Here is a 55191-nt window from a genome sequence, read left to right as displayed (position 1 = left end):
ACCTGTCCGTCGCGGCCCGCCTTTTCAGCTTATTGGAAGACGGCGCCAGGATTGTCCAGGCTGTCGGAACCTTCAAGTTCCACCGTGCCGAGATCGAGTGCGGCGATGACGCGCTCGACGGTCTTCGCCTGGGCGATCAGCCCGTCGATCGCCGCCTGAACCGTCGCATTGCCCTCCGCATTGCCCTCGCCGATCATCTGGTCATAGGCCTCGCCCGCTTCTGCGCGCTTGGCCATCGCCTGCATCTTCTCGACCGTGGTGGCGAGACCATCCTTCATTTCCTTGTCGAGGGCCGCATCCTTGGCCGCGACGAGCTCGGAAAGCGAGGGGCCGGTGAGCTTGCTGCCGTCGACGCGGGTATATTCGCCGCTATAGGCGGACTGGATGCCGATCGCGTCGTGCAGGTGCGAGTTGTGGGTGTTGTCGGAGAAGCAGTCGTGCTCCTCTTCCGGATCGTGGAGGAGCAGGCCGAGCTTCATGCGCTCGCCCGCAAGTTCGCCGTAGGAGAGCGAGCCCATGCCGGTAAGGATCGCCACGAGGCCGGCCTTCGGGTCCGCCTCGACCGCCTTGGTCGCAGCGCCGTCCGGCGTCCAGTTTGCGACCATCTCCTTGAGGTCGGAGACGAGCAGGCTCGTCGCTGCCTTCAGATAGGCGGCGCGGCGATCGCAATTGCCGTTGGTGCAGGCCTTGGCGTCGAAATCCGTGTAGGGCCGGTTGCCGGCACCCGGGCCCGTTCCGTTCAGATCCTGCCCCCACAACAGGAATTCGATCGCGTGATAGCCGGTCGCGACATTTGCCTCGATGCCGCCTGCCTCCTGCAGCGTGCCGGAAAGGAGCTCCGGCGTGATCTCGGTGGCATCGACGTCCTGCCCGTCGATCTTGACCGCCTTGTTGGCGATGACATTGGCGGTGAAAAGGGCGTTCTCGTCGCTCTCGCTGCCGTAACTTGCGTCGACATAGTCGATCAGGCCCTCGTCCAGCGGCCAGGCATTCACCTTGCCTTCCCATTCGTCGACGATCGTGTTGCCGAAGCGATAGACTTCCGTTTCCTGATAGGGGTTGCGCGCCTTCAGCCAGGCCTCCCGCGCGGCCTTCAAGGTCTCCTCGCTCGGGCTTGCAATCAGCGCATCCACGGCCTTTTCCAGCGCTTCTGCCGTGGCCAGGGCATCTTCGTATTTGGCGTGCGCAACGGCCGCGTAATGCTTGACGACCGCGGCTGCGTCCGTCGCCGCATTCGCCGGCTGCAACGCCAGCGCAGATGTCGCCGTCATGAGCGCCAGCGCCGCGGCGCGGATGAAATTCTTGGTCATGACCCTCTCCTTGTTGCTCGTCGATAGAGCGTACAGCTCCAACCCCGTGAAAAGCGCAAGAGTCATGGACCAAAAGCAAACTGGTGTCAAAGTGTATAGTTTAGAACGGCTTGAAGGTGCAGCCCCGCCTGGATGGCGGAAAATCCGCGCCGGCCTAACTCTTCCTGCCCATGAGACAGAAGAAGAATCCGTCGGTTCCGGTCGATGCCGGCGTCAGCGTCACGGTCTTCATATCGGCGGACCAGGGCTGCGCCTTGTCGGTGCCGAAGAGCGCCGCCCAGTTGTCGGCGGCCGAGAGGACCTCGAATTCCGGATTGTCCTCGCAGAAGCCGTATACCTGCGCCTCGTTCTCCTCCGGAAGGACGGAACAGGTGACGTATATCAGATGTCCGCCGGGGCGCACGAACTGGGCGGCACCGGCAAGCGCCTCCTCCTGCTGGGCCAATCGCTCCTCGAGGTTCTTCTGCGTCAGGCGCCATTTCGTGTCGGGGCGCCGCCGCCAGGTTCCGGTCCCGGTGCATGGCGCATCGACAAGCACGCGATCGACCCGACCTATGAGCGATGCGAGCGACTCGGTCGACTCGTGCACCTGCACGTTGCGGGTGCCGGCACGCTTCAGACGCTCGATAATGGGCGCCAGCCGTTTGCGGTCGGCGTCGTAAGCGTGGACCTGGCCCTTATTGTTCATCGCCGCCGACATGGCCAGCGTCTTGCCGCCGCCGCCGGCGCAATAATCGAGCACCTGCTCGCCCTCGCCGGGCAAGGCGAGGTCCGCGACAATCTGCGAGCCCTCGTCCTGCACCTCGAACCAACCCTTCTGGAACGAGATTTCCGCCGTTACGTTCGGCAGGCGCGAAGCGCCCTCGCCGGCGGGAATGCGCACGCCATGCCGGGCAATCGCCGCGGGCTCGGCGCCGCTGCGCTCCAGCGCCTTCAGCACCTTTTCGCGCGTCGCCTTCAGCGTGTTGACGCGCAGATCGAGAGTCGGCCGGCCGGCAAGAGCCTTCGCCTCGGCGAGCCAGTCGTCGGAGAAATTCTCTTCGAACGAGGCCTGCGTCCATTCCGGAATATCGCCCTGCACATGCAGGGGCGCATCTTCGAGCCGTCGCTGAGCGAAGGCCTTCATCATCGCTTCCGAAGGCGCTTCGGGCGCGAACCGGTCGTCGGCAAGTTCCGCTGCAAGCGTGTCGGCGCGATAGCCCCATTGCCGATACATGACCGCATGGCCGAGGGCTACCGGGGTGTCGCTATCCATGAGGTAGGCGTGGGAGAGTTTCATCCGCAGGGCATCATAGACGATGTTGCCGATGGCGGCGCGATCGCCGGAGCCGGCGAAGCGGTGGGACAGGCCCCAATCCTTGAGGGCATCGGCGACGGGTCGCCTGCGCTTTTCGATATCGTCAAGAACCTCGATGGCTCCGGAGAGCCTTCCGCCCAATCGCATCTTCGATGAACTCCTTTTTCGCCGTGGTAGCGGCGATGTCATCGAAGAGCAAGACGGCGGCCGCATTATGTAAGTGGCGCGACCGGCCCTTGCAGTCTGGCTCGCCCGAGATGAATCGAGCGAAACCTGCGCATCGTCAGGAGTTGACGACGGTGTAACAGATGCTGGCGGTACCGGAGCGGATCATGCCGATCTTGGAGGCAGCCGCCTTGGAAAGATCGATCACCCGGCCGCGAATGAACGGACCGCGATCATTGATCCGGACGACCACGGACTTGCCGTTGCGCTTGTTGGTCACCTGGACCTTCGTGCCGAATTTCAGTTTGCGATGCGCGGCGGTCAGGTGCGCGGCATTCATTCTTTCGCCGGAGGCGGTTTTGGACGAAAGCGCGTACCAGGATGCTCCCCCGCAGCCAGCGCCTGCTGCCTGACTTTCCGATGCCGAGACCAAGCCCATCCCGACGGTGAATAGTGCTGCCGCGGCAGCAGTCTTGATTTTCGCTGGCGTCAAGCGATGCCCCCTTCGGTTTGAAAAATTCGTCAGTTCCCTTTGTTGATCGAGCTAATTGAGGTGAAACATGGCAAAAACGTGCTTCAACCGTTAAGTTTTCATTAGGAATGTTTGACGGCTGATCAATTTTAAAAATAACCAACAGATTGAATTAGTTTAGAATGGCGAGGGAAGTTCTTTGGAATCAGCCACTAAGCGCTGCTGGCGGCGCTCCGGGCCGCGCAGCCACGCCTCTCGGAAATATAATCATTAAAAATTTCGCTTTGCATGAAAAGTCGGGAATCGCGACCGTTGAATTCATGCTACTAGCGCCAGGGTTGTGGAAAATGGGGAAGTATAGACCGAATAATGACAGCATAATCGTGTCAAGGCGATTCGCGTGAAATCAATACTTTCAAAACTGCATCCGACTTGCTTGTGTTCGCGCGCGATATTCTGATCGGCCTTGGCGAAATAGGTGCTTAATTCCGGTTCCAGGTTCCTGATGTCCACAGCTGTGCAAGCGAAACGCGATAGTTGGGGAACTCCGGATCGAAGCCCGCCTGGCGCAGTCGCGCATTGGAGACGCGCTTGTTCTCGCCGTAGAAAGAACGGGCCATGGGGGACATATCTGCGGTTTCGAACGGGATCTCGGGCGGCGGTTCGACGCCCATCAGCCGGGCGGCTTCCTGGACCACGTCCTGTGGCGGCGCCGGCTCGTCGTCGGTCACGTTGAAGATGCCGCTCACGCCGCGCTTTGCGAGAAAGGCGCTCGCCGCGCCGATATCTTCGACGCGGATACGGTTGAAGACCTGGTTCGGCTTGATGACGCGGCGCGCCGTCCCCTCAGCGAGGTTGCGGAAGGCATTGCGGCCCGGGCCGTAGATGCCGGCGAGCCGCAGCACTGCCACCGGAATGTCGTGCTGTGCACCGTGCTCGAGCCAGGCGTTTTCGGCTTCCACACGCTCGAGCGAGCGCTGCGAGACCGGGTTGAGCGGCGTATCCTCGGTGACCCAGGCGCCGCCGTGATCGCCATAGACGCCGACCGTGGAGAGATAGCCCACCCACTCCAGCCGCGGCAGAAGGTCGGAAAGCGGCGGCGTTCCGGCGCGAAACATGGGGTCGCCATCGCGGCCCGGCGCAATCGACTGAACGAGGTGGGTGGTCTCCCTCATCGCATCCTCGAGCTCGTCCGATATTTCCGTGCCGTCGAAGAGGATCGGGCGGATACCGGCAGCCTGCAGACGGGCGAGCTTTTCTGCGGACCGGGTGGTGCCGGTCACGGACGTCGCCAGGGGAGAGAGCGCGCTCGCGATCGCCGTGCCGGAATAGCCGGCACCAAGGATCAGGACATTCATCGGTTCACTCCCGCCATTTGCCATTCCGCAAGAACCTCGTCATCGGTTTCAGGCCCGCATTGCCGGGCGAAGACCGCCAGATCGGCGGATGAAATCAGTCGCGAAAGCGCCCAGACCGCCATCCCCCTGACCGTGGGCGACGCATCGGCGGCCAGCGCCTTGCAGACCTCTGTCAGGCTCTTCTCACCGGAATTTCCGGCGGCGATCAAGGCATTTCGGACGAAACGATCACGCCCGATGCGCTTTACCGGCGATCCGGAAAAGAAGGCCCGGAAACCTGTGTCGTCGAGCGTCAGCAGGAAGGAGAGCTCCGGTTCCTTGAGATCATCTCGCGCCTGGAGCTTCATTTCCGATGCCGAGCGCGCGAACTTGTTCCAGGGACAGGCGGCGAGACAGTCGTCGCAGCCATAGATGCGGTTACCGATCAGCGGCCGCAACTCAGGCGCAATCGATCCCTTGTGCTCGATCGTGAGATAGGAGATGCAGCGTCGCGCGTCGATGCGATAGGGCGCCGGAAAGGCATCGGTCGGACAGGCGTCGAGGCAGGCCCGGCAAGAGCCGCAATGGTCGCGCTCCGGCTCGTCCAGTTCCAGTTCGGCTGTCGTGAAGAGGCTGCCGAGAAAGAGCCAGGAGCCGAATTCGCGGCTGACCAGATTGGTGTGTTTGCCCTGCCAGCCGATGCCGGCCTTTTCCGCAAGCGGCTTCTCCATGACGGGGGCGGTGTCGACGAAGACCTTCACGTCCTCGCCCGCCCGCGCGGCAAAGCGCGTGGCGATCTCCTTCAGCCGGCCCTTGACCACGTCGTGATAGTCTCGATTGCGGGCATAGACGGAGATCGCGCCGCGATCGCGTCTGGCGAGGACGTCGCGCGGGTCGTCCTCGGGAGCGTAATTCATGCCGAAGAGGACGATCGAGCGCACTTCGCTCCAGAGGACGCGCGGATCGGATCGGCGCTCGGCTGTCTCGGCGAGCCAGTTCATCGTACCATGAGCGCCGGCAGCCAGGAACTGCCTCAGCCGCTCGGGCGCGTGGGGTATGGCGTCCGGATGGGTGATGCGACAGATGTCGAATCCCTTGGCCGCGGCTTCCTCTTTCAGGAAGGCGGTGAGGGTCCGTCGTTTCCTGCCCTGGTTCTCCGCTTTTGCAGCGTCGCCGGGCATGATCTGGTCCTTAAAAGTCGAGATCCGCATAATGTGAGACCGGGGTCACGCCGCGCACCCGCTCGGCGAGCAGAGGCCGGAAGGACGGGCGCGACTTCAGCCGCTGGTACCATTCCTTGGCGCTCGGCGCATCGGACCAGTCGATCTCTCCGAGATAGTCGAGCACGGAAATCGCCGCGGCCGCGGCGAGATCCCCATAGGAGATGCGATCGCCGGCAAGCCAGGGGCGCGATCCGGCGAGCCACGAGAGATACTTCATATGCTGGCGGATATTGCTGCGCGAGGTGCGGAGAATTTTCGAATCCGGCGCACCGCCGCCCTGGTCCGGGGTCATCTGCAGCTTGAAGATGCGCTCGCGCACGAGCGGGCGCGTCACGTCGGCTTCCATCTTCTGCAGGAACCATTCGGTGAGGCGGCGGATTTCGGCGCGCTGAAACGGGTCCTCGGCAAGAAGGCGGCGGTCGCGCTTCATGATGCCGCTGGTCTCGTCGAGATATTCGGAGATGATCGTGGCGCCGCAGAGCGCGCGCATGCTGTCATCGACATAGACCGGCAGAGTGCCGGCAGGATTCAGCGTCAGGAAGTCGCGCCGGTTCTCCCATGGCTGCTCTTCGCTCAGTTCCGTCTGATAGCCATATTCTGAGAGAATAAGGCGTACGAACCGCGAAGCTGGGGACATGGGGTGATGATACAGTGTCGGCATCGATGATCAGATTGCAGCTGTTTTCGGGGATATCGGCGTCGCGGCATATGCAACTGGCCACGGCTCGTTACAACGAGCTATAGGTAGTTGCGGTGGCAAACACAAGAGAATCGACTTTCTCCTCCCACATCCAATTATATCAGGAATAGCTTTTACATGGCGGATCAATCGATCATAAGCGCGCTCGTCCTCGGCCTCATCGAAGGGCTGACGGAGTTCATCCCGGTCTCGTCGACGGCGCATGTGCTGCTTGCCGGACACTTCCTCGGGTTCAAATCGCCGGGAAACACCTTTGCCGTTCTGATCCAGCTCGGCGCCATATTGGCGATCCTGCTCGTTTACTTCCAGAAGCTGCTGGCGATCGCGCTCGCCCTTCCGACGAGCGTCAAGGCTCGCCGTTTCGTCTTCTCGGTTCTCCTCGCCTTCCTGCCGGCGGCGCTTATCGGTGCTGCCGCGCATGGATTCATCAAGTCGGTGCTTTTCGAGACGCCGATGCTCATCTGCGTCGTGCTGATCGTCGGCGGCGTCATTCTTTATGCGATCGACCGGCTCCCTTTGACGCCTCGCTACACCGACGTGTTCGACTATCCGCCTTCGCTCGCGCTGAAGATCGGCCTCTTCCAGTGTCTCGCCATGATCCCGGGAACGTCGCGTTCCGGCGCGACCATTGCCGGGGCCCTGCTGATGGGGACCGACAAGCGCTCCGCGGCTGAATTTTCCTTTTTCCTGGCCATGCCGACCATGGTCGGAGCTTTTGCGCTCGATCTCTACAAGAACCGCGATGCGCTCTCCTTTAACGATGTCGGCATGATCGCGGCCGGTTTCATCGCTGCATTCATCGCCGGAATTTTCGTGGTGCGTTCGCTGCTCGACTTCGTCTCGCGTCGCGGCTTCACGCCCTTTGCGATCTGGCGCATCCTCGTGGGGACCGCCGGGCTGGTCGGCCTGTGGCTGCTCGGATAACAACGTCCGGAAACATAAAGCCGGATGCGTCTCTTTCGAAACGCACCCGGCTCCTGGCCCCCGCCAAAACTCAACATGCCCGGCTCGAAGCCGAGGCGAAAATGTCCGGCTTACTCGCCGGCAAACCCGATCGACGCCGTCGCGCACGGGTTGACACCGTAGGCCGGCGTGCAGCCCTTGTCGCTGCTAGCCCCGGTGCCGGGTGCCATGAACGAGCCAGCCAGAATGATCAGTGCCGCAGACGCAAAAAAGATTGCGATCGACTTGCCCATGGGACGTTATGCCTTTCGAGTGAGATGTCTGCACCGGCGCCGCTCGCCGAGCGGTCAGTGCGAGCGGTGTTTATTCTGCGACCATGTCATGATCAATATCAGTGCGAGCTGAATCTGCGGTAAACGAGATTCGGATTTTCGACTGCGGCAGAACTGCAACGCTGTTGCCGCATGGGCACAGCGGGGGGCGCAAAAAAGCCGCCGGCGGAGCCGGCGGCTTGAATGTGTTCGGTGTGATGCGACCGCTCAGGCGGCGCGGCCGCTGCGGGTGTATTGCCCATGCGGGCGATAGCGTACGAGATAAGTCGGCAGGATCGACTCGAGCATTGTCGGCTCGATGCCGATACCGGCAAGCGTGCGGCCTTCCGCTTCGGCCTTTGCCGAGACGACATTGTCCGATTTCAGCAACACCACCTGGTCGGCGGTGAGCGGCGGCGTGATGAAGGGCACGAGCGAGGCGACGCTGCCCATCAGCGAGGCGATGCCGAAGGGCAGCGACACGAAAGAGCGCTTGCGGTCGATCGTCTTCAGCATGATATCGAGACATTCGCGGAAGGAGAGCACCTGCGGCCCGCCGAGTTCGTAGATCGTCCCGCCCGTCAGCTTGCCGTCGACGGAGCGGGCCACGGCCTCGGCAACGTCGGTGACGTAAACCGGCTGAAACCTGGTATTGCCGCCGCCGATGAGCGGCAGGACCGGCGAGAATCGGGCCATTTCGGCGAACTTGTTGAAAAATCCGTCTTCAGGCCCGAAGATGATCGACGGGCGGAGGATCACCGCGGCCGGAAGCGTTTCGAGGATCGCAGCCTCGGCACGCCCCTTTGTCCGGGCATAGCTCGATTGGGAGCTCGCGTCGGCGCCGATCGCCGAGATATGGGTGAGCGTGGCGCCCGTCGCCCGAGCCGCCTCGGCGACCGCCCGTGCGCCGAAATCCTGGACCGCCTCGAAGGTGTTGCGGCCACTTTCGAAGAGCACGCCGACGCAGTTGATCACATGGTCGGCGCCGTCGACAGCGCGATCGACCGACTTGCGGTAGCGCAGATTGGCCTGAACGAAGGAGATTTGCCCGACATTGCCGAGCGGTTGCAGGTGGCCGGCGAGATCCGGACGGCGAACAGCGACGCGAATGCGGTAGCCGCGTTTGGCGAGCGCGCGCACCACATGACGGCCGACAAATCCGGATCCGCCGAAAATCGTCACCAGCGGCGGAAGGTTGGACAAGGTCATGAGAAACGCACTCCTGATGTCAATGGTGGAATTGCTTGCTACATAGCCCAAGCGTCGAGCGAGGTGAAGGCCAATCCGCGCGCTTCGGAGGCATGCCCCGATGCGCCGCGGGACCTCGCCTCAAACGCCTTCGACGACCACCATTTCGGCATCGGCGACTTCCTGGCGGATGGCCGCGGCAATCTGGTATTCGGGCGAATTGTAACAGTCGACGGCCGCCTGCAGCGAGGGGAATTCGATGACGACGTTGCGGGTGCGAGCGGCACCTTCGAGCCGATGGAACTGCCCGCCGCGCGCAAGGAAGGTCGCGCCGTATTTTTCGAAGGCGGGCTTCGCCGCCGCCACGTAATCCTTATAGCGTTCGGGGTCCCTTATATCGACCCGAGCGATCCAGTATCCTTTGGTCATGATGAACTCCTCGTCTTTCACGACATGCAGACGGGATGGTTACTTCCGGCAAAATGAGCCCCAGGTCAAGCAGGCCCCGAACGGCGCCGGACCGCTATACGGCGGATCGACGGGAGAGGGCGCTCTCCATTTCGGCCAGGATCGCGCGGCTTGCTGCGAGAGGGTCGGGCGCGGCAACGATCGGCCGCCCGACGACGAGATGGCTCGAGCCGGCGCGAAGCGCGTCGGCCGGCGTCATCACCCGCTTCTGGTCGCCTTTTTCCGCGCCGGCCGGGCGGATGCCCGGCGTCACCAGCGCCATGTCGCCGCCGATGATCTTGCGCACGGCGGCAGCCTCCTCCGCCGAGCAGACGATGCCCCCCATGCCGGCGGCGCGGGCCTGTTCGGCGCGGCGCAGGACCAGGCTGTGCGGATCGTATTCATAACCGGCATCGATGACGTCCTGTTCGTCCATCGAGGTGAGCACCGTCACGCCAAGCAGGCAGAGGTTCGAGCCTCTTGCCGCTTCGACGGCCGATCTCATCGCCTTCGGATAGGCGTGCAGCGTCAGCATCGACACGCCCATCTTGACGATGTTCTCCACGCCCTTGGCCACCGTGTTGTCGATGTCGAGCAGCTTCATGTCGAGGAAGATCTGCTTGCCGCCTGCAGCGAGGTCACGCGCGAAATCGAGGCCGCCGGCGAAGGCCAGTTGATAGCCGATCTTATAGAAGAGGACTTCCTCGCCGAGCGTCGAGACGATTTTCTCGGCCTCGGTCACCGTTGGAAGATCAAGGCCGACGATCAGCCGGTCGCGCGCGCTTGTGCTCATATCGAGATCACCCCTGCCAGAACTCCATCGGCGTCCAGTCGCATGTGACGGCGCGATCCGCAAGACGGAAGGCGAAGAGATTGCCGCCGCCCGGCGGTTGATCGGCGCTGCGGGCGATCGCCGTGCCCGTCATCCGGCATTTGAGCAGCGTACCGACACCGCCATGGCCGATGAAGGCGATGGGTACCGCCGGATCGTGCCGGTCGAGGGCCTGGAAGACGGCCCTTGAGATTCGCGCCTGGGCGTCGACGGCACGCTCCCAGCCCTTGAAGCTCTCTTCGGGTCGGGCAAAGAACTGATCGGCCGCCTTCTCGAACGCCTCCGGCGGCAGGAAGCCGGTCGCGGAACGATCGTTCTCGCCCATCTCCTCGTCCGTTTCGACCGGGATGCCGGCAGCGTCGGCCAGGAACCGCGCCGTTTCGATCGCCTTCTTCTCGCCACTGGCGACGATGCGTCCGAGCGAACGGACCCATGGCCGTTTCGCCGTGGCGCGCATGCGTTCTTCGCCGAGTTCGGACAGACCCCATTGTGGCACGGAGACGGCGGGATCGATTCTGACCTGCGGATGGGTGAGATAGATGCCGAACACCGGAGGTGGCGCCGTCAGTGCGTCTTGCGGTAGATCCACAGCTGCGCCGGCGGAATGTTGCGCACGACGAAGTCGAAATGCTGGATTCGGTAGCGGTCCGGCATGGCGACGACCGGCGACATCGGACCGTAGGAGATCTGAACGACCGGGCGGCCGAAGGGAATGCGCGAGAGCAGGTCTTCGATGAGTTCGACGCGGCGATGCATCGGGAAATTCAACAGCGGCACGGCGGAAATGACGCTGTCGAACTGCTGATCCTTGAAGGCCCCAAGCGTCCGGGAAAGGTCGAAGGCGTCGCCGTTGATGAAATGCACGCCGTCGAAATGCGCCTTGAGTTGATTGTAGAACTCGGTGGAGTATTCGATGGAAACCAGCTTTTCAGGCTCTATGCCGCGCTCGAGGATCGCCTTGGTGATCACCCCGGTGCCGGGGCCAAGCTCGAGGACCGGCAGACCGGATTCCGGTTCGACTACGCTGGCCATGCGGCGTGCGGTGATGGCGGATGTCGGGAGGATCGCGCCGACCGCGCGAGTATTGCTCATCCAGCCCTTGAAGAAGCGGATCTCTTCGTCGAATTTCCGACCGAATTTTTCCTTCACCCTCAAGCGCAAGCTCATCGAATCCCCTCGCAGTATGATTTGCAGTTGCGCTCTTATCGTGATTCGTGCGGCTGCGTGAGCGCTTATTCATAATGTGCTTCCATCTGCGGCAAAAACAAGTCCGACTGCGTCTAGAAACGACAGATCATGAACGATGCGCGACGGGTACATATGAAAAAGCCCGCCGAACGGCGGGCCCTTATCGCAGTCTGCGGCATGTTGTTACACGCGCATCGGCATCAGCACGTAGAGCGCATCCTCCGCGGCAAGATCGCGCACGAGCGTCGGCGAACCGGGATCGGCCAGCAGGAAGACCGCCTCGCTGCCGGTCAGTTGCCCGGTGATGTCGAGCAGATATTTGGCGTTGAACCCGATCTCGAGCGGATCGCTTTCGTAGCCGACCGGCAGTTCTTCGGTGGCGCTGCCGGAATCCGGATTGTTCACGGTCAGCGTCATCTGGCCGTCGGCAAGCGCAAGCTTCACGGCGCGGCCGCGTTCGGAAGAGATCGTGGAGACACGGTCGACGGCCTGCGAGAAGGACTGGCAATCGACGCGCAGTTCCTTGTCGTTGCTGGCGGGGATCACGCGCTGATAGTCGGGGAAGGTTCCGTCGATCAGCTTCGACGTCATGACGATGGAGCCGATCGTCAGGCGGATCTTCGCGTCCGAGACTTCGACCGTCACCACCACGTCCGGATTGTCGAGCAGTTTCTGCAGCTCGCTGACGGTCTTGCGCGGAATGATGATGCCGGGCATGCCCTCGGAGCCCGAAGGCGCTTCGACATCCGCACGGGCGAGCCGGTGGCCGTCGGTCGCGACGGCGCGCAGCTTCAGGTCGCCGTTGTTCTCGACCGTGTGCACGAAGATGCCGTTCAAATAGTAGCGTGTCTCTTCCGTCGAGATGGCGAACTGGGTGCGGTCGATCAGCATCTTCAGATCGGGCGCCTTCAGGCGGAAGGAGTGCGAGAACGTGCCGGCGGTCAGATCCGGAAAATCCGACTGCGGCAAGCACTGCAGCGAAAACTTGGAGCGGCCGGAGGCGACCGTCATCGCCGTGCCTTCCGCATTGGTGACCAGCAGCACCTCCGAGCCGTCCGGCAGCTTGCGGACGATGTCGTAGAGCAGATGCGCCGGAACGGTGGTGGCGCCGGCCTGTTCCACCTGCGCAGGCGTCGCCTCGGTGATCTCCAGGTCGAGGTCGGTCGCCTTCATTTCGAGGCTGGCGCCGTCAGAGCGCAGGAGCACGTTCGAAAGGATCGGGATGGTGTTTCGCCGTTCGACCACGCGGTGGACATGGTTCAGCGATTTCAAAAGGTTGGACCGCTCGAGAGTAATACGCATGGATGCTACCGCTTTCAACCATTGCCGCGCGGGCGAGGGGACCGCCGCGGCGTCAACTGCGTGCCCGGCCGCTCGGCCGGAAGGATGTGGACCGGCAAAATGGCAGAAAGAGAGCCGCAAAAGCAAGGGGTTTTGAGGCCTCTTCCCCAAATGCGAGACTGCATGCGCGGCCCGCCCTTGCCCCGGGCTCCCCGCTCACTCATAAAGGGCGCGAGCCCGGCTTGGCCGGAATGGTCGATCGGAATGATCGGGCCGGGAGTGATTGGGAAGGCGGCGTTGCAAAAGCAGCAATCCACGGATGCATCCGAAAAGGACCGGCGGCGCGCTTTTCGCCTGCACGATATCAACATTCCTGCGCGCCCGCTGGAGCCGTGCCTTTATCTCGTGGCAACGCCGATCGGCAATCTCGGCGACATCACGCTGAGAGCCCTCGAGACGCTTGCGGGGGCCGATGTGCTCGCCTGCGAGGACACGCGGGTGACGCGGGTGCTGCTGGACCGCTACGGTATCGTCAATCGGCCCACCGCCTATCACGAGCACAATGCCGCCGAGGCGGGGCCGCGGCTGCTTGCGGCACTCGGCGATGGGAAATCGGTGGCGCTCGTCTCCGATGCCGGTACGCCGCTCGTCTCCGATCCGGGCTACCGCCTGGCGCAGCAGGCGGTCGAGGCGGGATACCGGGTCGTTCCCATACCTGGCCCCTCGGCGCCGCTTGCCGCCCTCGTCGGCTCCGGCCTGCCGAGCGATGCCTTCCTCTTCGCAGGCTTTCTGCCGGTGAAGGACAAGGCGAAGCGCGACCGGCTCGCCGAACTCGCGTCCGTTCCCGCCACTCTCATCTTCTTCGAGTCCCCGCATCGCATTGCCGCGACCGTCACTGCTGCCGCGCAGGTCCTCGGCGCAGACAGGAGGGCGGCCGTCTGCCGCGAACTGACCAAGACCTTCGAGGAGTTCCGCCGCGGAACGCTCGGCGAACTCGCGGCGAGTTACGACGAAAGCGCCAATGTGAAAGGCGAGATCGTCCTCGTGATCGGTCCGCCGGAGGCAAAGCCCCAGCCGGAGGCGGCCGACGTCGACGCCTTGCTCAAGGAACTCGCCCGCGACCTGCCGATGGGCAAGGCCGCGACCGAGGCGGCGCGCCGCACGGGGCTGGCGCGCAAGGAGCTTTACGACCGGCTCCTTCATCTCAAGGATAGCGATGAAGGCTGAGCGACCGGACACCCGCAAGCTGAAGGCGCTGAAGCGGGGCCACATCGCCGAATACCGCGCCGCACTCTGCCTGATGCTCAAGGGCTATCGCATCGTTGCCATGCGCTATCGCACCAGGCTCGGCGAGATCGACATCATCGCCCGGCGCGGCGACGTGGTCGCCTGCGTCGAAGTAAAGGCCCGGATGAGCCTGGACGATGCGGTCTTCGCCGTGACCGACACGGCGCAACGGCGCATCCGGGCGGCAAGCGATCTCTGGCTGTCGCGTCAGGGCGATTTCCACCGCCTGTCGGTGCGATACGACATTGTCGCCGTAGCGCCGTGGCGTTGGCCGCGACACCTGCCGGACGCCTTTTGATAGGCGGGAGCGGCAGGAGCCTTCTTGCCTAACCACGGTACGCATTCTACATCTTGCGGGCTTTTCGGCGGTGCCGCCTCGTCGCGAATCGAGGGGCGGAGCATCGCGTCGAATTGCCGTATAATTCGATTTCTGACCGGCGCCGGTCGAAGGAACTATGCGCATCGTGGATCCAATCGGGAACGGGAAAATGGCAGGAATCGTCAATGTCGGGGTCCAGATGGACCATGTTTCGGGCATCACCATTGCGGGCGATTCGACCTTCGCGATGAGCTTGGAGGCGCAGGCCCGAGGCTACCGCCTGTTCCACTACACGCCCGAAAAGCTGTCGCTCCGGGACGGCAGGGTCTATGCGACCGCGCAGCAGATGCGGTTGCGCGACGTCAAGGGCGACCACTTCACCCTCGGCGAAGAGGAGCGGATCGATCTTTCGACCATGGACGTCATCCTGCTTCGCCAGGATCCGCCATTCGACATGGCCTATATCACTTCGACGCATCTGCTCGAACGGCTGCACCCGAAGACGCTGGTCGTCAACGATCCGGCCTGGGTCAGGAACTCGCCTGAGAAGATCTTCGTGACCGAGTTTCCGGATCTGATGCCCAAGACCCTGATCACTCGCGACCCGGACGAGATCGCCCGCTTCCGCCAGGAGATGGGCGACATCATCCTGAAACCACTCTACGGCAATGGCGGCGCCGGCGTGTTCCACTCCGCGCGTGACGACCGCAATTTCTCGTCGCTCCTCGAAATGTTCGCGCAGATGTTCCGCGAGCCCTATATCGCCCAGGAATATCTGCCGGCGGTGCGCAAGGGCGACAAGCGCATCCTGCTCGTCGACGGCGAACCGGTCGGAGCGATCAATCGCGTTCCGGCCGAGCACGATTCGCGCTCCAACATGCATGTGGGTGGGCGCGCGGAGGCAACCGACCTGACGGCGCGCGAGCGGGAGATCTGCGACCGCATCGGCCCGGCGCTGAAGGAACGCGGCTTCCTCTTCGTCGGCATCGACGTGATCGGCGATTACCTGACCGAGATCAACGTCACTTCGCCGACCGGCATCCGCGAGGTGAAGAAGTTCGGCGGTGCCGATGTCGCAAGCCTGCTCTGGGACGCGATCGAGAAGAAGCGCGCCTGATCTTTACGGGCCGCCACTCTCGCTCTTGATGTTCTATTATTGTTCTTGTTTTCAAGCGTATTCCGTGCAAGATTTGCGGTTACAACCGATTTTGGTTGTGACGGCGTGTGTGGGCCGCCGTGCTGGAGCGGGATTGCGGACGGACGATGAGCCTCCGCGCTCCGCTCGAAATCAGGGGGCAGTATGGTCGCGCGCGTCAGCACGGTTGCGTTTCAGGGTATCGAGGGCGTTCCGGTCGACGTCCAGGTGATGGTTGCACCCGGCAAGGTCGGTATGCAGATCGTCGGACTGCCGGACAAGGCGGTGGCCGAAAGCCGCGAGCGCGTCCAGGCGGCGCTTCATGCATCGGGACTGGCGCTTCCCGCCAAGCGGGTGACCGTCAATCTGGCGCCGGCGGACCTACCGAAAGAAGGAAGCCATTTCGATCTCGCCATCGCGCTCGGCCTGATGGCGGCGCTCGGCGCTGTGCCTGCGGACGCGCTGTCCGGCTATGTCGTCATCGGCGAACTCAATCTCGACGGCACCATCGCAGCCGTCGCCGGCGCGCTGCCGGCGGCGATCGGCGCGAATGCGCTCGGCAAGGGACTGATCTGCCCGGCGGAAAGCGGGCCCGAGGCGGCCTGGGCCGGATCGGAAATCGATATTCTCGCCCCGCGCAGCCTGATCGCCATCGCCAATCATTTCCGCGGCACGCAGGTGCTCTCCCGCCCCGAGCCGGCGGTCCGGGCGGCCGCCGAGGGCCTTCCCGATCTTGCCGACATCAAGGGCCAGGAAAGCGCCAAGCGGGCGCTGGAGGTCGCGGCGGCGGGCAATCACAATCTGCTGATGGTCGGTCCGCCCGGGTCGGGCAAGTCGATGCTTGCGGCGCGGCTCCCCTCCATCCTGCCGCCGCTTTCGCCCGCCGAACTGCTCGAAGTCTCGATGATCCATTCGATCGCCGGGCAATTGCCGGGCGGCAAGCTCTCGGACCGCCGGCCCTTCCGCGCGCCGCACCATTCCGCCACCATGGCGGCGCTGATCGGCGGCGGCTTCCGCGCGAAGCCGGGAGAGGCGTCGCTCGCCCATAACGGCGTGCTCTTTCTCGACGAGCTTCCGGAATTTGCACCACAGACGCTCGACGCTCTGCGCCAGCCGCTCGAAACCGCCACCTGCATCATCGCGCGGGCCAATCATCGCGTCACCTATCCGGCGGCGATCCAGCTCATTGCCGCCATGAACCCCTGCCGCTGCGGCATGGCCGGCGAGCCGGGCCGGAGCTGCGCCCGCGGGCCGCGCTGCATGGCCGATTATCAGGCGCGGATCTCCGGGCCGCTGATGGATCGCATCGATATCCGCGTCGACGTCCCGGCCGTCAGCGCCGCCGACTTGATCCGCCCCGGCACATCCGAGCCGAGCGCCGCCGTCGCCCGCCGCGTCGCCCGCGCCCGCGAGCTGCAGAGAGACCGCTTCGCCGGCCTCGGTCATCCCGAGCTGACGAGCAACGCCCGCTCATCGACGACGATGATCGAAAAGATCGCCGAACCCGACGCCGCCGGCCTGCAGCTTCTGCGCGACGCGGCGGAGAAGATGAAATTCTCGGCGCGCGGCTATCACCGGGTGCTGAAGGTCGCCCGCACCCTCGCCGACCTCGACGAGGCGCCGACGGTCGGCCGCATCCATCTCGCCGAAGCGATCTCCTACAGGGTGGCGGGAGAGAGACTACCCGTCGCCGCGTAGGGGGCCGGCGTCGATGGAAAAAGCGGTCACCCTGCAGACGGGAGAGGCCGGGCAAAGGGCCGAAAATTCGATTTGATTTCATTTCGACGGAGAAGAAGGGAGCTGCGGGTTTGCCGCGAGTCCCTTCGCCCCGCCTGCGGGGAGAAGGTGGCCGGCAGGCCGATCAGGGGCGCTCGCCGGCACCTCCGGCGCTACGCTCCCAATCCCTCGAACAGCACCGTCGAAAGATATCGTTCGGCAAAGGACGGTATGATCACGACGATATTCTTGCCGGCATTTTCCCCGCGCTGTCCCACCTCTATCGCCGCCTGGAGCGCGGCACCGGCGGAGATGCCGACCGGCACGCCTTCGAGTCTTGCGACGAGCCGCGCCGCCTCTATGGCCTCGCCGGCATTTACCGTGACGACTTCGTCATAGACGCTCGTGTCAAGGATCGCCGGTGCGAAACCCGCGCCGATACCCTGGATCTTGTGCGGACCCGGGGCGCCGCCGGAAAGGATAGGGGATTCTTCGGGCTCGACGGCGATCACCTTGACCGACGGCTTGCGGGCTTTAAGCACCTGGCCGGCACCGGTGATGGTGCCGCCGGTGCCGATGCCGGACACGAGGATGTCGACTGCGCCTTCCGTGTCGTTCCAGATCTCCTCGGCGGTGGTCTTGCGGTGGATTTCCGGATTGGCCGGGTTTTCGAACTGCTGCGGAATGATCGCGTCGGGCAGCGTCTCGGTGAGTTCCTGGGCCTTGGCGATTGCGCCCTTCATGCCCTTGGCGCCTTCCGTCAGCACCAGTTCGGCGCCGAGAAGCGTCAGCATCTTGCGGCGCTCGACCGACATCGTCTCGGGCATGGTGAGGATCAGCCTGTAGCCCTTGGCGGCCGCGACGAAGGCGAGTGCTATGCCCGTATTGCCCGAAGTCGGCTCTACCAGCGTCGTGCGGCCGGGCGTGATCTTCCCTTGCGCCTCGAGCGATTCGATCATCGCGACGCCGATGCGGTCCTTGACGGAGCCGATCGGGTTGAAGAATTCGAGCTTGGCGAGCAGGTTCGCCTTCACGCCCTTTTCCTTGGCGAGCTTGTCCAGCCGCACGATGGGAGTGTCGCCGATCGTCTCGGTGATCGAAGAAAAGACGCGGCCGCGGCCGGGCTTGCGCGCTTCAGGCATAGGTTTCTCCCTTCGTTTTTTAAATCGTCGCTGCGACAATAGGAGCTATGCGCGCTTGCTTCCAGAGCGGGAAAGCCCTGGATCGATGATGCTGAAGGAAAAAACCGTTGAGAAGCGGCCGGCGGGGGAATCTTTTTTCAGGTCGCGCGGGTCGCAATGTAGGCGGCCGTTCCGGCGAGAATGCCCGCCGCGGCCCGGTTCAGGACCTTCAGCGCCTGCGGCTCTTTCAGGAGCGAGCGGGCGCGGGCCGCAAGCAGCATATAGGGCAGCAGCACGGCAAGAAGCACGAGGAAAGTCGCGACGAGCAGCAGGCCGTAGTCGCGGATCCCTATCGAGGCGAGGTCGATCAGCGTCGGAACGAGCGCCACGTAGAAAAGCATCGTCTTGGGATTGCCGAGCGTGACCGTCAGGCCCGAGATGAAGGAGAGCGCCGCACTCGTCGACTTCCGCGCCTCGATGTTCTGCGACAGGAGCCCGGCCGTCCAGAGCTTCCAGGCGATATAGCCGAGATAGAGCGCTCCGGCGATCTTCACGACCAGAAACGCGGTCGTGAATGTCTGGGCGATGAAGGCGAGCCCGAGAACCACCGCCGTCAGATAGACCATGTCGCCGACGATGAGGCCGAGGCCCATGAAGAAGGTTTCCCGAAAGCCCGATCCCAGGGCTCGGGCAACGAGCGCCGTCACGCCCGGGCCGGGAATGATGCCGGCGATGAAGAGAGCGCCGCTATAGGCGAGAAGAGCCGCAAGTGTCACGATCGTTCCTCCTGATAGGGGCGGGTGTACCGCAATCTGCCGCAAAGGAAAATCCGGGTGTCCCCCGCATCTACGCGCGAAAATTGATCGGGTGACAAGAACGGCGTTGCCCTTGGCGGTAGAGCCGTACACTTTCCGGAAAAACATGGGAGACCGGCGCACCATGCCCGAAATTCAGAACCTCCTGGGCTTCGCCCTGATCGCATTCGGCATGGTGCTGACGCCGGGGCCGAACATGATCTATCTGATCTCCCGCTCGATCTGCCAGGGACCGGGGGCGGGACTGATCTCGCTCGGGGGCATAGCGCTCGGCTTCGTCTGTTACATGGTGTCTGCCGCGCTCGGCATTACCGCCCTGCTTCTGGCGGTTCCCTTTGCCTATGACGCCCTTCGTTTCGCAGGTGCGCTTTACCTGCTTTACCTTGCCTGGCAGGCCGTTCGTCCCGGCGGCCGCTCGATTTTTCAAGTGCGGGACCTCCCGAAGGATCGCCCGCGCAAGCTCTTCGCGATGGGCCTCTTCACCAGCCTGCTCAATCCGAAGGTAGCCATCCTTTACGTGTCGCTGCTGCCGCAATTCATCCGCCCCGAGGCCGGCAACGTGCTTGCGCAGTCGCTGATCTTCGGCAGCGTGCAGATCGCGATCAGCGTCAGCGTCAATGCGCTGATCGCGATGACCGCCGGAGCGGTGGCCGCCTTCCTCTCCGGTCGGCCGTCCTTCGTGCTGGTGCAGCGTTGGCTCATGAGCACGGCGCTGGCGGGTCTTGCCATCAGCATGGCCTCGGAGGCCCGGCGTTAGAGGCTTTCCTCCGCCGGACGCTTGGCGGACGATGACGATGGCCAAAGGGTCCAGCCGAGATTGGTGCCCGCGGCAGCGATGAGGATCGCGACCGAGCCCGCGATCTGCACCGGCTGCAGAGCGTGTCCGAACGCGATGCGGTCAACCAGGATCGCGGCCACCGGATAGATGAAGGAAAGGGCGCCGGTCATGTGGGTCGGCAGCTTCTGTATGGCGCCGTAAAGCAGAATATACATGATGCCGGTATGAACCACGCCGACGGTCAGGAGCAGCGTCCACTGGAGCGTTCCCTGCGGCAGCGGCGCGACGAGGGCGAAGGGGGCGAGCATGGCCGCTCCGGTGATGACCTGCACCAGCGCGATCAGATGCGGCGGCGTGCCCTTGAGGAGCTTGGTAACGAGCGCCGCGATGGCGTAGAAGAAGGCGGCGCCGAGCGACAGTGCTATCCCGGTGAGATAGTCGCTGGGCTCATAAGTGCCCGCGGGCTTGGCGAGGACGATCGCGATCATGCCCGCGAAGGAGAGCGAGAGCCAGAGGAGTTTGCTGGCGGTGATCTTCTCTCCGATAAAGAGCGCACCGAGGCCGAGCAGCATGAAGGGCTGCGTGTTGTAGACCATGGTCGCGATGGAGATCGAGGCGCGGGGATAGGCGGCGAAGAGCAGGAGCCAGTTCACGACGATCGCGACGCCGCCCAGAGCGGAAAGAATGATGACCTTCATCCGCAAATGTCTCAGGTCGATGAGGCCGAAGACCGCCGCAAGCGCGGCGAGCGTCGCAGCCCCGAACACGCAACGCCAGAAGACGACGCCCGCGACCGGCTGGCCCGACATCAGAACGAACCAGCCGATCGTTCCCGAAATCAGCATCGCCGCCGTCATTTCCGCGCTTCCGCGCCGTATGTCCTTATCCATGGCCTTTTGCTCCATCCATTATGCTGCAAGAATAATGAGCCTGGTGGCGCAGGGATATGGATTTTGAGAGGAAATTATGGGAGGATACCTAACAGATTAAGGCGATAAGGCTAAATTGACTTACGAGGAAGTTGCATGCTGGACGAGCTCGACCGCCGCATTCTCGAAATTCTGGCCGCCAATGCCCGGGTGTCGTTGAAGGAGCTGGCGCAGGAGGCCGGCCTTTCCTCGCCGAGCGCGGCGGAGCGGCTGCGCAAGCTCGAGGAGCGCGGCGTGCTCGATGGTTTCACCATCTCGGTCAATCCGGCGCGTCTCGGCTATCCGCTGCAGGCGATCGTCCGCATCCGGCCGATGCCGGGCATGCTGCATATCGTCGAAAGGCTGATCCAGGAAGCGCCCGAATTCATCGAATGCGACAAGGTCACGGGGGACGACTGCTTCATCGCCAAGATGCTGGTGCGCGACATGGCGGAACTCGACACGATCCTCGATCGCATCGCGGAAAAGGCGCAGACGAACACGTCGATCGTCAAATCCTCGCCGGTCAAGCGGCGCCTGCCGCCGCTTATTTAGTTCCGGTCGAGCCGAAGCCGCCGGCCCCGCGCGCTGTCGTCGTCGCGCCATCTGCCTCGCGGATCGCCAGCTGGGTCACCGGGGCGATCACGATCTGGGCGATACGCATGCCGCGCTCGACCGCGAAGTCCTCCGCACCGAGATTGACGAGCAGCACCTTCACCTCTCCGCGATAGTCGCTGTCGACGGTGCCCGGCGTGTTGAGGCAGGTGATGCCGTGCTTGAAGGCCAGCCCGGAGCGTGGCCGGATCTGTCCTTCATGACCGGCGGGGATCTCGAAGATAAAGCCCGTTGGGACCAATGCGCGGTCTCCCGGCCGGATCGTCATCGGGTCCTCGGCCGGCACGGCCGCGCGCAGGTCCATGCCGGCTGCACCCGCGGTCTCGTAGGCCGGCAGGTCGAGACCCTCGCCATGAGGCAGGCGGACCAGGGTGAGGCCGGGAGTCGGGGCAGGTCGATTTTCGGGCGTGTGCATGGTCATTCCGTCATAAGCACGGCCGGGCTTGCCGCAGTCAATTGCATATTGGCCCCCGAGCCTGTAAAGGACGCCGCAACTCACAGGATACTCAGATCATGGCCGAAAGCATTGCCGAGGCGGTCTCCCGCCGCCGCACATTTGCGATCATTTCGCACCCGGACGCCGGTAAGACGACGCTCACCGAGAAGCTTCTGCTCTTCGGCGGCGCGATCCAGCTCGCCGGCGAGGTCAAGGCCAAGAAGGACCGCATCCAGACCCGCTCGGACTGGATGAAGATCGAGCGCGAGCGCGGCATCTCCGTCGTCACCTCGGTGATGACCTTCGAATATAACGATACTGTTTTCAACCTGCTCGATACGCCCGGTCACGAGGACTTTGCCGACGACACCTACCGCACGCTGACGGCGGTCGATGCGGCTGTCATGGTGATCGACGCGGCAAAGGGTATCGAGCCGCGCACGCTCAAGCTCTTCGAGGTCTGCCGCCTGCGCGATATCCCGATCATCACCTTCGTCAACAAGATGGACCGCGAAAGCCGCGACCCCTTCGAAATCCTCGACGAGGTCGAGCAGAAGCTGGCGCTCGACTGCGCGCCGGTCACTTGGCCGATCGGCCGCTCCAAGACTTTCTGCGGCACCTATCATCTTGCCACCGACGAGGTGCGCGGCGCCGACACGCAGGAGCGGCTGACCAAGGTCAACGATCCGGAAATGGCTTCGCACCGTCTGCCCGAGAACGAACGCGACACGTTCATCGAAGAAGCGTCGCTGGCGATCGAGGCCTGCAAGCCCTTCGACCGTAAGGCTTTCCTCGAAGGGCACCTCACGCCGGTGTACTTCGGCTCGGCGCTGCGGAACTTCGGCGTGCGCGACCTGATCAATGGGCTCGCCGACTTCGCGCCGCCGCCGCGGGCCCAGGTTGCCGACATCCGCACCGTCGAGGCGACGGACGACAGAATGACCGCCTTCGTCTTCAAGATCCAGGCGAACATGGACCCGAACCACCGCGACCGCATCGCCTTCGTCCGCGTCTGCTCGGGCAAGCTCGAGCGCGGCATGAAGGCGCGGCTCTCGCGCACCGGCAAGCAGATGGGGCTGACGGCGCCGCAGTTCTTCTTCGCCTCGCAGCGCCAGCTCGCCGATACGGCTTTCGCCGGCGACGTCGTCGGCATCCCGAACCACGGCACGCTCAGGATCGGCGATACGCTGACCGAGGGCGAGCCGCTCGTCTTCCAGGGCGTGCCGAACTTCGCACCGGAAATTCTCCGCCGCGTCCGGCTGGAAGATGCGATGAAGGCGAAGAAGCTGAAAGAGGCGCTGCAGCAGATGGCGGAAGAGGGCGTCGTGCAGCTCTTTTCTCCGGACGACGGCGCGCCTGCGATCGTCGGCGTCGTCGGAGCGCTCCAGCTTGACGTGCTCAAGGAACGCCTGCAGGCGGAATACAGTCTGCCGGTCTCCTTCGAGATGTCCCGCTTCTCCATCTGCCGCTGGATCTCCGCCGAGAACCCGGCCGAACTCGAAAAGTTCATCGCGACCCACCGCGGCGACATTGCGCGGGATCTTGACGGCGACCCGGTATACCTGGCGCAGGACGGGTTCTCGCTGCGCTACGAATCGGAGCGCTATCCGGCGGTCAAGATGGTGGCGATCAAGGAGTATCACGTCGCCAAGGCGGCGTGATCGCGCCTGCGCCGGATTCCCCTATCCGGCCCGCTCCGGACCGGCCCTGCGAAGACCGAGGCTCAGCACGGCGATCAGCACGCATGCCATGCCGATCATCTGATTGGCGGTGATCGTCTCGCCGAGAACGGCAGCGGCGAGGAGCAGCGCGGATACCGGTGCCAAGGCGGTGAAGACCGAGGCCTCGGTGCCGCTCACCTTCTGAAGTCCCGCATACCAGAGCACGAAGCCCCCGACCGTCGGCACGAGCGCGTAATAGGCGACCGCCGCGAGCGCCGGGGCGCCTGTCGCGCCCATCGAAGGAAGTTCTGCAACCGCGAACGGGAGCGCAATGGCACCACCGAAGCCCGTCATCAGCGCCGACAGGCCAAGCGGCGGAATCGCGACGCTGACGCGCTTGTTAAGCAGGATGAACAGGCCTTCGCAGATGACCGCGCCGAAGATCAGCGCGCTGCCGGCGAGCGAATGCGCGGCGTTTGCATCCGGCCGGAAGACGATCGCGAGAACGCCGGCCGCCGCCAGGCAAACGGCCGCGAACACGGAGCGATGCGGACGCTAGCCGAGAACCATGATGGCGATTGCGGCGGAGACGACGGGGAGCGTCCCGATGATGACGCCGGCATCGGCCGCAGAGGTGAGCTTCAGGCCGGAAATGAGCAGAGTCGTGTAGCCGACGCTGCCGGCGCCTGCCTGAAACAGGAGGATGAGCCAATCGCTCTTCGGCAGCTTGGGCCAGGACGCCCCGGTCGCGCGCATCAGGCCCAGGAAAAGAGGGAAGGCGATGGCAAAACGCAGCGCCGTTGCCGTGAACGGCGGCAGGCCGGCGGCGATGATCTTGCTCGCGATCACGGTGCTGCCGACGAGCACCATGGCGAGCGACAAAAAGACATATCCCTGAACCTGCTTCGACATTCTGCCACCGTTCCCGATTGATGATGGGGGCAGAAAGACCGATCGGCAGCGCGCGGTCTTGTACGAAATTGCAAGGCGGCGAAATCAGTTCACCGCTTGCGCGTAGACACCGGGGGAGAAGCCGTATTTGCGCACGAACACGCGTGTCATGTGGCTCTGGTCCACGAAGCCGCCGGCAGCTGCCGCTTCCGCGAGCGGCGTGCCCCCGGCGATCAGCCGCCGGACGACGTCTATCCGGCGTTGGAGGAGATAGGCATGGGGCGTCAGTCCCGTCGCCTTGGAGAAACCGCGCACGAGCTGGAAGCGGCTCACGCCGCTCTCGCGGGCGAGGTCCGCGAGCGTAAGCGACGCCAGCGGATCGTCCTCGATAAGGCTCACGGCCGAGGCGACCGACTTCGGCACGCCTGCCGGCGCATCCGGCGAGGCAAGCTGCATCGCCTCCGCGAACAGGGTGACGGCCAGTTCATCCCAGCGAAGCATCGTCTCGGTGCCGTCGGCGGCCGCGGCAGCCGCAAAGATCGCGCCGAAGCGGGCTGCCAGCCCGGTACTTCTGATCACCGGGTCCGAGAATTCGCAATCCGACTTCTTCCCTTCGGTGACGTCATCGACGAGCGAGGCGACCAGCGGCGGATCGAGATAGAGCATCCGCCAGGACCGGCCCGCGTCGCCGATCGGGGCTCCGTCGTGGACCTCACCGGGATTGACGGTGATCACGTCGCCCGCTTCCGCCTCGACGGTTCCGCGGCCGCTCAGCGACGTCTGCGCACCCGCATGGATCAGGCCGATGCCGAACTGCTCGTGCGTATGGCGCGCGAAACTGTGATTCGTCGTCGCTTCCACCACGTCGACGCCGGCGATGCGGCGCGGCAGCATTCTGAAATGCCCTTTCGCCATGTACCGTTCGCTGTCGCGTTCCACGTTGAGCCCTTATGGTGGTATAGCGTTTCCATTCCCTGCCGCCTAGCGCAGGTGGCCGATAGCTTCGCCGAATCAGGAGGAAACCGAGATGCTCTACACGGCACGGACGCTGAAGCGGCTGCGGCTCCTGAACGGCATGAAACAGAGCCATGTGGCGGAGCTCATGCGGGTGACGCAGGCGACGATATCGCGCTGGGAAGCGGGCGTCCTCACACCTTCCGAAAATCAGCAGCAGGCGCTGGAGCGCCTATTCGCCAGGGTGCCCTCAGCCGCCGATGCGGCTCTCAAGCGGCTGGTCGAAAGCTCGAGCGCGAGGGTTCACCTGATCTGCGACCACTCGCACCGGCTGCTGGCTGCTTCGCCCCGGCGGCGGGCGGAGTGGCGGCGGGAAATGGTCGGCGAGCCGATGTTCCGTTATGCCTCGCAGGAGATCCGGAAGGCGGAACGCGATCTCGCGGAGCTCGGCTGGCACGATGGCCGTTTGGCTTTCCTGGCCGTCGAGACCGGGCCCAACGGCCGCGACGACGTTCCCATCTCTGCCGGTCGCGTGCTTTGGGAGCGCATACCACTCGCCGACGGCGCGATGGGCCGGCTGGTCACCGCGATCTCGTGAGCGAACGCATAATTTATGCCTTGCCGGCTTCGCCGCGCTGCGCCTAGCCTCAAGGCAACAAGGAGCGACGCATGACGATACTGGTGACGGGAAGCGCCGGCCATCTGGGTGAGGCATTGATAAGGGTACTGCGCGCGGCCGGCCGCGACGTTCGCGGCATCGACATCAAGAGCTCCCCATTCACCGATGCCGTCGGGTCGATCGCCGACCGCCGCTTCGTCCGTCACGCAATGAAGGACGTGCGCGCAGTCATCCATTCCGCGACCCTGCACAAGCCGCATGTGGCGACGCACGGTTATTGCGAGTTCGTCGATACCAATGTCGCGGGCACGGTCAATCTGCTGGAAGAGGCAGCCGGGGCGGGCGTCGGCGCCTTTGTCTTCACCAGCACCACGAGCGCCTTCGGTTCGGCCCTGACGCCGGCGCCCGGCGAGCCGGCAGCCTGGATCACGGAGGACGTCCAGCCGATCCCGCGCAACATCTATGGTGTGAGCAAAGTTGCGGCGGAGGGATTCTGCGAGCTTTTCGCGCGGCGGCACGGTCTGCCCGCCGTCATTCTCCGGACCTCGCGCTTCTTTCCCGAGCCCGATGACGATGCGGAAATCCGCGGCCGCTTTGAAACGGCCAATGCGCAGGCGAATGAATTGCTCTACCGGCGCGCGGATATCGAGGATGTCGTGAGCGTCCATCTATCGGCCCTCGACCGGGCGATGGAGATCGGCTTTGGCCGTTTCATCGTCTCGGCCCCGACGCCGTTCACGCGCGACGATCTCGCGTCTCTGCGGGAGGATGCCCCATCCGTCGTCTTCAGCCGCTTTCCCGAATGCGAGGCGCTTTATGCGCAACGGGGGTGGCGGCTGTTTCCGACGATCGATCGGGTTTATGTGAGTGCGCGCACGACGGCTTGTCTCGGCTGGCGGCCGAAATACGATTTTACCCATGTGCTGAAATGCCTGCGCCGCGGAGAGGATTTCCGCAGCCCGCTCGCAATCGAGATCGGGTCCAAGGGCTACCACGACACGGTCTTTGCGGATGGGCCCTATCCGGTCGCCTGAACCGTCAATCCCGAGGCAGCCCCGGCAGCTTGCCGATCTCGCCGGACCAGGGCAGGGCGGAGGAACACCAGATCTGCTTGCGTGGTGCAAGTTCGCGCCGCTGATTTATGGTACCGACGCGGATGCCGATCTCCTCTGCGTCCTCGTCGGTGCCCGTCGTGTAGACCGGCGAGCCGCAATCGGGGCAGAAGAATTGCAGCCGCTTGCGTCCGTTTTCGCCGGTCTTGACGTAAAGCTTCGGCTCGCCGCCCGTCAGCCGGAACGATGATCGCGGCGTGCTGGTGCTGACGCGGTAGGCGGTGCCGGTCAGCCGTTGGCAATCGTTACAATGGCAGATCGTTACGTGCTCCGGATCGATCTCCGCCTCGTAGGTAACGAAGCCGCAATGGCACTGGCCGTCGATATGCATGAAACGCTCCTCGTCGCTTGCTTCGGCAAGATACGATAGGGCGAAGACTCCATTCGTCCAGTGCGACGTCCGCCGGTCAGACGCCGGTGAACAGCCACTCGTGTTCCCTCGCATTGTGGAACTTCCAGATCCGCTTCGGCCCCGCCATGACGTTGAGATAATAGGAATCGTAGCCGTGGACCGCAGCCACCGGATGGTAGCCCCTCGGTACCAGCGTCACGTCCCCATCTTCCACCGCCATGGCCTCGTCCAGCGAACGGTCGTCGGTATAGACGCGTTGCATTGCAAAACCCTGCGGCGGGTTGAGGCGGTGGTAATAGGTCTCCTCGAGATAGCTTTCGGCCGGCAGGTTGTCCTGGTCGTGTTTGTGCGGCGGGTAGGAGGAGGTGTGACCGCCCGGCGTGATCACCTCGACGACCAGCAGCGACTGCGCCGATTCGTCGTCTTCCGGCATGATATTGGTGACGTAGCGGGTATTGGTGCCCCGGCCGCGCGTCATCTGCGGGTGCGTACCCGGGCGGATGATTTTCGCCTCGAAGCCTTCCCCGCCCGGCGCGGAGCAGACGGCGAGGTCGAGATCCGTGGTCGCTTCGGCCTGCCAGCTGCTGCCCCTCGGCACATAGACCGCATAGGGCTGGCCCTCGAAAGGCGTCATGCGCTCGCCGAGCTCGCCGAAGTCCTCGCCATCGACCGAAACCCTGGCTTTTCCGCTGACGAGTACCAGGCAGAGTTCCTTCTCGCCCGCTTCGCCGCCGGACGTCTCGCTGGGCCGCAGCCGATGGAGGGCGAAACCGACATAGGTCCAGCCGGCACTTTCCGGCGTGATCTCCTGCATCAGGCCGGATTGCGCTTTCGGTTTGATGAGCAGTTTGGACATTCGGCGGTCTCCTGATCTCGCGTCTGTAGGTCTGCCCCTCTCCATAGCCCTCTGGAAGGGGTGGCATCTCCCTTCTCCCGGCTTGCGGGGAGAAGGTGGCGGCAGCCGGGTGAGGGGCGTCTACGCGTCGAGCCCCGCTTCCTTCGCAAAGGCCTTCAGCGACTTCAGCCCGAGCGATTGGTACTCGAACGGATTGCGCACGGCCGAGTCCTGCTCGGCTTCGATGACCAGCCAGCCATCATAGCCGTGCTGGGCGGCGATCTTCAGAACCGGCAGGAAATCGACGCCCCCTTCCGCATCGCCCGGAACGGTAAAGACGCCGCGTCGCACACCCTCGAGGAAGGACAGGCCTTCGCTTTCGACCACCGCGCGGACCGCCGGGCGGACGTTCTTGCAATGAATGTGGCGGACGCGGTCCATATATCTCCGCGCCACGTCCGCCGGATCGGAACCACCGAACCAGGCATGGCCGGTGTCGAGCAGCAGTTTGGTCGCCGGGCCGGTGTTCCGCATCAGGAGGTCGATCTCCTCGCCGGTCTGGACGATTGTGCCCATGTGGTGGTGGTAGACCAGATCGATGCCCTGGCCGGCGCAATATTGGGCGATCGCCTCGAGGTCGGCGCCGAATTTCTCCCACTTGTCCGCCGGCAGAACCGGCTTGTCCTTCACGAGCGACTTGGAATCGTCGCCGTGAATGGCGTTCGAGGTTTCGCAGACGATCGCCACCCTGCAGCCATTATGCTTCAGAAGGTCGAGATGCGGCTGGATAGCCTTCTTCTCCGCTTCGACATCATGGGTGAGGAGGTTGGTCGAGTGCCAGCCCGAGACGAAGACGAGATCGTAACTTGAGAGCTTCTGCTTCAGCGCTTCGGGGTCGGACGGCATCTTGTGGCCCTTCTCGATGCCGTCGAAGCCGATCTTCTTGCAATCGGAGAGGCAGTCCTCGAGCGTCAGGTGCGCGCCGATCGAATGGTCGTCGTCATTGCTCCAGGCGATCGGGTTGGTTCCGTAGCGGATCATGTGTTTTGCTTTCTGCTGCGTGGTCTGTTCGGGGCAGTCGGTTCGTAGTTTCGTTTTTGGTGCGCCAAGGATGCCGCAGTGTGGCCCCTCATCCGGGCATCTTCTCCCCGCGTGCGGGGAGAAGGGACAAGCCGCGCTGTCCCCGCCACAACCCGCAAGCCACGGCTGACCGCCGGCCGGACGCCAGTGTCAACCAAACCGCTGCGCCTGGAGGGCCTTTTCGTAGCCTTCGCGGGCGGCCTTCACCTGGTCTCGGTCCGAAACCTCCGGTACCGCGACGTCCCACCAGTGCCCGCCGGCCTCCGTTGTGATCAGCGGATCGGTATCGATGACGATGACGGTCGTGCGCGCCTCGTCGGCGGTCTCCGCGAGCGCAGTTTCGAGCTCGGGGATCGAGCCGACCTTGCGGGTCACGGCGCCCATGGCGGCGGCGTGCGCGGCGAAGTCGATCCGAGGCAGCTCCACATGATGCGTGTCCTTCAACAGATTGTTGAAGTTGGCGCCGCCCGTTCCCATCTGCAGCCGGTTGATGCAACCATAGCCGGCATTGTCGAGCAGCACGACGGTGAATTTGGCGCCGAGCATGACGGAAGAGGCGATCTCCGAGTTCAGCATCATGTAGCTGCCGTCGCCCACCATGACGATCACGTCGCTATCGGGCTTGGCAAGCTTTACGCCCAGACCGCCGGCGACTTCGTAGCCCATGGTCGAAAAGCCGTATTCCATGTGATAGCCGCCCGGCTCCTCCGCCTGCCACAGCTTGTGCAGCTCGCCCGGAAGCCCCCCGGCGGCGCAGACGAGCGTCGTTTGCCTGCCGCCGCGGGCGCGCTGGACGGCGCCGATGACCTGAGCGTCGGAGGGAAGCGCGGCATTGGTGGTGGCGGTCGCTCTCTCGGCTTCAGCAAGCCACTCGGCCTTGCCCGCTTTTGCCCTCTCGGTCCAGGCTGTATCGGCCTTGTGGCTGCCGAGACCGCCGGAAATGCGGTTGAGGCCGGCCCGCGCGTCGGCAATCAGCGGCTGTCCCTGGTGCTTGCCGGCGTCGAACGCCTGGACGTTGAGGCCGATGATCTTCAGCGCCTCGTTTTTGAAGAGCGCCCAGGAACCGGTGGTGAAATCCTGCAGCCGTGAGCCGACGGCGAGCACGACATCGGCCTCTTCCGCCAATGCGTTGGAGGCGGACGTGCCGGTGACGCCGATGGAACCCATATTCAGCGGATGCGAATGCGGCAGAGCGGACTTGCCGGCCTGGGTCTCCATGACCGGAATGCCGTGTTTCTCGGCGAACGCAGCGAGTTCGGCGCTCGCTTCCGAATAGAGCACGCCGCCACCGGCGATGATGATCGGCTTCTTCGCGGATCTGAGCGCCTCGATTGCCGATGCCAGCTCGTCGAGATCAGGCTCGATGCGGCGCGGAACCCAGACCTTCTCGTCGAAGAAGGATTCCGGATAGTCGTAGGCTTCCGCCTGCACGTCCTGGCAGAGCGATAGCGTCACCGGCCCGCATTCGGCAGGATCGGTCAGGACCTGCATGGCGCGGCGGAGCGCCGGGATGATCTGCTCGGGCCGGGTGATACGATCGAAATACCGCGAGACGGGCTTGAAGCAGTCATTCGCCGAGATCGTGCCGTCCCCGAAACTCTCCACCTGCTGCAGCACCGGGTCGGGCCTGCGGTTGGCGAAGACGTCGCCGGGAAGGAGGAGAACCGGCAGTCGATTGACATGCGCCAGCGCGGCCGAGGTCACCATGTTGAGCGCGCCCGGGCCGATCGAGGTGGTGCAGGCCATGAAGCGGCGGCGGAAGCTCGCCTTGGCGAAGGCGATCGCCGCATTCGCCATGCCCTGTTCGTTCTGGGCTCGGTAGGTCGGGAGCGTTTCGCGAACGCCGTAAAGCGCCTCGCCGACGCCGGCGACATTGCCGTGACCGAAGATCGCGAAGACGCCGCCGAAGATCGGCACGCGCTCGCCGTCGATGATCGTCATCTGCCGGGTCAGGAACCGCGCCACGGCCTGTGCCATGGTCAGACGCACGGTTTTCTGGCTCATTTGTTTCCTCCTCGCGGCCGCATCCTCGCGCCGCCTTTTTATTTGGCCGCTACGCCGCCTTGGTCTCACCCAATTGCAGCCAGAGATCGACGAGCGCCTTGAATTTCGCCGCCATGTCGGAGACTGCCTGCTCGTCGGTCATCCTGCCGGAAAGCCAGGCCTTGGCAGCGTCGGCGAAGATCGTCCGGCCGACGGCAAATCCCTTGACCGTCTTCGACATTCTGGCGGCGGCGAAACCGTCTTTCAACACCTCATAGGGTGCTTCCAGGCCGAGGAGCACCACGCCCCGGCAAAGCGGATCGCGCGCCTCGATCACGTCGTCGATCGCAGCCCAGGCGGCGCGGCTCGCTTGCGGCTCGAGCTTCCACCAGTCGGGCTTCAAGCCGGCATCATAGAGTTCCTCCAGCGCCCGCGGAATGGTCCGGTCGTCGAGTGTCCCGTGCTTGCCGGCGATGACCTCGATCAGGATCTCGCGCCCGACCTTGCGCGCCGCCTCGAAGGCCGAACGCAACTTTGCGACCTGAGCGGTCTTGAGTTCGGCCGGATCGTCGGGATGGTAGAAGGAAAGCACCTTGATGCAGTGGTCGACCGGCCAGTCGACGAGGCGGCTGCCGAGGTCCTGGCTGAATTCGAAGGTAAGCGGCCGTGATCCCGGAAGCTCGATCGGCTTGCCGATCCAGAAGTCGCGATGGGCGCCGGCGGCATAGAGCGCATCGCGGCCGTATTTGTCGTCGATCAGCATGCCGAAGCCGGAGCGGCCTTGAGCCACCTCTGCCGCAGCCCTGACGGCAAGCACCTTGAAGGCCGGGATGCGCGAGAGCAGTTCCGGATTTCCCTCGGCAATGTCCTCGAGCTGACTGCGATGGTCGACGGCGAGCGCCATCAGGAGCGGGATGTCGCGCCGTCGCGTCGTCGCCCAGTGCACGTGGTTGATCGCCTCGTCCTTGCGCAGCGCCTTCTCCTTGCTGCCGTGCTCAAGGAAATATCGCAGTTCGGTCCAGGTCGGGATTTCCGGCGCGCAGAGCAGGCGCGAGACCGCGAAGGCGCCGCAGGCATTGGCCCAGGTAGCGGACGTCGCGTGCGGCTCGCCGGTGAGCCAGCCGCGCAGAAAGCCCGACATGAAAGCGTCGCCAGCGCCGAGAACGTTATAGACTTCGATTGGAAAACCCTTGCCGACGATACCGTCTTCGAGATCGTCCGAGATCGGTCCATCATAGACGATGCAGCCCATCGGTCCACGTTTGAGCACAATCGTGGCTTCGGAGAGGGAGCGGATGGTCTTGAGTGCCGCGAGGAGGTCGCTTTCGCCCGATGCGATCAGCACCTCTTCCTCGGTGCCGACAATCAGGTCGCAATCGCCGAGCACGGTCTTCAGATGCGCCGAAACGCGGTCCGAGGCAATGTAGCGGCTCTCGCCCGCATCGTGACCCGCAAGACCCCATAGATTAGGGCGGTAATCGATGTCGAAGACGATCCTGGCGCCGCTTTCCTTGGCGATCCTCATCGCCTTGCGCTGGGCGGCGTCCGCATTCGGCTTGGCAAAATGCGTGCCGGTGACGAGGACCGCGCGCGCGGAACCGATGAAATCTTCCGAAATATCGTCCTCGCAAAGCGCGTTGTCGGCGCAGTTGTCGCGATAGAAAAGGAGCGGGAAGGATTTGTCGTTCTCGACGGAGAGGATCGCAAGTGCGGTCAGCCGCTCCGGGTCGGTGACGATGCCGCGCGTCTCCACGCCTTCGCGCTGAAGCTGCTCGCGGATGAAGCGGCCCATCTGTTCGTCGCCGACGCGCGTCAGGAGCGCCGATTTCAGGCCGAGGCGCGCTGTGCCCACGGAAATGTTGCAGGGGCAGCCGCCGACGGATTTGGCGAAGCTCGCCACGTCTTCGAGCCGCGTGCCGATCTGCTGTCCGTAGAGGTCGACCGAAGCTCTGCCGATCGTGATGAGGTCGAGGGGCTTGGCACCCGCACCTGATGGAACTTGGGCCGACGAAATCTGGCTCACTGCTTCCTCCCCGCGGACGCCGGACCGGCGCCGACAACTATGTCTATGCCATGGGTGACGAGCATATGAAACATAAATTCCGTTGTTTCGTCAATGTGGAATTTACGTTCTATATTGCCTCACTCGCCCTCGGCGAGGCGGCGCCGTTTCTCGGCGATGGCGACGGTCAGCGCCATGGCGAAGGCCATGCTGGCGGAGAGCGAACGGAAGCCGGCATGATCGGCCTCGACCAGTTCGAACCAGACCCTGGAGGATTCGGCGAGCGGCGAGAAGGCGGAGTCGGTCAGCGAGACAACGGGTACCTTGCGGTTGGCGAGCAAGCGCGCCTGGCTGGCGCTTTCCGACGCGTAGGGCGAGAAGCTGACGGCAAAGGCGGCATCCTCCTTCGTCGCCATGGCCAGCATGTCCTCGTCGATCCCGGCGGCCGTTCCGACATGCTGATACTTCACCTTCAGCTTGCCGAAAGCATAGGCCATGTAGCTGGAGATCGGATAGGAGCGCCGCTTGGCGATGAGATAGATCGTGTTCGCCTTGGCGAGAATGCCGACGGCGCGCTCGAATGCCTCGGGATCGACCGAGGTCGCGATGTTGTCGAGCGAGCGATGGGCGGCCGCAACGAAGCCGTTGAAGATCGATCCGCTTTCGAGCTTGCTGTGATCGTTCTGGCGCAGCGCCTTCAGCCGTTCCTCGTAGCCGGGCGTGCGCTCCCGCAGGCGTGCGCGAAAAATCTGCTGCAGGCTCGAAAAGCCTTCGAAGCCGAAGTGCTGGGCGAAGCGCACGAGCGTCGAGGGCTGGACGTCGGCCGAAGTCGCAATACTCGCCGCCGTCCCGAAGGCGATCTCGTCCGGATTGTCGAGCGAGTAGGCCGCCACCTGTTTCAGCCGTTTCGGCAGCTGCGCCTTGCGCTCGAGGATAACCGCCTTCAGCGTTTCGAAATCCTGCGGGACATCGGCAATCGTTTCAGGCGTGGGCATCGTTCGGGCCTCCGGCTCGCTCTCGTCGTTTGCCTCAGTTTAATCGACTATCCATTGCAGCGATAGAATGGACGTTCCATTTTGGTTCCTTATCCAGCGGGAAGTATGCATGCCCGCATCGCCTCAGGCTTGCCTCCCGCCGGCGCGGCGAAGGAACTCGCGGCGCTACCTTCGCAATCATGGCGCCCGCGAACCATTAGGCATGTCCCCTCTCTCCGCGCGCGGGGAGAGGGTTAGGGTGAGGGGCAAGGACAACGGCGAGTCGGACGTCGAGATCAGCCAATCTCCACCCAATCGTTCGTCCTTGCGGAGTGATAGGTTGCGGAAAGGACCTTCTGGACTTCGTAGCCCTCGCGGAAATCGGTCGAGGTCTTACCGCCCTTGGCGATCGCTTCCAGGAACTCGTTGGCCTCGATCGCCTTCAGCTCGTTGAAGCCGATCTGGTGGCCCGGTGCCACGCAGAAGGCTCCATAGGGCGGATGCTCCGGTCCCGCCCAGATCGTCCGGAAGCCGCGGCTCCTGATGTCGCCGCCGGCGGAGTAGACCCTGATCTCGTTCAGCCGCTCCTGGGTGAATACGATGCTTCCCTTGGAGCCGTAAATCTCGAAATCGTGCTGCATCTTGCGGCCGGTCGCGATCCAGCTCGCTTCGAAGCTTCCGCTCGCGCCGCTCTCGAAACGGACGAAGGCCCTCGTGACGTCGTCGACCTCGACCGTCCGGGTCTCTGTGGCGCCGCGCGTGACAGGGCGCTGCGGAACGTGGATGACGGTCTCTGCCAGTACGGACCGGATCGGCCCGACGAGATGGCGCATGCAGGCGATCATGTGGCTGCCGATGTCGGCGAGCGCACCGCCGCCGCTGCGCGGGTCCAGCCGCCAACCCCACGGAACGCTCTCATCAGCCATGAAATCTTCCGCATGAATGCCGCGAAACGACCGTATTTCGCCGATCTCGCCGCTTTCGATGATGTCCCTGGCGAGAAAAATGAGCGGGTTCTTGAGATAGTTGAAGCCGACCTGGGTGACGACGCCGGCCTTTTGCGCGGCGGCGACCATTTCGGCGCAGTCGGCGACCGTCGGTGCCAGCGGCTTTTCGCAATAGACGTGCTTGCCGTGGGCAATCGCAGCGAGCGCCATTTCCTTGTGCAGGAGGTTCGGCGTGGTGATGTCGATGATGTCGATCTCGGGATCGGTCAGAAGTTCGCGCCAGTCGGCCGTCGCCTTGCGGAAGCCGAGTTGCCCGCGGGCCGCCTCCGCGCCCTCCTGCGTCACGTCCGCGACGGATACGAGATCCAGCTCGAAGGGCAGGTCGAAGACTCGTGCCGCAATCGTGAACCCAAGGGCATGCGCCTTGCCCATGAAGCCCGTCCCGATCAGGCCAATGCCCAGCCTGCGCTTGCCGCTCATCTCGTTTCTCCCGGGCCAAGCCCTGTCTGTGCTCGGAGAAATGAAATGAAATGCGCGCGAGTTGTCAATATGGAATATTTGTTCGAAAATCCGGGTCCCGCGTGCCTGATGGAACAGGGCGTGTCCGCCCGGTCCGCTATGTTTGGGGCAGAATGTGTTAACGCATTTTTACCATGTTGCGTTGAAACATCACTGGTGACGGTGGCGGACGAATCGCTTCCATATGGCGGGGCGAAATCGGAGTGATCGAGCATGTGCCGTTGGGCAGCCTATCGCGGAGAGCCGCTTTATCTCGAAGAACTCGTGACGTCGCCCAAGCATTCCCTGATCGAGCAATCCCATTGCGCCGTCAGGGCGAAAACGGCGACCAATGGCGACGGCTTCGGAATAGCGTGGTACGGCGACCGTCCTGAGCCGGGCCGCTACCGGGACATCCTGCCCGCCTGGTCGGATTGCAATCTCAAGAGCATTGCAAGGCAGATTCGCTCGCCGCTGTTCCTCGCCCATGTTCGCGCGGCCACCGGCGGCGGCACGCGCCGCGACAATTGCCATCCCTTCGTCTTCGGCCGCTGGTCCTTCATGCATAATGGACAGATCGGCGATTTCGAGCATTTGCGGCGGCCGATGGAGACCATGCTCGACAACGAGCTCTATTCGGCGCGCAGCGGCACGACGGATTCGGAGCTGCTCTTCCTGCTTGCCCTGCAGTTCGGTCTCGACCGTGATCCCCTCGGTGCCGTTGCCGAGGCGCTCGCCTTCGTCGAGCGGCTTGCCGAACGCCTGGGACGCCCGGCACTCGTGCGCTTCACGGCGGCCTTCTCCGACGGCCGCGATCTTTATGCGGTCCGCTATGCCACGGATTGGAAAGCTCCCACGCTCTATGCAGGCCCGATGGGGTCGAGCGGCGGCTATTGCCTCGTCTCCGAGCCGCTCAATGACGATGACAGCGCCTGGGTGGAGGTTCCGGACGGATCCGCGATCATCGTCGGTGAAAACGGCGTCGACGTTCGCCTTTTCGGGACGGCCGACGTGGCCATAGCGCCCACCTGCGGCCTGTCCTCAGGGTGAAAGCTTCGCCGCGATCAGCGCTGCGAGCTTCGCCGCGACATCGTCCTTGCCCATTTCCGGCCATTCTTCGGTACCGTCACGGCCGATCAGCTTAACCCGATTGCGGTCGCCGCCCATGATGCCGGTTGCGGGCGAAACGTCGTTGGCCAGAATGTAATCGGCCCCCTTCTTCTGGAGCTTGGCGCGACCGTTCTCGGCGACGTTCTCGGTCTCGGCGGCAAAGCCGATCACGAGCTTCGGCCGCGATGCGTGGTGGCCGACGGTCTTCAGGATATCGGGATTCTCTGCAAGCTGCAGCGGAGGAGGGGCCTCGCCCGGCCGCTTCTTGATCTTGTTGCCGGCGGCCAATGCGACGCGCCAGTCGGCAACGGCTGCCACCATGACGGCCACATCGGCCGGCAGCGCGGCCAACACCGCATCGCGCATCTCCTCGGCGCGCTCGACCCGTACGACGCGGACGCCGGCGGGGTCCGCGATCGTCACCGGCCCGGAAACGAGCGTGACCTCGGCGCCGAGCCGCGCCAGTGCTGCGGCGATCGCGTGGCCCTGCTTGCCGGACGACCGGTTGGCGATGTAGCGCACCGGATCAATCGGCTCGTGCGTCGGTCCGGATGTGACGATGGCCTTGCGACCGGCGAGCGGGCCTGCTCCGTTGAAAAATTCCTCGACCGCCGCGACGATCTCCAGAGCTTCGGCCATGCGGCCTTCCCCTGCCTCGCCGCTCTCGGCCATTTCGCCAGTGGCAGGTCCGACGAAGCGGACGCCGTCGCCGGCGAGCGTCGCGCGGTTGCGGTGCGTGGCCGGGTGCGACCACATCTTCGGGTTCATCGCCGGCGCGAGCAGCACCGGCCGGTCGGTCGCCAGGAGCACCGTCGAGGCGAGGTCGTCGGCGTGACCGTTCGCCATCTTTGCCATCAGGTCGGCCGTTGCCGGGGCCACGACCACGAGATCGCAATGCCGCGCCAGCCGGATGTGACCGACATCCTGCTCGTCCTCGCGCGAGAAAAGCTCCGTGAAAACGTGAGAGGCCGAAAGCGCGCCGACGGTCAGCGGCGTGATGAAACGCTGCGCCGCCGCCGTCATCACCGGGCGCACGTCGGCACCGCGCTCGCGCAGGCGGCGGATCAGGTCGAGGCTCTTATAGGCCGCGATGCCGCCGGCGATGATGAGAAGAATGCGCTTGCCCGACAGTGTCATTCCGCTTCGGCTCCAGCCGCTCCCGTTCGTTTCCGGCGACCCTACTCGACCGACTTGCCGCACGCAATTGCGCGCCTGATTTCGAGTGCAGGCCGAATTTGACGCTTGACTTTCCGCGTTTCACGTAACAGTTTGAGTTACATGAAGCGCGATAGCCGACTTTCCATTACTTTGCATGCGCTCCTCCACATGGCGGAGCGCCAAACCATCACCTCGGAGGAGTTGGCAGCCTGCCTCTCCACCAATCCCGTCGTGGTCCGACGCACCATGGCGGGTTTACGGGAGGCGGGTCTCGTCCGCTCCGAAAAGGGGCATGGCGGAGGCTGGTCGCTCGTGCGCGATCTCGCAACCATCAGCCTTGCGGACGTGCATGCCGCGCTCGGTGAACCGGCCGTGTTTGCGATCGGCAACCGAACCGAGGCTCCCGGCTGTGTTGTGGAGCAGGCGGTCAATGCTGCGATGGACGGAGCGCTCCGGGATGCCGAGGCGCTTCTCATGCAGCGATTGGAACGAATAAGCCTCGCAGATCTTTCAAACGATTTCCAGCGACGAATGGCGATCCGTCGCCAGCAGATGAAGGAGCAGAACCATGGCGGTTGATGTGATGCCGGTAGACGTGGCGATCGTGGGTGGAAGCTATGCAGGGCTGTCGGCGGCACTGCAATTGGCCAGAGCCAGACGCTCCGTGGTCGTCGTCGATGCGGGCGCGCGCAGGAACCGCTTTGCCGAATCGTCGCATGGGTTCCTCAGCCGCGACGGCGAGGCGCCTGCGGCGATCGCGGCGCACGGCCGGGAACAGTTGCTGGCCTATCCCAATGTGCGTTTCGTCGAAGGAACGGCCGATACGGCGCGCCGCGACGGCGCCAATCTGGTCGTCTCGGTGCAGGGCGAAAAGATCGTGGCGCGGCGGCTGATCCTGGCAACGGGCGTCGTCGATGAGCTGCCATCGATACCGGGGCTTCAGGAACGCTGGGGCCGCGCCGTCTTTCATTGCCCCTATTGCCATGGTTACGAGCTCGGGCAGGGCCGCATCGGCGTTCTCGCAACCGGTGAGGCCAGTTTTCACCAGGCCATGATGCTGCCGGACTGGGGCCCGACCACCCTTTTCGCCAATGGAGCGTTCGAGCCCGATGCCGCTCAGGCCGCCATGCTGGAAGCGCGCGGTGTGGAGATCGAAAGGGAGAGGGTCGTCGCTGTCGACGGAGCGAAGGCGAGCGTGGTTCTCGATGGCGGCCGGACCGTTTCTCTCGAAGGTCTGTTCTTGGCGTCGCGCACCCGCATGGCGAGCGATCTGCCTGCATCGCTCGGCTGCGAGTTCGAGGACGGGCCGCTCGGACCCTATATCCGGACGAACGAGGCAAAGGAGACGAGCGTCGAGCGCATCTATGCCTGTGGCGATGCCGCGCGGGGCGCGGGCTCGGTCTCGCATGCGGTCGGCGATGGCGTCACGGCAGCCGTGGCCGCGCATAAGTCACTGATTTTCGACGTACACTGAGCCTTCATTCCGCCGTTTGATGAGCGCCGGCGGCGGCGAGAAGGCGCTCGATCGGCCGGAACCCTTGTCTTTTAGCATGGGCGAGGGGCGTAACGCCGTCGCTGTCTCCCAGATTGACATCCGCACCGGCCTCGATCAGCAGCCTGACGATCTCCGTATGGCTGTCGCCTCCGCTGCCGAGGATGATCGCCTCGAGGAGCGCCGTCCAGCCGAGGCGGTTTACATGGTCGACGGCAACCCCGGCATCGATCAGCGTCTTCACGGTTTCGACATGGCCGCGCTCGGCGGCTGGAATGAGGGCGGTGCCGCCGTAGCGGTTGGTGCTTTTGAGATCGGCGCCATGCGCAAGCGTCATCTTCAATATTTCGAGATGGCCGCGCGCGCCGGCATAGAGATAAGGGCTGTCCTCGATGCGGTCCTTGGCATTGACGTCGGCACCGGCCGCGATGAGGGCCCTTGCGGCCTCGATATTGTTCTCATGCGTGGCGATGAGCAGGGCCGTCGCGCCTGTTTCGTCGCGCACATCCACGTGTGCGCCGCGCTCTACGAGAGCGCTGATTTCGGCGGCATTGCCCAGCCGGGCGGCCGTGAGGAGTTCTTTATCCAGCATGGCGGCCTTCGCGACCCCTGTTAGACTGAAAAGAGTGACGAGAGCGATGACGGCGTAGCGCCGCAGGCCTCGTGCAGCCGATCTCTGAAACTGGATGAACATGGTCAGAGCATCGAACGGCTGAGCCCGCCGTCGACGGGCAGCGCAATCCCGGTGATGTAGGCGGCCTGCCGGCTTGCGAGAAAGGCTGCGGCAGCACCGAACTCGGCCGGCGTCCCATAGCGCCCGAGCGGAATTTCCGACTGGCTGCGCACTGCAACGGTTTCGACGCTGACGCCCTCGGCCTCCGCATCCATGCGATCGAAGCTCAGGGTCCTGTCCGTCGCAAGCCGGCCGGGCAGGAGCATGTTGACGGTCACCCCGTCGGCTGCCACCTCGCTGGCGAGCGTCTTCATCCAGCCGGCAAGCGCGCTGCGCAACGCATTGGACGCCGTCAGGCCGGGGATCGGCTCGCGGATACTGGTGGAGGCGACGGCAACGATGCGGCCGAAGCGGTGCTCCCGCATCGACGGCAGCAGGCGGTGCGAAATGCGCATGCCGGAAAGCACCATCGCTTCGAACTGGGCCCGCCAGAAGCCGGGATCGATGTCGGCAGCATTCGTCGGCGGCGGACCGCCACCGTTCAGCACGAGAATATCAATCTGTCCGAATGTAGCGGCGAGCCGGTCGAGGAAGGGGTCGACGACTTCAGGCTTTGCCAGGTCCAGCGAAAAGCCGGCAGCATTCGGGCCGATTTCCGCTGCGGCCTTCGCTGCGGTTTCTCCGTTCCGGCCGGTCAGCGCGACCGCAACGCCTTCCCCAGCAAGCGCTTCGGCGATACCGCGCCCGAGCCCCTTGCTGCCACCGAGAACGAGCGCCTTTTTGCCGCTAATGCCGAGATCCATATTCCTTCCTCCTGCTTTGATCGGTGGCAACGCCTGGCTGCCTGGCACTTCTGCCCGGCCGGCTGGCAGGGAGGCCCGCCGCTCCGTTCACGCGAGCTGCCAGGCGATGTAGACGAGCGTCGCCGCGATAAGCCATAGCGCGATACGGCCGGAGCGCGTATGGCGCGCCTCGGCTCTGCCGATCGCTTCCGCGGTCTCCGGATCGAAGCGCAGGCCGTTCTCGCTGATTGCCATGATTTCCGCCGAGAACCGCTCGGTCCGGGCTGCGATCTCCGGCAGCGCTTCGGCAACCCGCAGCGCCGCATGAACGCCGTCGCGCAGGTCGGCGACGATGCGTTTCGGCCCGAGATTGTCCCTTATCCACTTGCCGACCACCGGTTCGGACGCCTTCCACATGTTGAAGCGCGGATTGAGCGTTCGGGCGACGCCCTCGACGACGACCATCGTCTTCTGCAGCATCACCAGTTCGGGGCGGGTCTGCATATCGAAAAGTTCGGTGACTTCGAACAGCAGCGTCAGCAGCTTCGCCATCGAGATCGTCTCGGCCGGCTGGCCGTGGATCGGCTCGCCGATGGCGCGGATCGCCTGGGCGAAGCTTGCCGCGTCGTGGTGCGAGGGAACGTAACCGGCCTCGAAATGCACATCCGCGACGCGCTGATAATCGCGCATGATGAAGCCGTAGAGGATCTCGGCCAGGAAGCGTCGTTCCTTCCGGCCGAGGCGGCCGACGATCCCCATGTCGACGGCGACGATATGGCCCGCATCGTCGACGAAGAGGTTGCCCTGGTGCATGTCCGCGTGGAAAAAGCCGTCCCGGAGCGTATGGCGCAGAAAGGACTGGATCAGCGTTTCGGCCAGGTGGTTCAGGTCATGACCGGCCCGTTTCAGCCCTTCGATGTCCGACATCTTGACGCCGTCGATCCATTCCATCGTCACGACGTCGCGGCCGGTGCGCTCCCAATCGACCCTGGGCACGCGAAAGCCGGAATCCTCCCTGGTGTTCTCGCCAAGTTCGGATAGCGCCGCGGCCTCGAGTCTCAGATCCATTTCGACCTTGGTCGTCTGCTCCAGCGTCTTCGTCACCTCGACCGGCCTCAGGCGGCGCGTATAGGGCAGGAATCGCTCCTGCATGCGCGATACCAGATACATGGCCTCGATGTCGGCCACAAAGCGTTGGCGCACGCCCGGGCGGATGACCTTGACGGCCACCCTTTCGCGTCTGCCGTCGCGCATGACCACGGCGGGATGAACCTGGGCGATCGATGCGGCTGCGATAGGCTCGGAGAATTCGACGAAGAGCTCGCCCACGGGGCGCCCGAGAGACGCCTCTATCGCGGCCCTGGACGCGCTCTCGGGAAAAGTCGCCATGCGGTCCTGGAGCAGCGAGAGGTCGGCGGCAAGTTCGGCGCCGACCACGTCCGGGCGGGTCGCGAGAAACTGGCCGATCTTGACATAGGAAGGGCCGAGCCGTTCCACCGCCCGGGCGAGGCGGCCGCTGCGCGCACCGAATCGGGCCTCGCGGCTGGCGAGCAGGCCGGCGAGTTTCTGCACGAATCGTGCGAGCGGGGGCAGGTGTTCGGAGGGGACCGCGGCAAACGCATTCTCGCGCGCAAGGACCCAGCCGATCCGTATGAGACGGAAATATGCTCCGGGAGTGCTCATGCGCTCAGATTTTCCAGCCGGAATGCAGCGCTGCGATGCCGCCGGTATAATTGGTGAAGGAGACGCGGGCGAAGCCGGCATCACGGATCATGGCGGCGAAATCACGCTGGTTCGGAAACTTGCGGATCGATTCCACCAGATATTGGTAAGGCGCATCGTCGCCAGTGATGAGCTTGCCGAATTTCGGAATCGCATTGAAGGACCAGGCGTCGTAGAAGCGATCGAGCAGCGGCATCTCCACTTCGGAGAATTCGAGCACGAGGAGCCGGCCGCCGCGCTTGAGCACGCGGTAGGCCTCCTTGAGCGCGACCTCGATGCGCGGCACGTTGCGGATGCCGAAGGCGATCGTGTAGGCGTCGAATGAATTCGCCGCGAAGGGCAGGTCTTCGGCGTTGGCCTCTACGAAGTCGAGATTGGCGTCGATCCCCTTCTTGCGGGCGCGCTCGGCGCCCACCGAGAGCATCGAGCCGTTGATGTCGAGTACGGTCGCATGGGCCTTGCGCCCGGAGCGCTCGACGATGCGGAAGGCGATGTCACCGGTGCCGCCGGCGACATCGAGAACCCGATAGCCCTCGCGGCTCGGCGGGTTGAGCGCCGCGATCATCGCATCCTTCCAGACGCGGTGCAGCCCGGCCGACATCACGTCGTTCATGATGTCGTAGCGTTTGGCGACCTTGTGGAAGACGTCGTTGACGAGCGGCTGCTTCTCGCCCGTGCCGACTTCGCGGAAACCGAATGAGGTCTCCATTCCGCCCCTCGCCGATACGCGCTCATCCGCCATACGAAACTCCACTTCAACGAATTTTGCCGGCACCATAGCGAAATCGCTCCGTGCACGCTATCTGAGCGAGAGGCGACCGGCTGCCGCATGCAGCGGGATATAGGCTATCGACGGCGTCATGGGAATGGCGTGCCGCTCACGTGGGCGGGTGCGATGAATAAAGGATGAAGGAACACGGCCGATGCCGGAATTGCCCGAGGTGGAAACGGTCAAGCGCGGACTGGCGCCGACCATGGAGGGTGCGCTTCTGGTGCGGGCGGAGTTGCGCCGGCCGGATCTGCGCTTTCCGTTCCCCGAGAATTTCGCCAACGCGGTCGCGGGCCGCCGCATCATCGCCCTCTCGCGGCGCGCCAAATATCTGATGATCGAGCTCGAGGGCGGCGACGTCATCATCGCCCATCTCGGCATGTCCGGCTCGTTCCGGATCGAGAAGGGCCCGATAGAGGCTGGCGCGAATCCGGCCACGCCCGGCGCCTTCCACCACCCGCGCGGCAAGGACGAGAAGCACGATCATGTCGTCTTCCATCTCGATGGCGGCTCCGGTCCGGCACGGGTGATCTATAACGATCCGCGTCGCTTCGGTTTCATGGATCTGGCTCGGCGCTCGGCGCTCGCCGACCACGTCTATCTCCGCGGCCTCGGCGAGGAGCCGACCGGCAATGCCCTCGACGCCGCCTATCTCGCCGCCCGTTTCGCCGGCAAGGTCCAGCCCCTGAAAGCCGCTCTTCTTGACCAGAGGACGATCGCGGGGCTCGGAAATATCTATGTCTGCGAGGCGTTGTGGCGCTCGGGCCTCTCGCCGAAAAGGACGGCAGGCACGCTCGTGGACAAGCGGGGCCGCCCGAAACAGGCGCTAATTGCATTGACGGAAAGGATCCGCGCCGTGATTGCCGATGCGATCGCCGCCGGCGGCTCCTCGCTCAAGGATCACATTCAGGCGGACGGCAGTCTCGGCTATTTCCAGCACAGCTTCTCCGTCTATGACAGGGAAGGCGAGGCTTGCCGCACGCCCGGCTGCCACGGTACGGTCGCCCGCATAGTACAGGCGGGACGTTCGACCTTTTATTGCCCGCACTGCCAGAAATAGGGCGGCATGGCACATTCCGCTCTTCAATCTTGCGACAACGCGTGAAGGAGACGGGAATGAGTTACGAGACGTTGCTGGTCGAAACGCAGGGCCGCGTGGGCCTGATCACGCTCAACCGGCCGCAGGCGCTCAATGCGCTGAATGCGGTGCTGATGCGCGAGCTCGATGCCGCGTTGAAGGTCTTCGACGCCGACAGGGACGTCGGCGCCATCGTCCTTGCCGGCTCCGAGAAGGCCTTTGCCGCCGGCGCCGACATCAAGGAGATGCAGGGGCTCGATTTCGTCGACGGTTACCTCGCCGATTTCCTTGGCGGATGGGAGCATGTCGCGAACGCCCGCAAACCGATGATCGCCGCCGTATCCGGTTTCGCGCTCGGCGGCGGCTGCGAGCTCGCCATGATGTGCGACTTCATCATCGCCTCCGAAACGGCGAAGTTCGGCCAGCCGGAGATTACCCTCGGCGTCATTCCCGGCATGGGCGGATCGCAGCGCCTGACCCGCGCAGTCGGCAAAGCGAAGGCCATGGACCTCATTCTCACCGGCCGCATGATGGACGCGGCGGAGGCCGAGCGCTCCGGGCTCGTTTCGCGCGTGGTGGCTCCGGACAGGCTCCTGGAGGAGGCGCTCGACGCCGCGAAGAAGATCGCGTCATTCTCGCTGCCGGCGGCTATGATGGCCAAGGAGGCAGTCAACCGCTCTCTGGAACTGACGCTCGCCGAGGGCCTGCGCTTCGAGCGGCGGCTCTTCCAGTCGCTTTTCGCAACGGAGGACCAGAAAGAGGGCATGGCCGCCTTCGTCGCCAAGCGCAAAGCCGAATTCAAACACAGGTGAGCCACGGACAGGACTCTGTTTTCTCAAATTGCGCGTTGACGTGCGGGCGGTTTCCCTTTATACGCCGCCCTCAGTTTGGAACGCCGTCGTTCGAGGCTTTCCGATAATACTCCCGAATTGCTTGTATGACAGGTCGCAGTGACCCGGCACGGCGAGGCGGAGTCCATGTCAGTTTTCGAAGAGAGGCATCAATGGCCAATACAACTTCGGCGAAAAAGGCGACCCGCAAGATCGCACGCCGTACCGCAGTGAACAAGGCCCGTCGTTCGCGCATCCGCAGCTTCGTCCGCAAGGTCGAGGAAGCGATCGCTTCCGGCGATCAGGCACTCGCAGCCGCCGCCCTGAAGGCGGCACAGCCGGAACTGATGCGCGCCGCCACGAAAGGCGTGATGCATTCCAACACGGCATCGCGCAAGGTTTCGCGCCTGGCGCAGCGCGTGAAGAGCCTTTCGGCCTAACCCGGCTAAGAAAAAAGCTGTTGATGAAGTGCCCGGCGTGACCGCCGGGCTTTTCCGATTCGTGCCGTCGTCAACGGTGCACGCGATTGACCTTGTCACGCTCGTGTCAATCCCGTGACAAAAAAGTCGTAGGTTTTTCAGTGGCTTATGAGAGGTTGCGGCAAAAATGTGGTCTCGCGAGGCGGGCGGATTGAGTCCGAAGTGAGTCAAGCCATTTTTTATTTTTTTTCTTTTTCGCCAGCTAAGCAAGAACGCAAAAAACAAAACCCTTGATTCAACAGGGATTCTCGCCGGACTCGGAAGCGGGATGCAAAACCCGGCACGAGAGTCAACTGTCGACGCTTACGAGCGGGTAAAAAACGCCATTGATCTTGCCGGGCGATCCTGCCTAAATGCCTTCCACAGGGGACACAGATCACATCTGTACGAGGAAGTTTAAGGGTCATTCCAATCGGGGTGGCTTTGAGCTTTCCGTCGCCTGTGGCGGGGGTAATTCCACGTCGATCAATCAAACAAGTCGAGACGATAAAACCGGGCGAGCCTTCGCACCGGAGCGAGGACGTTTCGTCTTATGGTTGCCGGCCGGGGCTTGGCCTTGTGAAGGCATGGGATAGGAAGAAGGAGGCTCGGGCTGTCCGCTACGTACGAGGGTGCGGTCAGCCGACAACGAGGAAAAACGGTTCTGACCGGCTTGAAAATGGCCGTGCAGAATCGGTAAGGCGAAGTGCGGGGGGACATTTGCTTGAGGCGAAGGCGAGCGAATGAGCGCAGCGCGCCGTGACGGGATATGAGGAGCCCGGGTTCGGTGCGTATCAGAGCGTCCGGCTGACGCGGCATGGCTTTGAGCGGCCGTGGCGGGCGGACATAAAGATGAGGCCGCCAGAAATGACGGCGTCGGAATAATGAAATTGGAAGGCGGCAAGATGCGGATGAATTTGGCGACGGCACCTGAAGGTTTTCAGGCCGGAAGCAATCAGTCTCAGGCGGCGGGGGAAAAACACGACATGCGGCATGACGCACTGTTTGAGCGGGTAAGTGCGCGCTTGAAAGCCCAGGTCGGACCGGATGTCTTCGCAAGTTGGTTTGGACGCCTCAAGCTCCATTCAGTGTCGAAAAGCGTCGTGCGCCTCTCGGTCCCGACGACTTTTCTGAAGTCCTGGATCAATAATCGCTATCTCGATCTGATCACCACGCTCGTCCAGCAGGAGGACGGCGAAATACTGAAGGTCGAGATCCTCGTGCGCACTGCGACCCGTGGTCATCGCCCGACGGCTCCTGAGGAGAGCGTTGCCGTGGCTGCCGAAGCGGCGCCCGTCTCTCCTTCCCGCCGTTCGGCGGCCCCCTCCGTGGCAATTGCCGCCGCCACGGTTGCGGCAGCTCCGGCGAGACCCGTCCAGGCGCCGCTTTTCGGCTCGCCTCTCGATCAGCGCTACGGTTTCGATAGTTTCGTAGAGGGCTCGTCGAACCGGGTCGCGCTCGCGGCAGCGCGTACGATTGCCGAGGCCGGCGCCGGCGCCGTGCGCTTCAATCCGCTCTTCATCCATTCGAGCGTTGGTCTAGGCAAGACGCATCTCCTGCAGGCGATCGCTCTCGCGGCCCTCCAGAGTGCGCGCGCGCCGCGCGTCGTCTATCTCACGGCCGAATATTTCATGTGGCGTTTCGCAACGGCGATCCGCGACAACGACGCGCTGTCGCTGAAGGAATCGCTTCGCAACATCGACCTTCTCATTATCGACGACATGCAGTTCCTGCAGGGCAAGTCGATCCAGCACGAGTTCTGCCATCTGTTGAACATGCTGCTCGACTCCGCCAAACAGGTGGTCGTCGCCGCCGACCGTGCACCCTGGGAGCTGGAATCGCTCGACAGCCGCGTTCGCTCGCGCCTGCAAGGCGGCGTGGCGATCGAGATGGAAGGGCCGGACTACGAGATGCGCCTGGAAATGCTGAAGCGTCGTCTCGAAGCGGCGCGCCAGGACGATGCCTCGCTCGAGATTCCGCCCGAGATCCTGAGCCACGTCGCCCGCAACGTGACAGCCAGCGGCCGCGAACTCGAGGGCGCCTTCAATCAGCTTCTCTTCCGTCGCTCCTTCGAGCCGCAGCTTTCGATCGAGCGGGTCGACGAACTGCTCGGCCATCTCGTCAATGCCGGGGAACCGCGCCGCGTCCGCATCGAAGATATCCAGCGCGTGGTGGCCAAGCACTACAACGTCTCGCGTCAGGAGCTGGTCTCGAACCGCCGCACCCGCGTCATCGTCAAGCCGCGCCAGATCGCCATGTATCTGTCGAAGACACTGACCCCACGCTCCTTCCCCGAAATCGGCCGCCGCTTCGGCGGGCGCGACCACACGACCGTGCTCCATGCGGTGCGCAAGATCGAGGAGCTGATTTCTGCCGACACCAAGCTCAGCCACGAGATCGAGCTTTTGAAGCGACTGATCAACGAATAGAAGCAGGTAAGCTCGAAGTTACGAAAAGCCCGGTCCGCCGGGCTTTTTTGTTGAGCGTTTTTTTCGCCTCGCTTGTCGGCTATCAATACCGCCATTCGTCTTCAGACCAGAGCGGAGATTTTCAATGCTTTACGCCGTGCTTTGCTACAACGATGAAAGCGTCACCAGTGCCTGGAGCAAGGAGGAGGACGAGCGGGTCATGCGTGATCTGAGCGCCGTCCAACGCAAATATGTCGAAGCGGGCAAGCTGGGGCCCGTGGCGCGGCTGGTGCCGACGACGGCGGCGGCGACGCTGCGCCACAGCGCCGGCGAGACGATCGTCATCGACGGCCCCTTCGCCGAGACCAAGGAACAGTTGCTCGGCTTCTATCTGATCGATTGCGCCTCGCTGGACGAGGCGCTCGACTTCGCGCGCGATCTGAGTAACGCCAATCCGAGCACGGGCTCCTACGAAGTCCGGCCGCTCGCGCTTTATAAACCCGGTGAGTTGCCCTCATGACCGACACAGGCTGGATCGATCTTGCTCTTGTTTCCGCGCGGCCGCAGGCAATGGGTGCGCTGCTGCGCTACTTTCGCAATCTCGATCTGGCGGAGGAGGCATTTCAGGAGGCCTGTATCCGGGCGCTGAAAAACTGGCCCCGTACCGGTCCGCCGCGCGATCCGGCCGCCTGGCTCATCTTCGTCGGACGCAATAGCGGCATCGACAGGGTGCGGCGGCAGTCGCGCGAGACGGCGCTGCCCCCGGAGGAACTGCTCTCCGACCTCGAAGACCGGGAGAGTGAACTCGCCGATCGCCTCGACGGGGCGCATTACCGCGACGACATCCTGCGGCTGCTCTTCGTCTGCAGCAATCCGACGCTTCCGGCAACCCAGCAGATCGCGCTTGCACTGCGCATCGTATCGGGGCTCTCCGTCAGGCAGATCGCCCGTGCTTTTCTCGTCAGCGAAGCCGCGATGGAGCAGCGCATCACCCGCGCCAAGGCCCGCGTGGCGGCCGCCGGCATCCCGTTCGAGACACCCGATGCCGCCGATCGCGCCGAGCGGCTCGCTGCGGTCGCGACGATGATCTATCTCGTCTTCAACGAGGGTTATTCGGCGATGAACGGCGCCGAGGGCGTCTCCGCCGATCTTTGCGACGAGGCGATCCGCCTGTCGCGGCTGCTGCTGCGGCTGTTTCCCGCCGAGCCGGAAATCATGGGCCTGACGGCACTTCTGCTGCTTCAGCATTCGCGCGCCCGCGCGCGCTTCGATGCAAACGGTGCCGTCGTCCTGCTCGAAGATCAGGATCGGCGGCTCTGGAGCCGGCCGATGATTACCGAGGCGCTGGCGATGATCGACAAGGCAATGCGCCATCGCCGCCCCGGGCCTTACCAGATACAGGCAGCGATCGCCGCCCTGCACGCCCGCGCCGAACGTCCTGAGCAGACGGATTGGGAGGAGATCGACCTCCTCTACCAGGCGCTCGAGCGCCTGCAGCCCTCTCCGGTCGTCACGCTCAATCGCGCGGTCGCCGTCTCCAAACGGGAGGGAGCGGAGGCCGCACTGGCCATGGTGGAGCCCCTTGGCGAGAGGCTTTCCGGCTATTTCTATTATCATGGCCTGCGCGGCGGCCTTTTGAAGCAACTCGGCCGGGCATGCGAGGCGCGCGCCGCCTTCGACCGGGCGATCGCACTGGCCACCAACGCGGCCGAAGCGGCCTATATCCGCATGCAGCTCGATCACCTCGCGGCCGAGCCGGCGACGGTCGCGGAAGAAGAGAGATAATTTTTTCTGACCCCTGTCGGCAGGCGGCATCCTCTTTCGTCCTTGGAATGAACCAACATGGAGGAATTCGAAAATGACTGCAGCGACCGACACCAATTCCGGCGGCGAACGCGAACTGGTTCTGACCCGGCTGATCGATGCCCCGCGCGAGAAGGTCTACCGGGCCTTCACGGAAGCCGGGCTTCTGAAGCAGTGGTTCGCCCCTCTGCCGTGGACGATCACGGAAGCGGAGCTCGACGTCAGGGCGGGCGGCATCAACCGCTTTGTCATGCGCTCGCCCGAGGGCGAACTCTATCCAAATCAGGGCGTCTATCTGGAAGTCGTGCCGAACGAGAAGATCGTCGTCACCGATGCCTTTACGGAAGCCTGGAAGCCGTCCGAAAAGCCGTTCATGACGGCGGTCATGACCTTCGAGAACGAGGGCGGCAAGACCCGCTATACGGCCCGCGCGCTCCATTGGAGCGTCGAGGACCGCGATGCCCATGAGAAGATGGGCTTCCACGAGGGCTGGGGCCAATGCGCCGATCAGCTTGCAGCACTCGTTGCGAAACTCTGAGGGGAGGGCCGGGTCATGACCATTACCGGGAGCAGCAATGCGGCCATTGCGGAGATCGAGGAGGTAATCGGGGGCTGGGCGGAGGCGTTGCGCCGGAAGGATGCCGCCCGCGTCCTCGCCCACGGCACGGACGATTGCCTCGTCTTTTCCCTGGCGCCGCCCCTCAAGGCCTCCGACGCAGATGCCGGCGGCCTCGAGCAGTGGTTCTCCACGTGGAAAGGACCGCTCGGCTTCACCCTCGAGGATCTCGACGTTTCCGTGAGCGGCGACGTCGCCTTCGCCACTGCGCTGACGCATCTTTCCGGCGAGAAGCACGATGGTCAGAAGGCGGCGCTCTGGTATCGCCTGACCTTGGGCCTGACGCGCACCGACAGGGGATGGAAGATTGCCCATCAGCACGAATCCGTTCCCTTCTACATGGACGGGAGCTTCAAGGCGGCGATCGATCTCGATCCTCGATCCGAGGTCGACTGGCAAGCACCGTCGCGCCCGCCCATGCCCGGTGTCATCGCCTATCTCAACGTGGAGGATGCAGATGCGGCGGCGGCCTTCTACGTCCGCGCTTTCGGCGCCAAGGAGGAGGACCGCAAACTTGCCCAGGACGGAAAGCGCCTCATCCACTGCCACCTGACGATCAACGGCGGCGCATTGATGTTGAACGATCCCTTCCCGGAATTCGGCCATCCCTGGAAGCCGCCGGAGGGCTTCGTGCTGCACCTCGTCGTCGACGACGCGGATTTCTGGTGGAAACGGGCGGTGGAGGCCGGCGCGGAGGTGACGATGCCGCTGGAGATCGCCTTCTGGGGCGATCATTACGGCCAGCTCAAAGATCCCTTCGGGGTTACCTGGGGGATCGTCGCACCGGTAAAGGAAGGCGGTTGAACCGCTCGGCCCGCGATCAGCAGGCGAGGTCGGCCACCACGGCGTCGAGGATCAGCATTCCGGCGGGCGTGCAGCGCAGCCGCGAATTGCCGATCCGTTCGATGAAACCATGCTCGATCAGGAACTCTTCCCGGGCCGGATCCGGATCGCGGCCCGAGAGGGTCTGCCAGCGGGCGAGATCGACGCCTTCGCGCAGCCTCAACCCCATCAGCAAAAGCTCATCGGCCTGCGCCTCGAAATCGAGCAGTTCCCGCTCGATCAGGCCTTCGCCGCATTCTTCGACGCGTTGCAGCCATGCCTCGGGGTTGCGCTCGGTTGCGGTCGCGATCTTGCCTGATCCGATCGCCAGCCGCCCATGGGCGCCGGGGCCGATGCCCGCATAGTCGCCGTAGCGCCAATAGGTGAGGTTGTGCCGGCTCTCGGCCCCCGGCCGGGCATGGTTGGAGACCTCATAGGCCGGCATGCCGATCGCCGCGGTGATCTCCTGCGTGGCCTCGTAGAGAACAGCCGACTGCTCGCCATCCGGAACGACGAGCTTGCCTGCCTTGTGCAGGCCGTAGAAGGGCGTCCCTTCCTCGATGGTAAGCTGGTAGAGCGACAGATGATCGACGGCGTAGGAAACCGCCTCCTTCAGTTCGCGCTCCCATTCCTCGACCGTCTGGTTCGGCCGCGCATAGATCAGGTCGAAGGACATCCGCGGAAAGATCTCGCGGGCGAGCCGCACGGCCTTCAACGCATTCTCGACATCGTGCAGCCGTCCGAGAAATTTGAGGTCACGGTCGTTGAGAGCCTGGACGCCGAGCGAGACGCGGTTGACGCCGGCCGCCCTGTAGCCGCGGAAGCGCGTCGCCTCGACGCTGGAGGGGTTCGCCTCCATGGTGATCTCGATGCCGTCAGGCACGTGCCAATGCCGGGCAATGCCGTCGAGGATCGCCTCCACCGTCTGAGGGTCCATCAGCGACGGGGTACCCCCGCCCATGAAAATGCTGGTGACGGTTCTCGGACCGGAAAGCGCGCGCACCGCCGCCATTTCCTTCAGGAATGCGGCGACGAAGCGAGGCTGATCCACCGGCTGGTGGCGCACATGGCTATTGAAGTCGCAATAGGGGCATTTCGCCGCGCAGAACGGCCAGTGCACATAGACCCCGAAACCGGGGTCCATGCCGTCACCGATCGCTGAAAGCGGGGCTATCTGCATCGTCTTTCTACTCAGGCGCCGAGACAGGTTTCGGCGAACAGCTTGAATGCGCGGGCGCGGTGCGACAGAGCCTCGGGATCGCCCGGCTTCCAGCCATGCTTCTCCTCCGCACTCATTTCGCCGAATGTGGTGTCGTAGCCCTTCGGTTGGAAGACCGGATCGTAGCCAAAGCCGCTGGTGCCGCGCGGCGGCCAGACGACATAACCCTCGACCTCGCCGCGAAAGAGCTCGACATGTCCGTCCGGCCAGGCAAGGCAGAGAACGGACACGAAGCGTGCGGTACGGCTTTCGGGCGTCACCGCACCCTTGTCGCGGAGCGCCTCTTCGACCTTTTCCATGGCCATCTGGAAGTCGCGGCTGCCGTCCTCACGTTCGGCCCAGTTGGCCGTGTAGACGCCGGGGGCGCCGCCGAGCGCGTCGATGGCAAGACCGGAATCGTCCGAAAGCGCCGGCAGTCCGGATGCCCTGGCCGAGGCGAGCGCCTTGATCGTCGCGTTCTCCTCGAAGGTCGTGCCGGTCTCTTCCGGCTCGACGAAATCGAGATCGGCTGCCGATTTCGCCTCGAAGCCGAGAGGCCCGATGAGGTCGCGGATCTCACGGATCTTGCCGGCATTATGGCTCGCGACGACGAGCGTCTTGTCGATCAGTCTGCGCATCTGTTCCGTTCCGTTCAGGTTCTGCCGAAATCAATCCTTGGCCCAGAGGCCCGCTTCCGCGCATTCCAGGCTGTTGCCGGCCGGATCGCGGAAATAGAAGGAGCGGGCGCCGTTCGGCCAGCGGACATCCGCCTCGATCGAAACTCCGGCTGCCTCCAGTTTCGCCTTCCAGGCATCGAGTGCCTCGGCGGCGACCCGGAAGCACATGTGCCCGTTGCCCTTCGTCCCGTGCGGAGGCACGGGAAGTGCGCCCGGTGCAGGCGGCTTCACCGTCTCCGCCGGGTTGAAGATCAACAACACGCCTTCGCCGCAGCGGAAGAAGACATGGCGGCTACCGGCGCGCGTGATCCTTTCAAGGCCGAGGACCGTTCCGTAGAAGGCCTCGGCCTGGTCGAGATCGTCCGCGTAAAGCGCGGTTTCCAGAATGCCTTCGAATGTCGGCACCGGACCGGTTCCTCTCAAGTGATCCAGAGCACTTCCGGAAAAGCCATGACGGCGTTCCGTCCGGAAGTGCAAATTGTCGAAGCGTCAGATCATCTCACTGCTGCCGTGCAGCAGAGAGCAGTCTAGCCTGCTATCGCCTGCTTCTGCATTTCGACGAGTTCGGCAATGCCGTTCTTGGCGAGCAGCATCAGGCTTGCGAATTCTTCTTCGCTGAAGGGCTTGCCTTCCGCCGTTCCCTGGATCTCGACCAGGCCGCCGCTGCCCGTCATCACGAAATTGGCATCCGTCTCCGCAGCCGAGTCTTCGAGATAATCGAGGTCGATGACCGGCTGATTGGCGAAAATGCCGCAGGAAATGGCGGCCACATGATCTTTCAGGACCTTCTCCAGCTTGACCATGTTGCGCGCTTCCATCCACTTCAAACAGTCGTGGAGGGCGATCCAGGCGCCGGTGATCGACGCAGTGCGCGTGCCGCCGTCGGCCTGAAGCACATCGCAGTCGATCGAGATCTGACGTTCGCCGAGCGCCGGAAGATCGACGACGGCTCTGAGCGACCGCCCGATCAGCCGCTGGATCTCCTGCGTGCGGCCGCTCTGCTTGCCGGTCGCCGCCTCACGCCTCATGCGCTCGCCGGTCGCGCGCGGCAGCATGCCGTATTCCGCGGTGATCCAGCCCTTGCCGCCGTTGCGCAGCCAGGCCGGAACTTTTTCCTCCAGGCTGGCGGTGCACAGAACATGCGTGTCGCCGAAGCGTACCAGGCAGGATCCTTCCGCATGCTTGGAGAAATTGCGCTCGAACGAGACCTTGCGCATTTGGTCGATTTTTCTGCCGGATGGCCGCATCGTCAACTCCTGTCGATCCCGACTGCATGTTCCTTCGAGTCCTGTTCGGTTCAAGGACAAGACCATGCAGAATTCAAAGTGCTCCAGCGGCCTTTGCGCGTCTGAAGACACGCGGCGCTTTCGTGAGCCTTCTAGATCATGGCGTGGGCAAAGGGAACCGTTTGATGTCGAAGCTTCGCAGTGATTTTTCCCTTTTGCCATTCCCCGTGCGGATCACTATATTCTTTGCGAACACGGAATACTGATCACGGAGTGACATGGTACTGCGCAACCCTGGAACGAAGGGGATCGCATCGGCGCTGGACGAGCGCTCCGGCGAGATCTTCCGCCGCATTGTCGAGAGCTATCTGGAAAGCGGGGAGCCGCTGGGCTCGCGCAATCTCTCTCGGCTGTTGCCGGTGTCGCTGTCGCCGGCCTCGGTTCGCAACGTGATGAGCGACCTCGAGGATCTGGGCCTGATCTATTCCCCCCATGTCAGCGCCGGCAGGCTTCCGACGCAGCTGGGCCTGCGCTTCTTCGTGGACGCCTTCATGCAGGTGGGCAATCTCTCGCCGGAGGAACGCGCCTCGATCGAAAGGCAGGTTCACCCGGGAAATCGCGACCGGTCGGTCGAAAACCTTCTTACCGAGGCGAGCCAGATGCTGTCCGGCATGTCG

General features: G+C 63.9%; 56 protein-coding genes and 1 pseudogene (1 of these 57 cut by a window edge). 22 read left to right on the top strand and 35 right to left on the bottom strand.

Annotated features, from left to right (window positions below):
* Positions 1-29 precede the first annotated feature (29 nt).
* From AC6CIG_RS13005 to AC6CIG_RS12980, 6 genes are all read right to left on the bottom strand, one after another.
* Complete coding sequence (locus AC6CIG_RS13005; RefSeq protein ID WP_437407982.1) at positions 30-1310, bottom strand: imelysin family protein; 1281 nt, start codon at positions 1308-1310, stop codon at positions 30-32.
* A gap of 154 nt (positions 1311-1464) precedes the next feature.
* Complete coding sequence (locus AC6CIG_RS13000; RefSeq protein ID WP_018093931.1) at positions 1465-2754, bottom strand: RsmB/NOP family class I SAM-dependent RNA methyltransferase; 1290 nt, start codon at positions 2752-2754, stop codon at positions 1465-1467.
* 136 nt (positions 2755-2890) lie between these two features.
* Complete coding sequence (locus tag AC6CIG_RS12995; protein ID WP_003529787.1) at positions 2891-3265, bottom strand: septal ring lytic transglycosylase RlpA family protein; 375 nt, start codon at positions 3263-3265, stop codon at positions 2891-2893.
* 461 nt (positions 3266-3726) lie between these two features.
* Positions 3727-4602 (bottom strand): SDR family oxidoreductase, encoded by an 876-nt coding sequence (locus AC6CIG_RS12990; RefSeq protein WP_018093932.1) that lies wholly within the window; start codon positions 4600-4602, stop codon positions 3727-3729.
* Positions 4599-5762: a tRNA epoxyqueuosine(34) reductase QueG gene (gene queG, locus AC6CIG_RS12985; protein WP_026168505.1), complete on the bottom strand. Its 1164-nt coding sequence runs from the start codon at positions 5760-5762 to the stop codon at positions 4599-4601. Before queG ends, AC6CIG_RS12990 begins: the two co-directional genes overlap by 4 nt.
* A 10-nt stretch (positions 5763-5772) precedes the next feature.
* The gene (locus AC6CIG_RS12980; protein WP_018093934.1) at positions 5773-6465 is read right to left on the bottom strand and encodes a glutathione S-transferase family protein; all 693 of its coding nucleotides are present in this window, start codon (positions 6463-6465) and stop codon (positions 5773-5775) included.
* A gap of 156 nt (positions 6466-6621) precedes the next feature.
* Here AC6CIG_RS12980 and AC6CIG_RS12975 point away from each other — a divergent pair, with 156 nt between their 5' ends.
* The gene (locus tag AC6CIG_RS12975) at positions 6622-7428 is read left to right on the top strand and encodes an undecaprenyl-diphosphate phosphatase (RefSeq protein ID WP_018093935.1); all 807 of its coding nucleotides are present in this window, start codon (positions 6622-6624) and stop codon (positions 7426-7428) included.
* A gap of 110 nt (positions 7429-7538) precedes the next feature.
* On the opposite strand, the gene AC6CIG_RS12970 is transcribed toward AC6CIG_RS12975, so the two are convergent.
* From AC6CIG_RS12970 to dnaN, 7 genes are all read right to left on the bottom strand, one after another.
* A complete protein-coding gene (locus tag AC6CIG_RS12970; protein ID WP_018093936.1) occupies positions 7539-7700 on the bottom strand; it encodes a hypothetical protein in 162 nt (53 codons plus the stop codon).
* Positions 7701-7946: 246 nt separating this feature from the next.
* Positions 7947-8927 (bottom strand): complex I NDUFA9 subunit family protein, encoded by a 981-nt coding sequence (locus AC6CIG_RS12965; protein WP_018093937.1) that lies wholly within the window; start codon positions 8925-8927, stop codon positions 7947-7949.
* 120 nt (positions 8928-9047) lie between these two features.
* Positions 9048-9335: a DUF1330 domain-containing protein gene (locus AC6CIG_RS12960; RefSeq protein WP_437407981.1), complete on the bottom strand. Its 288-nt coding sequence runs from the start codon at positions 9333-9335 to the stop codon at positions 9048-9050.
* 94 nt (positions 9336-9429) lie between these two features.
* Entirely contained in the window at positions 9430-10146 is a 717-nt protein-coding gene (pyrF, locus tag AC6CIG_RS12955) for an orotidine-5'-phosphate decarboxylase (RefSeq protein ID WP_437407980.1), read from the bottom strand.
* Between the two features lie 7 nt (positions 10147-10153).
* Positions 10154-10735 (bottom strand): histidine phosphatase family protein, encoded by a 582-nt coding sequence (locus AC6CIG_RS12950; protein WP_437411869.1) that lies wholly within the window; start codon positions 10733-10735, stop codon positions 10154-10156.
* 14 nt (positions 10736-10749) lie between these two features.
* On the bottom strand, positions 10750-11352 hold the full coding sequence (gene pmtA, locus AC6CIG_RS12945) for a phospholipid N-methyltransferase PmtA (RefSeq protein WP_437407979.1): 603 nt from the start codon (positions 11350-11352) through the stop codon (positions 10750-10752).
* Positions 11353-11556: 204 nt separating this feature from the next.
* Positions 11557-12675, bottom strand: coding sequence for a DNA polymerase III subunit beta (gene dnaN, locus AC6CIG_RS12940; RefSeq protein ID WP_324762755.1), 1119 nt, complete (start codon positions 12673-12675; stop codon positions 11557-11559).
* Positions 12676-12918: 243 nt separating this feature from the next.
* Between dnaN and rsmI the strand changes: the two genes are divergently transcribed.
* The 4 genes from rsmI (at position 12919) to AC6CIG_RS12920 (ending at position 17093) form a co-directional block, all read left to right on the top strand.
* Positions 12919-13881 (top strand): 16S rRNA (cytidine(1402)-2'-O)-methyltransferase, encoded by a 963-nt coding sequence (gene rsmI, locus AC6CIG_RS12935; RefSeq protein ID WP_437407978.1) that lies wholly within the window; start codon positions 12919-12921, stop codon positions 13879-13881.
* A complete protein-coding gene (locus AC6CIG_RS12930; RefSeq protein WP_437407977.1) occupies positions 13871-14239 on the top strand; it encodes a YraN family protein in 369 nt (122 codons plus the stop codon). The genes rsmI and AC6CIG_RS12930 overlap by 11 nt, the downstream gene beginning before the upstream one ends.
* Positions 14240-14429: 190 nt before the next feature.
* Positions 14430-15377, top strand: a complete 948-nt coding sequence (gene gshB, locus AC6CIG_RS12925; RefSeq protein WP_437407976.1) for a glutathione synthase — start codon at positions 14430-14432, stop codon at positions 15375-15377.
* A 183-nt stretch (positions 15378-15560) separates the two neighbouring features.
* Positions 15561-17093: a YifB family Mg chelatase-like AAA ATPase gene (locus AC6CIG_RS12920; protein WP_411922685.1), complete on the top strand. Its 1533-nt coding sequence runs from the start codon at positions 15561-15563 to the stop codon at positions 17091-17093.
* Between the two features lie 191 nt (positions 17094-17284).
* Here AC6CIG_RS12920 and cysK read toward each other — a convergent pair whose 3' ends face one another.
* Positions 17285-18253: a cysteine synthase A gene (gene cysK / locus AC6CIG_RS12915; RefSeq protein WP_275596924.1), complete on the bottom strand. Its 969-nt coding sequence runs from the start codon at positions 18251-18253 to the stop codon at positions 17285-17287.
* A 137-nt stretch (positions 18254-18390) separates the two neighbouring features.
* Complete coding sequence (locus tag AC6CIG_RS12910) at positions 18391-19008, bottom strand: LysE family translocator (RefSeq protein ID WP_018093949.1); 618 nt, start codon at positions 19006-19008, stop codon at positions 18391-18393.
* A 163-nt stretch (positions 19009-19171) separates the two neighbouring features.
* On the opposite strand from AC6CIG_RS12910, the gene AC6CIG_RS12905 reads away from it, so the two are divergent.
* A complete protein-coding gene (locus AC6CIG_RS12905; protein WP_026168509.1) occupies positions 19172-19804 on the top strand; it encodes a LysE family translocator in 633 nt (210 codons plus the stop codon).
* Here the strand turns inward: AC6CIG_RS12905 and AC6CIG_RS12900 are convergent.
* A complete protein-coding gene (locus AC6CIG_RS12900; RefSeq protein ID WP_437407973.1) occupies positions 19801-20715 on the bottom strand; it encodes a DMT family transporter in 915 nt (304 codons plus the stop codon). The two genes, AC6CIG_RS12905 and AC6CIG_RS12900, sit on opposite strands and share 4 nt — an antisense overlap.
* 135 nt (positions 20716-20850) lie before the next feature.
* Here AC6CIG_RS12900 and AC6CIG_RS12895 point away from each other — a divergent pair, with 135 nt between their 5' ends.
* Positions 20851-21288: an Lrp/AsnC family transcriptional regulator gene (locus AC6CIG_RS12895; RefSeq protein WP_437407972.1), complete on the top strand. Its 438-nt coding sequence runs from the start codon at positions 20851-20853 to the stop codon at positions 21286-21288.
* Here the strand turns inward: AC6CIG_RS12895 and dut are convergent.
* Positions 21281-21763, bottom strand: coding sequence for a dUTP diphosphatase (gene dut, locus AC6CIG_RS12890; protein WP_026168510.1), 483 nt, complete (start codon positions 21761-21763; stop codon positions 21281-21283). The two genes, AC6CIG_RS12895 and dut, sit on opposite strands and share 8 nt — an antisense overlap.
* 98 nt (positions 21764-21861) lie before the next feature.
* Between dut and AC6CIG_RS12885 the strand changes: the two genes are divergently transcribed.
* A complete protein-coding gene (locus tag AC6CIG_RS12885; RefSeq protein WP_018093953.1) occupies positions 21862-23445 on the top strand; it encodes a peptide chain release factor 3 in 1584 nt (527 codons plus the stop codon).
* Positions 23446-23466: 21 nt separating this feature from the next.
* Here AC6CIG_RS12885 and AC6CIG_RS12880 read toward each other — a convergent pair.
* Positions 23467-24357, bottom strand: a pseudogene (locus AC6CIG_RS12880) (DMT family transporter).
* An 84-nt stretch (positions 24358-24441) separates the two neighbouring features.
* Positions 24442-25251 carry an AraC family transcriptional regulator gene (locus tag AC6CIG_RS12875; protein WP_437407970.1) on the bottom strand — a complete coding sequence of 270 codons (810 nt, stop codon included), beginning with the start codon at positions 25249-25251 and terminating at the stop codon, positions 24442-24444.
* Between the two features lie 112 nt (positions 25252-25363).
* On the opposite strand from AC6CIG_RS12875, the gene AC6CIG_RS12870 reads away from it, so the two are divergent.
* Both AC6CIG_RS12870 and AC6CIG_RS12865 read left to right on the top strand, forming a co-directional pair.
* On the top strand, positions 25364-25888 hold the full coding sequence (locus tag AC6CIG_RS12870; protein ID WP_100669794.1) for a helix-turn-helix transcriptional regulator: 525 nt from the start codon (positions 25364-25366) through the stop codon (positions 25886-25888).
* Between the two features lie 71 nt (positions 25889-25959).
* Positions 25960-26943: an NAD-dependent epimerase/dehydratase family protein gene (locus AC6CIG_RS12865; protein ID WP_437407969.1), complete on the top strand. Its 984-nt coding sequence runs from the start codon at positions 25960-25962 to the stop codon at positions 26941-26943.
* Positions 26944-26947: 4 nt separating this feature from the next.
* Here AC6CIG_RS12865 and AC6CIG_RS12860 read toward each other — a convergent pair whose 3' ends face one another.
* From AC6CIG_RS12860 to AC6CIG_RS12830, 7 genes are all read right to left on the bottom strand, one after another.
* Complete coding sequence (locus AC6CIG_RS12860; RefSeq protein WP_018093958.1) at positions 26948-27352, bottom strand: GFA family protein; 405 nt, start codon at positions 27350-27352, stop codon at positions 26948-26950.
* A 76-nt stretch (positions 27353-27428) separates the two neighbouring features.
* Entirely contained in the window at positions 27429-28229 is an 801-nt protein-coding gene (gene iolB, locus AC6CIG_RS12855) for a 5-deoxy-glucuronate isomerase (RefSeq protein ID WP_437407968.1), read from the bottom strand.
* 120 nt (positions 28230-28349) lie between these two features.
* On the bottom strand, positions 28350-29249 hold the full coding sequence (gene iolE / locus AC6CIG_RS12850; RefSeq protein ID WP_018093960.1) for a myo-inosose-2 dehydratase: 900 nt from the start codon (positions 29247-29249) through the stop codon (positions 28350-28352).
* Between the two features lie 189 nt (positions 29250-29438).
* Positions 29439-31292, bottom strand: a complete 1854-nt coding sequence (gene iolD, locus AC6CIG_RS12845) for a 3D-(3,5/4)-trihydroxycyclohexane-1,2-dione acylhydrolase (decyclizing) (protein ID WP_018093961.1) — start codon at positions 31290-31292, stop codon at positions 29439-29441.
* A 49-nt stretch (positions 31293-31341) separates the two neighbouring features.
* Complete coding sequence (locus tag AC6CIG_RS12840; protein WP_437407967.1) at positions 31342-33294, bottom strand: bifunctional 5-dehydro-2-deoxygluconokinase/5-dehydro-2-deoxyphosphogluconate aldolase; 1953 nt, start codon at positions 33292-33294, stop codon at positions 31342-31344.
* Between the two features lie 119 nt (positions 33295-33413).
* Complete coding sequence (locus AC6CIG_RS12835; protein ID WP_018093963.1) at positions 33414-34268, bottom strand: MurR/RpiR family transcriptional regulator; 855 nt, start codon at positions 34266-34268, stop codon at positions 33414-33416.
* 275 nt (positions 34269-34543) lie between these two features.
* Entirely contained in the window at positions 34544-35674 is a 1131-nt protein-coding gene (locus AC6CIG_RS12830) for a Gfo/Idh/MocA family protein (RefSeq protein ID WP_437407966.1), read from the bottom strand.
* Positions 35675-35926: 252 nt separating this feature from the next.
* On the opposite strand from AC6CIG_RS12830, the gene AC6CIG_RS12825 reads away from it, so the two are divergent.
* On the top strand, positions 35927-36742 hold the full coding sequence (locus AC6CIG_RS12825; protein WP_018093965.1) for a class II glutamine amidotransferase: 816 nt from the start codon (positions 35927-35929) through the stop codon (positions 36740-36742).
* Here AC6CIG_RS12825 and coaBC read toward each other — a convergent pair.
* Positions 36734-37939, bottom strand: coding sequence for a bifunctional phosphopantothenoylcysteine decarboxylase/phosphopantothenate--cysteine ligase CoaBC (coaBC, locus tag AC6CIG_RS12820; protein ID WP_437407965.1), 1206 nt, complete (start codon positions 37937-37939; stop codon positions 36734-36736). The two genes, AC6CIG_RS12825 and coaBC, sit on opposite strands and share 9 nt — an antisense overlap.
* Before the next feature lie 141 nt (positions 37940-38080).
* On the opposite strand from coaBC, the gene AC6CIG_RS12815 reads away from it, so the two are divergent.
* Both AC6CIG_RS12815 and AC6CIG_RS12810 read left to right on the top strand, forming a co-directional pair.
* A complete protein-coding gene (locus AC6CIG_RS12815) occupies positions 38081-38539 on the top strand; it encodes an Rrf2 family transcriptional regulator (RefSeq protein WP_437407964.1) in 459 nt (152 codons plus the stop codon).
* A complete protein-coding gene (locus tag AC6CIG_RS12810; RefSeq protein WP_437407963.1) occupies positions 38529-39434 on the top strand; it encodes an NAD(P)/FAD-dependent oxidoreductase in 906 nt (301 codons plus the stop codon). The genes AC6CIG_RS12815 and AC6CIG_RS12810 overlap by 11 nt, the downstream gene beginning before the upstream one ends.
* 4 nt (positions 39435-39438) lie before the next feature.
* On the opposite strand, the gene AC6CIG_RS12805 is transcribed toward AC6CIG_RS12810, so the two are convergent.
* The 4 genes from AC6CIG_RS12805 to ubiE all read right to left on the bottom strand — a co-directional run bounded on the left by AC6CIG_RS12805 (position 39439) and on the right by ubiE (position 43371).
* A complete protein-coding gene (locus AC6CIG_RS12805; protein ID WP_437407962.1) occupies positions 39439-40044 on the bottom strand; it encodes an ankyrin repeat domain-containing protein in 606 nt (201 codons plus the stop codon).
* Between the two features lie 104 nt (positions 40045-40148).
* Entirely contained in the window at positions 40149-40928 is a 780-nt protein-coding gene (locus AC6CIG_RS12800; RefSeq protein ID WP_437407961.1) for an SDR family oxidoreductase, read from the bottom strand.
* Between the two features lie 87 nt (positions 40929-41015).
* Complete coding sequence (ubiB, locus tag AC6CIG_RS12795) at positions 41016-42590, bottom strand: 2-polyprenylphenol 6-hydroxylase (protein ID WP_437407960.1); 1575 nt, start codon at positions 42588-42590, stop codon at positions 41016-41018.
* 4 nt (positions 42591-42594) lie between these two features.
* Positions 42595-43371: a bifunctional demethylmenaquinone methyltransferase/2-methoxy-6-polyprenyl-1,4-benzoquinol methylase UbiE gene (gene ubiE / locus AC6CIG_RS12790; RefSeq protein ID WP_100670031.1), complete on the bottom strand. Its 777-nt coding sequence runs from the start codon at positions 43369-43371 to the stop codon at positions 42595-42597.
* Positions 43372-43552: 181 nt separating this feature from the next.
* On the opposite strand from ubiE, the gene mutM reads away from it, so the two are divergent.
* From mutM to AC6CIG_RS12750, 8 genes are all read left to right on the top strand, one after another.
* Complete coding sequence (gene mutM, locus AC6CIG_RS12785; protein ID WP_437407959.1) at positions 43553-44458, top strand: bifunctional DNA-formamidopyrimidine glycosylase/DNA-(apurinic or apyrimidinic site) lyase; 906 nt, start codon at positions 43553-43555, stop codon at positions 44456-44458.
* A 56-nt stretch (positions 44459-44514) separates the two neighbouring features.
* Positions 44515-45288, top strand: coding sequence for an enoyl-CoA hydratase (locus AC6CIG_RS12780; RefSeq protein WP_437407958.1), 774 nt, complete (start codon positions 44515-44517; stop codon positions 45286-45288).
* Positions 45289-45479: 191 nt separating this feature from the next.
* On the top strand, positions 45480-45746 hold the full coding sequence (rpsT, locus tag AC6CIG_RS12775; protein ID WP_003527759.1) for a 30S ribosomal protein S20: 267 nt from the start codon (positions 45480-45482) through the stop codon (positions 45744-45746).
* Positions 45747-46750: 1004 nt separating this feature from the next.
* Positions 46751-48193, top strand: coding sequence for a chromosomal replication initiator protein DnaA (gene dnaA, locus AC6CIG_RS12770; protein ID WP_379937073.1), 1443 nt, complete (start codon positions 46751-46753; stop codon positions 48191-48193).
* A gap of 124 nt (positions 48194-48317) precedes the next feature.
* The gene (locus tag AC6CIG_RS12765) at positions 48318-48692 is read left to right on the top strand and encodes a YciI family protein (protein WP_018093976.1); all 375 of its coding nucleotides are present in this window, start codon (positions 48318-48320) and stop codon (positions 48690-48692) included.
* Positions 48689-49957, top strand: coding sequence for an RNA polymerase sigma factor (locus AC6CIG_RS12760; RefSeq protein ID WP_018093977.1), 1269 nt, complete (start codon positions 48689-48691; stop codon positions 49955-49957). The genes AC6CIG_RS12765 and AC6CIG_RS12760 overlap by 4 nt, the downstream gene beginning before the upstream one ends.
* 73 nt (positions 49958-50030) lie before the next feature.
* Positions 50031-50513 carry an SRPBCC family protein gene (locus AC6CIG_RS12755; protein WP_018093978.1) on the top strand — a complete coding sequence of 161 codons (483 nt, stop codon included), beginning with the start codon at positions 50031-50033 and terminating at the stop codon, positions 50511-50513.
* Between the two features lie 15 nt (positions 50514-50528).
* On the top strand, positions 50529-51395 hold the full coding sequence (locus AC6CIG_RS12750) for a nuclear transport factor 2 family protein (protein WP_437407957.1): 867 nt from the start codon (positions 50529-50531) through the stop codon (positions 51393-51395).
* Between the two features lie 16 nt (positions 51396-51411).
* On the opposite strand, the gene hemW is transcribed toward AC6CIG_RS12750, so the two are convergent.
* The 4 genes from hemW to rph all read right to left on the bottom strand — a co-directional run bounded on the left by hemW (position 51412) and on the right by rph (position 54535).
* A complete protein-coding gene (gene hemW / locus AC6CIG_RS12745) occupies positions 51412-52593 on the bottom strand; it encodes a radical SAM family heme chaperone HemW (protein ID WP_018093980.1) in 1182 nt (393 codons plus the stop codon).
* Positions 52594-52604: 11 nt separating this feature from the next.
* Positions 52605-53249, bottom strand: a complete 645-nt coding sequence (gene rdgB / locus AC6CIG_RS12740; protein WP_018093981.1) for an RdgB/HAM1 family non-canonical purine NTP pyrophosphatase — start codon at positions 53247-53249, stop codon at positions 52605-52607.
* 30 nt (positions 53250-53279) lie between these two features.
* Complete coding sequence (locus tag AC6CIG_RS12735; RefSeq protein ID WP_018093982.1) at positions 53280-53693, bottom strand: VOC family protein; 414 nt, start codon at positions 53691-53693, stop codon at positions 53280-53282.
* A 122-nt stretch (positions 53694-53815) separates the two neighbouring features.
* A complete protein-coding gene (gene rph / locus AC6CIG_RS12730; RefSeq protein WP_018093983.1) occupies positions 53816-54535 on the bottom strand; it encodes a ribonuclease PH in 720 nt (239 codons plus the stop codon).
* 257 nt (positions 54536-54792) lie between these two features.
* Here rph and hrcA point away from each other — a divergent pair, with 257 nt between their 5' ends.
* Positions 54793-55191 carry the beginning of a heat-inducible transcriptional repressor HrcA gene (gene hrcA / locus AC6CIG_RS12725; protein ID WP_003527730.1) on the top strand. Its footprint extends 681 nt past the window's final position, so only the first 399 of its 1080 coding nucleotides appear in the window; the start codon lies at positions 54793-54795; its stop codon lies off the right edge, out of view.

The organism is Sinorhizobium sp. GQ132, assembly GCF_059758575.1.
Note: the sequence above shows the minus strand (reverse complement) of the source record. Positions and strands in the feature narration are given on the sequence as shown.

Coding starts and splice junctions, on each gene's coding strand:
- rdgB (WP_018093981.1), bottom strand. CDS start 53,249: ATGCGCAGACTGATCGACAAGACGCTCGTCGTCGCGAGCCATAATGCC.
- AC6CIG_RS12980 (WP_018093934.1), bottom strand. CDS start 6,465: ATGCCGACACTGTATCATCACCCCATGTCCCCAGCTTCGCGGTTCGTA.
- AC6CIG_RS12755 (WP_018093978.1), top strand. CDS start 50,031: ATGACTGCAGCGACCGACACCAATTCCGGCGGCGAACGCGAACTGGTT.
- AC6CIG_RS12875 (WP_437407970.1), bottom strand. CDS start 25,251: ATGGCGAAAGGGCATTTCAGAATGCTGCCGCGCCGCATCGCCGGCGTC.
- AC6CIG_RS12810 (WP_437407963.1), top strand. CDS start 38,529: ATGGCGGTTGATGTGATGCCGGTAGACGTGGCGATCGTGGGTGGAAGC.
- rpsT (WP_003527759.1), top strand. CDS start 45,480: ATGGCCAATACAACTTCGGCGAAAAAGGCGACCCGCAAGATCGCACGC.
- AC6CIG_RS12895 (WP_437407972.1), top strand. CDS start 20,851: ATGCTGGACGAGCTCGACCGCCGCATTCTCGAAATTCTGGCCGCCAAT.
- dnaN (WP_324762755.1), bottom strand. CDS start 12,675: ATGCGTATTACTCTCGAGCGGTCCAACCTTTTGAAATCGCTGAACCAT.
- AC6CIG_RS12870 (WP_100669794.1), top strand. CDS start 25,364: ATGCTCTACACGGCACGGACGCTGAAGCGGCTGCGGCTCCTGAACGGC.
- AC6CIG_RS12885 (WP_018093953.1), top strand. CDS start 21,862: ATGGCCGAAAGCATTGCCGAGGCGGTCTCCCGCCGCCGCACATTTGCG.
- queG (WP_026168505.1), bottom strand. CDS start 5,762: ATGCCCGGCGACGCTGCAAAAGCGGAGAACCAGGGCAGGAAACGACGG.
- AC6CIG_RS12760 (WP_018093977.1), top strand. CDS start 48,689: ATGACCGACACAGGCTGGATCGATCTTGCTCTTGTTTCCGCGCGGCCG.
- ubiE (WP_100670031.1), bottom strand. CDS start 43,371: ATGGCGGATGAGCGCGTATCGGCGAGGGGCGGAATGGAGACCTCATTC.
- AC6CIG_RS12990 (WP_018093932.1), bottom strand. CDS start 4,602: ATGAATGTCCTGATCCTTGGTGCCGGCTATTCCGGCACGGCGATCGCG.
- AC6CIG_RS12960 (WP_437407981.1), bottom strand. CDS start 9,335: ATGACCAAAGGATACTGGATCGCTCGGGTCGATATAAGGGACCCCGAA.
- AC6CIG_RS12825 (WP_018093965.1), top strand. CDS start 35,927: ATGTGCCGTTGGGCAGCCTATCGCGGAGAGCCGCTTTATCTCGAAGAA.
- rph (WP_018093983.1), bottom strand. CDS start 54,535: ATGCGGCCATCCGGCAGAAAAATCGACCAAATGCGCAAGGTCTCGTTC.
- ubiB (WP_437407960.1), bottom strand. CDS start 42,590: ATGAGCACTCCCGGAGCATATTTCCGTCTCATACGGATCGGCTGGGTC.
- iolE (WP_018093960.1), bottom strand. CDS start 29,249: ATGATCCGCTACGGAACCAACCCGATCGCCTGGAGCAATGACGACGAC.
- dut (WP_026168510.1), bottom strand. CDS start 21,763: ATGCACACGCCCGAAAATCGACCTGCCCCGACTCCCGGCCTCACCCTG.
- gshB (WP_437407976.1), top strand. CDS start 14,430: ATGGCAGGAATCGTCAATGTCGGGGTCCAGATGGACCATGTTTCGGGC.
- AC6CIG_RS12970 (WP_018093936.1), bottom strand. CDS start 7,700: ATGGGCAAGTCGATCGCAATCTTTTTTGCGTCTGCGGCACTGATCATT.
- AC6CIG_RS12930 (WP_437407977.1), top strand. CDS start 13,871: ATGAAGGCTGAGCGACCGGACACCCGCAAGCTGAAGGCGCTGAAGCGG.
- AC6CIG_RS12800 (WP_437407961.1), bottom strand. CDS start 40,928: ATGGATCTCGGCATTAGCGGCAAAAAGGCGCTCGTTCTCGGTGGCAGC.
- AC6CIG_RS12965 (WP_018093937.1), bottom strand. CDS start 8,927: ATGACCTTGTCCAACCTTCCGCCGCTGGTGACGATTTTCGGCGGATCC.
- AC6CIG_RS12860 (WP_018093958.1), bottom strand. CDS start 27,352: ATGCATATCGACGGCCAGTGCCATTGCGGCTTCGTTACCTACGAGGCG.
- AC6CIG_RS12765 (WP_018093976.1), top strand. CDS start 48,318: ATGCTTTACGCCGTGCTTTGCTACAACGATGAAAGCGTCACCAGTGCC.
- pyrF (WP_437407980.1), bottom strand. CDS start 10,146: ATGAGCACAAGCGCGCGCGACCGGCTGATCGTCGGCCTTGATCTTCCA.
- mutM (WP_437407959.1), top strand. CDS start 43,553: ATGCCGGAATTGCCCGAGGTGGAAACGGTCAAGCGCGGACTGGCGCCG.
- cysK (WP_275596924.1), bottom strand. CDS start 18,253: ATGCCTGAAGCGCGCAAGCCCGGCCGCGGCCGCGTCTTTTCTTCGATC.
- iolD (WP_018093961.1), bottom strand. CDS start 31,292: ATGAGCCAGAAAACCGTGCGTCTGACCATGGCACAGGCCGTGGCGCGG.
- AC6CIG_RS12805 (WP_437407962.1), bottom strand. CDS start 40,044: ATGCTGGATAAAGAACTCCTCACGGCCGCCCGGCTGGGCAATGCCGCC.
- iolB (WP_437407968.1), bottom strand. CDS start 28,229: ATGTCCAAACTGCTCATCAAACCGAAAGCGCAATCCGGCCTGATGCAG.
- coaBC (WP_437407965.1), bottom strand. CDS start 37,939: ATGACACTGTCGGGCAAGCGCATTCTTCTCATCATCGCCGGCGGCATC.
- AC6CIG_RS12920 (WP_411922685.1), top strand. CDS start 15,561: ATGGTCGCGCGCGTCAGCACGGTTGCGTTTCAGGGTATCGAGGGCGTT.
- AC6CIG_RS12835 (WP_018093963.1), bottom strand. CDS start 34,268: ATGCCCACGCCTGAAACGATTGCCGATGTCCCGCAGGATTTCGAAACG.
- AC6CIG_RS13000 (WP_018093931.1), bottom strand. CDS start 2,754: ATGCGATTGGGCGGAAGGCTCTCCGGAGCCATCGAGGTTCTTGACGAT.
- AC6CIG_RS12830 (WP_437407966.1), bottom strand. CDS start 35,674: ATGAGCGGCAAGCGCAGGCTGGGCATTGGCCTGATCGGGACGGGCTTC.
- hemW (WP_018093980.1), bottom strand. CDS start 52,593: ATGCAGATAGCCCCGCTTTCAGCGATCGGTGACGGCATGGACCCCGGT.
- rsmI (WP_437407978.1), top strand. CDS start 12,919: ATGATCGGGCCGGGAGTGATTGGGAAGGCGGCGTTGCAAAAGCAGCAA.
- pmtA (WP_437407979.1), bottom strand. CDS start 11,352: ATGAGCTTGCGCTTGAGGGTGAAGGAAAAATTCGGTCGGAAATTCGAC.
- AC6CIG_RS13005 (WP_437407982.1), bottom strand. CDS start 1,310: ATGACCAAGAATTTCATCCGCGCCGCGGCGCTGGCGCTCATGACGGCG.
- AC6CIG_RS12865 (WP_437407969.1), top strand. CDS start 25,960: ATGACGATACTGGTGACGGGAAGCGCCGGCCATCTGGGTGAGGCATTG.
- AC6CIG_RS12815 (WP_437407964.1), top strand. CDS start 38,081: ATGAAGCGCGATAGCCGACTTTCCATTACTTTGCATGCGCTCCTCCAC.
- AC6CIG_RS12900 (WP_437407973.1), bottom strand. CDS start 20,715: ATGGATAAGGACATACGGCGCGGAAGCGCGGAAATGACGGCGGCGATG.
- AC6CIG_RS12780 (WP_437407958.1), top strand. CDS start 44,515: ATGAGTTACGAGACGTTGCTGGTCGAAACGCAGGGCCGCGTGGGCCTG.
- dnaA (WP_379937073.1), top strand. CDS start 46,751: ATGCGGCATGACGCACTGTTTGAGCGGGTAAGTGCGCGCTTGAAAGCC.
- AC6CIG_RS12975 (WP_018093935.1), top strand. CDS start 6,622: ATGGCGGATCAATCGATCATAAGCGCGCTCGTCCTCGGCCTCATCGAA.
- AC6CIG_RS12750 (WP_437407957.1), top strand. CDS start 50,529: ATGACCATTACCGGGAGCAGCAATGCGGCCATTGCGGAGATCGAGGAG.
- AC6CIG_RS12905 (WP_026168509.1), top strand. CDS start 19,172: ATGCCCGAAATTCAGAACCTCCTGGGCTTCGCCCTGATCGCATTCGGC.